The 57671-nt window shown below is 70.6% G+C and carries 46 protein-coding genes (1 of these 46 running past the window's edge); 21 read left to right on the top strand and 25 right to left on the bottom strand.

Annotated features, from left to right (window positions below):
- The 3 genes in view from E6O51_RS20605 to E6O51_RS20595 are tightly spaced (at most 17 nt apart) and all read right to left on the bottom strand, a layout consistent with a single transcriptional unit that may run on beyond the window.
- Positions 1-85, bottom strand: the 5' end (the start) of a protein-coding gene (locus E6O51_RS20605; protein WP_211091477.1) for a FecCD family ABC transporter permease. It extends 977 nt beyond the left edge of the window; only the first 85 of its 1062 coding nucleotides appear in the window; the start codon lies at positions 83-85; its stop codon lies beyond the left edge, outside the window.
- Positions 82-1233, bottom strand: a complete 1152-nt coding sequence (locus E6O51_RS20600; RefSeq protein WP_136386910.1) for an ABC transporter substrate-binding protein — start codon at positions 1231-1233, stop codon at positions 82-84. The genes E6O51_RS20605 and E6O51_RS20600 overlap by 4 nt, the downstream gene beginning before the upstream one ends.
- Before the next feature lie 17 nt (positions 1234-1250).
- Entirely contained in the window at positions 1251-3500 is a 2250-nt protein-coding gene (locus E6O51_RS20595; protein ID WP_136386909.1) for a TonB-dependent siderophore receptor, read from the bottom strand.
- 115 nt (positions 3501-3615) lie between these two features.
- Here E6O51_RS20595 and E6O51_RS20590 point away from each other — a divergent pair, with 115 nt between their 5' ends.
- Positions 3616-4650, top strand: coding sequence for a helix-turn-helix domain-containing protein (locus E6O51_RS20590; RefSeq protein ID WP_136386908.1), 1035 nt, complete (start codon positions 3616-3618; stop codon positions 4648-4650).
- On the opposite strand, the gene E6O51_RS20585 is transcribed toward E6O51_RS20590, so the two are convergent.
- The 9 genes from E6O51_RS20585 to E6O51_RS20545 all read right to left on the bottom strand — a co-directional run bounded on the left by E6O51_RS20585 (position 4591) and on the right by E6O51_RS20545 (position 16944).
- On the bottom strand, positions 4591-5280 hold the full coding sequence (locus E6O51_RS20585; RefSeq protein WP_168735355.1) for a 4'-phosphopantetheinyl transferase family protein: 690 nt from the start codon (positions 5278-5280) through the stop codon (positions 4591-4593). The two genes, E6O51_RS20590 and E6O51_RS20585, sit on opposite strands and share 60 nt — an antisense overlap.
- A gap of 30 nt (positions 5281-5310) precedes the next feature.
- Positions 5311-6072 (bottom strand): 2,3-dihydro-2,3-dihydroxybenzoate dehydrogenase, encoded by a 762-nt coding sequence (locus E6O51_RS20580; protein ID WP_136386906.1) that lies wholly within the window; start codon positions 6070-6072, stop codon positions 5311-5313.
- Positions 6073-6076: 4 nt separating this feature from the next.
- Complete coding sequence (locus tag E6O51_RS20575; protein WP_136386905.1) at positions 6077-9967, bottom strand: non-ribosomal peptide synthetase; 3891 nt, start codon at positions 9965-9967, stop codon at positions 6077-6079.
- 33 nt (positions 9968-10000) lie between these two features.
- On the bottom strand, positions 10001-10957 hold the full coding sequence (locus E6O51_RS20570; protein ID WP_136386904.1) for an alpha/beta hydrolase: 957 nt from the start codon (positions 10955-10957) through the stop codon (positions 10001-10003).
- Entirely contained in the window at positions 10954-11829 is an 876-nt protein-coding gene (locus E6O51_RS20565) for an isochorismatase family protein (protein ID WP_136386903.1), read from the bottom strand. The genes E6O51_RS20570 and E6O51_RS20565 overlap by 4 nt, the downstream gene beginning before the upstream one ends.
- 32 nt (positions 11830-11861) lie before the next feature.
- A complete protein-coding gene (locus E6O51_RS20560) occupies positions 11862-13475 on the bottom strand; it encodes a (2,3-dihydroxybenzoyl)adenylate synthase (protein ID WP_136386902.1) in 1614 nt (537 codons plus the stop codon).
- Positions 13475-14680 carry an isochorismate synthase gene (locus tag E6O51_RS20555; RefSeq protein ID WP_136386901.1) on the bottom strand — a complete coding sequence of 402 codons (1206 nt, stop codon included), beginning with the start codon at positions 14678-14680 and terminating at the stop codon, positions 13475-13477. Before E6O51_RS20555 ends, E6O51_RS20560 begins: the two co-directional genes overlap by 1 nt.
- A 49-nt stretch (positions 14681-14729) precedes the next feature.
- Positions 14730-15965 (bottom strand): MFS transporter, encoded by a 1236-nt coding sequence (locus tag E6O51_RS20550; protein ID WP_136386900.1) that lies wholly within the window; start codon positions 15963-15965, stop codon positions 14730-14732.
- A 397-nt stretch (positions 15966-16362) separates the two neighbouring features.
- On the bottom strand, positions 16363-16944 hold the full coding sequence (locus E6O51_RS20545; protein WP_136386899.1) for a bactofilin family protein: 582 nt from the start codon (positions 16942-16944) through the stop codon (positions 16363-16365).
- A 351-nt stretch (positions 16945-17295) separates the two neighbouring features.
- Between E6O51_RS20545 and E6O51_RS20540 the strand changes: the two genes are divergently transcribed.
- On the top strand, positions 17296-18696 hold the full coding sequence (locus E6O51_RS20540; RefSeq protein ID WP_136386898.1) for a sigma 54-interacting transcriptional regulator: 1401 nt from the start codon (positions 17296-17298) through the stop codon (positions 18694-18696).
- Positions 18697-18870: 174 nt separating this feature from the next.
- Here the strand turns inward: E6O51_RS20540 and E6O51_RS20535 are convergent, their stop codons facing one another.
- The 4 genes from E6O51_RS20535 to E6O51_RS20520 form a co-directional block, all read right to left on the bottom strand.
- Positions 18871-20769, bottom strand: coding sequence for an AsmA family protein (locus E6O51_RS20535; protein ID WP_136386897.1), 1899 nt, complete (start codon positions 20767-20769; stop codon positions 18871-18873).
- A gap of 61 nt (positions 20770-20830) precedes the next feature.
- The gene (tldD, locus tag E6O51_RS20530; RefSeq protein WP_136386896.1) at positions 20831-22276 is read right to left on the bottom strand and encodes a metalloprotease TldD; all 1446 of its coding nucleotides are present in this window, start codon (positions 22274-22276) and stop codon (positions 20831-20833) included.
- A 66-nt stretch (positions 22277-22342) separates the two neighbouring features.
- Positions 22343-23161: a carbon-nitrogen hydrolase family protein gene (locus tag E6O51_RS20525; RefSeq protein WP_136386895.1), complete on the bottom strand. Its 819-nt coding sequence runs from the start codon at positions 23159-23161 to the stop codon at positions 22343-22345.
- 14 nt (positions 23162-23175) lie between these two features.
- Entirely contained in the window at positions 23176-27045 is a 3870-nt protein-coding gene (locus tag E6O51_RS20520) for a YhdP family protein (RefSeq protein ID WP_136386894.1), read from the bottom strand.
- A 136-nt stretch (positions 27046-27181) separates the two neighbouring features.
- On the opposite strand from E6O51_RS20520, the gene glnE reads away from it, so the two are divergent.
- From glnE to E6O51_RS21970, 9 genes are all read left to right on the top strand, one after another.
- On the top strand, positions 27182-29866 hold the full coding sequence (gene glnE, locus E6O51_RS20515) for a bifunctional [glutamate--ammonia ligase]-adenylyl-L-tyrosine phosphorylase/[glutamate--ammonia-ligase] adenylyltransferase (RefSeq protein WP_136386893.1): 2685 nt from the start codon (positions 27182-27184) through the stop codon (positions 29864-29866).
- Positions 29867-29972: 106 nt separating this feature from the next.
- The gene (soxY, locus tag E6O51_RS20510) at positions 29973-30443 is read left to right on the top strand and encodes a thiosulfate oxidation carrier protein SoxY (protein ID WP_168735354.1); all 471 of its coding nucleotides are present in this window, start codon (positions 29973-29975) and stop codon (positions 30441-30443) included.
- 10 nt (positions 30444-30453) lie between these two features.
- Entirely contained in the window at positions 30454-30768 is a 315-nt protein-coding gene (gene soxZ / locus E6O51_RS20505; protein ID WP_136386891.1) for a thiosulfate oxidation carrier complex protein SoxZ, read from the top strand.
- A gap of 69 nt (positions 30769-30837) precedes the next feature.
- Positions 30838-32343: a CYTH and CHAD domain-containing protein gene (locus E6O51_RS20500; RefSeq protein ID WP_136386890.1), complete on the top strand. Its 1506-nt coding sequence runs from the start codon at positions 30838-30840 to the stop codon at positions 32341-32343.
- Positions 32344-32402: 59 nt separating this feature from the next.
- Entirely contained in the window at positions 32403-32855 is a 453-nt protein-coding gene (locus E6O51_RS20495; RefSeq protein WP_136386889.1) for a SixA phosphatase family protein, read from the top strand.
- 173 nt (positions 32856-33028) lie between these two features.
- A complete protein-coding gene (locus E6O51_RS20490; RefSeq protein ID WP_230976868.1) occupies positions 33029-34630 on the top strand; it encodes an MFS transporter in 1602 nt (533 codons plus the stop codon).
- 97 nt (positions 34631-34727) lie between these two features.
- Positions 34728-35663 (top strand): DUF1987 domain-containing protein, encoded by a 936-nt coding sequence (locus E6O51_RS20485; RefSeq protein ID WP_136386887.1) that lies wholly within the window; start codon positions 34728-34730, stop codon positions 35661-35663.
- Positions 35664-35780: 117 nt separating this feature from the next.
- Positions 35781-36458, top strand: a complete 678-nt coding sequence (locus tag E6O51_RS20480; RefSeq protein ID WP_136386886.1) for a hypothetical protein — start codon at positions 35781-35783, stop codon at positions 36456-36458.
- Positions 36455-36631, top strand: coding sequence for a hypothetical protein (locus E6O51_RS21970; protein ID WP_168735353.1), 177 nt, complete (start codon positions 36455-36457; stop codon positions 36629-36631). The genes E6O51_RS20480 and E6O51_RS21970 overlap by 4 nt, the downstream gene beginning before the upstream one ends.
- A gap of 19 nt (positions 36632-36650) precedes the next feature.
- Here E6O51_RS21970 and mnmA read toward each other — a convergent pair whose 3' ends face one another.
- The 3 genes from mnmA to E6O51_RS20465 are packed head-to-tail and all read right to left on the bottom strand — an operon-like array spanning position 36651 to position 38897.
- Positions 36651-37748, bottom strand: coding sequence for a tRNA 2-thiouridine(34) synthase MnmA (mnmA, locus tag E6O51_RS20475; protein ID WP_136386927.1), 1098 nt, complete (start codon positions 37746-37748; stop codon positions 36651-36653).
- A 31-nt stretch (positions 37749-37779) separates the two neighbouring features.
- Positions 37780-38445 carry a hypothetical protein gene (locus E6O51_RS20470; RefSeq protein WP_136386885.1) on the bottom strand — a complete coding sequence of 222 codons (666 nt, stop codon included), beginning with the start codon at positions 38443-38445 and terminating at the stop codon, positions 37780-37782.
- Entirely contained in the window at positions 38442-38897 is a 456-nt protein-coding gene (locus E6O51_RS20465; protein ID WP_136386884.1) for an NUDIX hydrolase, read from the bottom strand. Before E6O51_RS20465 ends, E6O51_RS20470 begins: the two co-directional genes overlap by 4 nt.
- 100 nt (positions 38898-38997) lie before the next feature.
- Between E6O51_RS20465 and E6O51_RS20460 the strand changes: the two genes are divergently transcribed.
- From E6O51_RS20460 to E6O51_RS20435, 6 genes are all read left to right on the top strand, one after another.
- Positions 38998-39846: a mechanosensitive ion channel family protein gene (locus E6O51_RS20460; RefSeq protein WP_136386883.1), complete on the top strand. Its 849-nt coding sequence runs from the start codon at positions 38998-39000 to the stop codon at positions 39844-39846.
- Between the two features lie 100 nt (positions 39847-39946).
- The gene (locus E6O51_RS20455) at positions 39947-40867 is read left to right on the top strand and encodes a branched-chain amino acid transaminase (protein WP_136386882.1); all 921 of its coding nucleotides are present in this window, start codon (positions 39947-39949) and stop codon (positions 40865-40867) included.
- 12 nt (positions 40868-40879) lie between these two features.
- The gene (locus E6O51_RS20450; RefSeq protein WP_136386881.1) at positions 40880-41080 is read left to right on the top strand and encodes a zinc-finger domain-containing protein; all 201 of its coding nucleotides are present in this window, start codon (positions 40880-40882) and stop codon (positions 41078-41080) included.
- A gap of 67 nt (positions 41081-41147) precedes the next feature.
- Positions 41148-41579: a YybH family protein gene (locus tag E6O51_RS20445; RefSeq protein ID WP_136386880.1), complete on the top strand. Its 432-nt coding sequence runs from the start codon at positions 41148-41150 to the stop codon at positions 41577-41579.
- Positions 41576-42538, top strand: coding sequence for a hydrolase (locus E6O51_RS20440; RefSeq protein WP_136386879.1), 963 nt, complete (start codon positions 41576-41578; stop codon positions 42536-42538). The genes E6O51_RS20445 and E6O51_RS20440 overlap by 4 nt, the downstream gene beginning before the upstream one ends.
- Positions 42539-42642: 104 nt before the next feature.
- Entirely contained in the window at positions 42643-44031 is a 1389-nt protein-coding gene (locus tag E6O51_RS20435; RefSeq protein ID WP_136386878.1) for a phosphomannomutase/phosphoglucomutase, read from the top strand.
- 28 nt (positions 44032-44059) lie between these two features.
- Here E6O51_RS20435 and E6O51_RS20430 read toward each other — a convergent pair whose 3' ends face one another.
- The 4 genes from E6O51_RS20430 to E6O51_RS20415 all read right to left on the bottom strand — a co-directional run bounded on the left by E6O51_RS20430 (position 44060) and on the right by E6O51_RS20415 (position 49017).
- Positions 44060-45523, bottom strand: a complete 1464-nt coding sequence (locus E6O51_RS20430; RefSeq protein WP_168735352.1) for a sensor domain-containing diguanylate cyclase — start codon at positions 45521-45523, stop codon at positions 44060-44062.
- 154 nt (positions 45524-45677) lie between these two features.
- Complete coding sequence (gene alaS, locus E6O51_RS20425; protein WP_136386876.1) at positions 45678-48341, bottom strand: alanine--tRNA ligase; 2664 nt, start codon at positions 48339-48341, stop codon at positions 45678-45680.
- 21 nt (positions 48342-48362) lie between these two features.
- The gene (locus E6O51_RS20420; RefSeq protein WP_136386875.1) at positions 48363-48776 is read right to left on the bottom strand and encodes a type II toxin-antitoxin system VapC family toxin; all 414 of its coding nucleotides are present in this window, start codon (positions 48774-48776) and stop codon (positions 48363-48365) included.
- Positions 48766-49017, bottom strand: a complete 252-nt coding sequence (locus tag E6O51_RS20415) for a ribbon-helix-helix protein, CopG family (RefSeq protein ID WP_136386874.1) — start codon at positions 49015-49017, stop codon at positions 48766-48768. Before E6O51_RS20415 ends, E6O51_RS20420 begins: the two co-directional genes overlap by 11 nt.
- A 304-nt stretch (positions 49018-49321) precedes the next feature.
- On the opposite strand from E6O51_RS20415, the gene E6O51_RS20410 reads away from it, so the two are divergent.
- From E6O51_RS20410 to E6O51_RS20395, 4 genes are all read left to right on the top strand, one after another.
- Positions 49322-49579, top strand: coding sequence for an antitoxin (locus E6O51_RS20410; protein WP_136386873.1), 258 nt, complete (start codon positions 49322-49324; stop codon positions 49577-49579).
- Entirely contained in the window at positions 49576-49992 is a 417-nt protein-coding gene (locus E6O51_RS20405; RefSeq protein ID WP_136386872.1) for a type II toxin-antitoxin system VapC family toxin, read from the top strand. Before E6O51_RS20410 ends, E6O51_RS20405 begins: the two co-directional genes overlap by 4 nt.
- Before the next feature lie 75 nt (positions 49993-50067).
- A complete protein-coding gene (locus E6O51_RS20400; RefSeq protein WP_136386871.1) occupies positions 50068-50619 on the top strand; it encodes a cob(I)yrinic acid a,c-diamide adenosyltransferase in 552 nt (183 codons plus the stop codon).
- A 103-nt stretch (positions 50620-50722) separates the two neighbouring features.
- Positions 50723-53359, top strand: a complete 2637-nt coding sequence (locus E6O51_RS20395) for a diguanylate cyclase (RefSeq protein ID WP_136386870.1) — start codon at positions 50723-50725, stop codon at positions 53357-53359.
- 111 nt (positions 53360-53470) lie between these two features.
- Here the strand turns inward: E6O51_RS20395 and E6O51_RS20390 are convergent, their stop codons facing one another.
- Entirely contained in the window at positions 53471-56224 is a 2754-nt protein-coding gene (locus E6O51_RS20390; RefSeq protein ID WP_136386869.1) for a cation-transporting P-type ATPase, read from the bottom strand.
- A 132-nt stretch (positions 56225-56356) separates the two neighbouring features.
- Positions 56357-57442, bottom strand: a complete 1086-nt coding sequence (gene dinB, locus E6O51_RS20385; RefSeq protein ID WP_136386868.1) for a DNA polymerase IV — start codon at positions 57440-57442, stop codon at positions 56357-56359.
- Positions 57443-57671 lie beyond the last annotated feature (229 nt).

The raw sequence follows: 57671 nt of genomic DNA, 5'->3' as shown, positions 1-57671 counted from the left end.
GGGCCGACAGCACCGCGACCCGGCGGCGCACGCACGCGGCGTAGCGCTCGGCCAGGGTCATGCCCGCATTCTGTGCCGCGATCACCGTACGGCGCCCTCCGCGCCCAGGCTCGTCCAGTATTCGCCGTCCAGCGGCACGGGCTGGAAGCGGCGATAGAACATGGCGAGCGTCTCTTCCGGGCGCAGGTCGGCGAAGAGTTCCGGGTACAGCCACTTGGCGAACACCTGCACCGCGACCACGTTGAACGGCGAGACGTAGAAGTGGTGCCAGATGGCGTGCGCCCTGCCCTGCCGGACCGCCGGCAGCGTGGCGATGCCGGGACGCTGCAGGGCGCGCGCCAGGGATTCGCGCGCGGTCTGCCCGTCGACGCCGGGGCCGAGCACGATGCGCATGGGCATGCGCTCCATGGTGGCGCGGGAGCCGATCGCGGTGCCGATGTAGACCTCCGGCGGGCGGCTCACCAGATGCTCCAGGCTGAGCACGCCAAAGGCGCCGGGCACCAGCCCCTTGGCCACGTTGCGCCCGCCGGCGGCGTCCAGCAGCGTGCCCATCAGGCCCTCGCTCATGGTCGCGCAGCATTCCTCGGAGAGCCCGACGCGGTTCTCGATGAACACCGTGGGGCCGTCGGCCGTGCGCGCCGCCAGGCGCTCGGTCACGCGCGCGAGCTGGGCTTCGTATTCCTCCACGAAGGCGGCCGCCTCGCCCTCGCGCCCCAGCACCCGGCCGAGCACCTCGATGCTGCGCGGAGTGTTGCGCAGCGGCTCCTTGCGGAAATCGACGAACACCACGGTGACGCCGGCCGCCGCCAGGCGGTCCAGGGTTTCGCGGTGCTCGGGCGAAGGGCCGTGCCCTTCCAGGCCGAAGATGGCCAGGTCGGGCTTGAGGGAGAGGGCCATCTCCACGCTGAAGGTGTCCGCCGTCATCCGCCCGGTGCGCGCCACCTCGCGCAGTTGCGGGTAGCGCTCCAGGTACTGGGCGTAGCCGGGCGGGTCGAGCAGTTCGAAGTCGGCCGGCATGCCGACGATGCGTTCGCCCAGCGTCTCCCGTTCCAGCACCGCCAGCGCGGGGATCAGGCGCGCCTCGCCGAGCAGGATGCGCTGGGTGTTGGCCGGCACCCGCAGCGTACGCCCGGCGAGGTCCGTCACCGCGTCGTCGGCCGCGTGCAGGGGGCCCGCGGCAAGGCCCAGGGTGAGCGCCAGGCCGGCGCCGATTCGTCGCCACCTTGTCTTCATATGCGTCGTGTCCGGCATCAGAACGAGGTCGTCAGCGCGACGTAGAGGGTGCGGCCATGCTCGTTGTAGGTGGCCGCCCCGGCCCCGCCACTGGTGCCGTATACCGGCGTCGAGCTCACGGAAACCGCGTTGCCGCGGCGGTATTGCCGCTTGTCGAAGAGGTTGTTGATGCCGGCCGTGACCTTGAGATGCTTGGACACCGCATAGTCGCCGCTCAGGTTGACCACCGCGTAGGGATCGACCGAATCGGCCGACGTGCCGGTCACCCGGTCGCCCTTGAAGTCGTACTTCATCGGCTCCTGCTCGCCATAGAAGGTCACCGCCAGCAGCAGGCCGAACTTGTCGCTGGCACGCCAATCGAGGGAGGTGTTCACCGTGTATTCCGGGATGATCGAGAGATAGTCGCCGGTGGTCTTGTTCTTCGACTCGATCATATAGGTGAAGTTGGTCAGCCAGTCCAGCCCGGTGGCCAGCGGCAGGCGCAGGCTGCCTTCCAGCCCTTCCACCACCGCCTTGGGAATGTTCGTCCACTGGTAGATGCTGCGGTTGCCCGTGGCGGTGATGCCCACCGGCGTCGTGTCGGCCTGGATCTTGTCGCGGTAGTCGTTGCGGAACCAGGTCACCCCGGCGGAGAAGCCGCCCACCTTGTACTCGATGCCCAGTTCCTTGTTGATACTGGTTTCGGCATCCAGGTCGTCGTTGCCGATCAGGTAGCAGCCGGTGGTACCGTTGCCCACGGTCGGGCAGCCGTTGCCGTTGCTGTAGAGCAGGTAGTTCGGATTGCCCTGGTACAGGTTGGGTGCCTTGTAGGCGCGGGCGATACCGCCCTTCAGCGTGACCCGGTCGCTGAACATGTGCATCAGGTTGAGCGCCGGACTCCAGTTGCCGCCCGCCTCCGAGTGCCGGTCGAAACGCAGGCCCGGCGTGAGCACGGTGTTCTCGGAAAGCTCGATGTTGTCCTCCACGAACACCGAGGCGATGCGCGCCGACGCATCCGGGCTGCGCCCGGTGCTGCTGACGCCCGGAATGGTGCCGAACTGCGTAGTCTGGGTGGTGGAGGTCGGATCCTCCAGTTCCGAGCGGGTCCATTCCGCACCGACGGTGAGCACCTGCTTGAACACGCCGCTCAGGGGCAGATTCACCTCGCCATGCACGGTCAGATCGCGCAGCTCATTGGTCATGAAAGGGGGATTGCCGGCGAGGAAGGCGCCCTCGGTGGCCCCGGCCAGGCCTTCCTGGATGCGCTTGTTGTCGGTTGCGGTGTACTGCACGTAGCTCAGCGAGCTGCCGAAGTCGTACTTGCCGGTATGGGTCAGCGCGTAGTTGGTACGCCGCATGACGTTCGTTTCCTTGCCCCGCATGCGTTCGACGACGGGATCGACGACCGGGTTGGAGCTCGCGTTCTGCGTGTCGCCGGCGTAGAGGTTGCCCTGCCGGCTGTAGCCCAGGTCCAAGTCCAGGCGGTGGGCGGCCGACGGCTGCCAGCTCAGTTGCCCGCTGAAGTCGCGGTTGTTCACGCCTTCGCGGCCGGCCGGCATCGCATTCGCAAATCCCGGCGCCTGATGGCCGTCGTTGATGTAGCGGTCGTCCTCCTCCGTGCGGTTGTAGTTGCCCATGACGCGGAAGGAGAACTGCTCGCCCAGCGGGCCGCTGAGGCCGAAGTTCAACCGCCGTGTCGCGCCCTCGTCCGAATGCTCGGGGGCATTGGCATACAGGCTTACCTCTCCGTGCAGTTCCTTACCCGCCTTCTTGGTGATGATGTTCACCACCCCGCCGGCCGCGCCGTTGCCGTAGCGTGCCGCGGCGGGGCCGCGGATCACCTCGATGCGCTCGATCTGTTCCGCCGGCACCCAGTTGCTGTCGCCGCGGGTGTCGCGCTCACCGCGCCAGCCGAAGCGTACCGAGTTGCGGCTGGTAGCGGGTTTGCCATCGATCAGGATCAGCGTGTTCTCCGGCCCCATGCCGCGCAGGTCGATCTGGCGGTTGTTGCCACGCTGTCCGCTGGTGGAGTTGCCGGTCAGGTTCACGCCGGGCATGGTGCGGATGATCTCCGAGATGTCGTTGACCGGTGGCCGCTTCCCGATGTCCTCGGCGGTGATGATGGACACCCCCGGCGCCTGCTTGAGCGTCTCTTCGGCCGTGCCCAGCACCGTCACTTCCCGGAGCACCGCTTCGCCTTGCTGGGCCAGCGCCGGCGCGCCTGCATAGGCCGCTGCCATGGCCGCCGCCAGTACCCTGAAACGGCCGCTCACCTTCCACGATTGCATTTTTTTACTCTCCCTGATATGCGTTGCAATTTGAAAATGCAAATTGTTCGCATTTACAATACCGTGCTTAGTATCTCAACAAGCCGCACGTTTTTTGTTTGCCGGAGCAAGAAAGATGTTTGCGAGCCCCCCTCCCGCCGCGGCGCGTACCGCCCGCCGCAAGAAGACCTTCCCCACCCGCGGATTCGCCGCAGGCAAGCCGCCCAGCTCCATCGACGGCGACCGGCTGGGCGCCCAGGTGGGCCGCGGCCACCAGTTGCTGTGCCCCAACGCCGGCCAGGCGACGCCATTGATGCAGGGCAGCTTTTCGCTCACGCCGCTGCGGGACGGCATGTCGCTGCACTGCACCGACGTGGTCCAGTTGCAGGACATGACCACCCAGTACGCCATCGAGGAGCGCAGCATCAAGGTCATGCTCCGCCTCGAAGGCAATGCGCAGGTCATGGTGGGCCGGCAGGTGCTGCCGCTCGACGCCGGCCAGGCCCCCAACGCCGTCCCCCGCGGCGCGGTGGTGACCCTCAACGCCCCCGACACGCTGCAGCGCCAGGCCCGCGCCGGCGGCCGCCAGCGCATGGTGGTACTGACCCTGCGCCCGGCATGGTTCGACGCGCTGCGGATCTCCCCGGACGTGTTCCGCGAGCACGTCTCGGTCCGGCCGTGGGAACCTTCCCGGCGCGCTACCGCCATCGCCGAGCAACTCATCCATCCGCTCGAACTCGAAGGCCCCATCCTGCGCCTGCACCAGGAAAGCCGGGCGCTGGAACTGATCGTCGAGGCCCTGTCCCAGACCATGACCGACATGCCCCACGGCGCGGCCACCCTGCCCGCCGGCTGCCACCAGCGCGTGCGCCGCCTGCAGGCCTTCCTGGACAGCGGCGAGGCCGACCACCTCGACCTGCGCGCCATCGCCGTGTACATGGGCTGCAACGCCAACACCCTGCAGCACGAATTCCGCGACGTGTGCGGCCAGTCCATCTACGACTATCTGCGCTGCAGCCGGCTGCGCCGCGCCGCCCATGCCCTGCAGCACGAGGGCGTCAGCGTGGCGCGCGCGGCCGAGATCGCCGGCTACAGCAACCAGGCCAACTTCTCAACCGCCTTCCGCCGCCATTTCGGCCTGCCGCCCAAGCACTGCCGGAATCGCGTCTGACAAGGCCAGGGCCGCGGCGAACCCGTCCGGCGCGGGCAGTTGCCAGGCACGGGTCGCGGGCAGGCCGGGCGGCAGCGCCACCGCGTAGCGCCGCCCGGCCGCGGGCACCGCCGCCACCGCCGCCGGGTCGGCCGCGAAGCCGGTGCCCAGGGCCTTGAGCACCGCCTCCTTGCCGCACCACACGCGGAACAGGGCCTCGGCATCGCGCCGCCCGCAATAGCGGCGCTCGGCCGGCGTCAGGCAGCCGGCCAGCGCCGCGCGGCCGAGGCGGCCATCCACCGCTTCGATGTCGGCCCCCACCGGGCCGGCTTCGGACATCGCCAGCAGCCCCCAGGCGCCCCCATGGGAGAGGTTGAAGTGCGGCACCGCGCCGCCCCGCAGCATGGGCTTGCCATAGGGGCCGATCACGATCCCCACCTCCGCCGCGGGCAGCCCCAGGCGCTCGCCCAGCCGCCGCCGCAGCACCGCGCGCGCGGCGGCGAAGCGGATGCGGTCCGCCCCCGACCGGTAGCGCAGGCAGCGCGCGCGCTCCGCCGCGGAGAGCAGCGGCAGCAGCAACGCCAGCCGCTGCTCGGCGAGCACGAAGGACAGCAGCCAGACGCGCACCCCCGCCGGCAGGCCGCCCGGCATCAACTCACGCTCGACATAGGCCAAGGCCGTCTAGACGCCCAGCGTGGCGCCGCCATCGACGCACAGTTCGTGCATGGTGATGTGGCGCGCCCCGTCGCCGAGCAGGAACAGGACCGCCTCGGCGATGTCCTGCGGGCGGGCGATGCGGCCCAGGGGAATGCCGGTTCTGAACTCGGCCGGCGTGCCGGCGATGACGCGCGCCGCATCGTCCTCCGACTGCCACAACTGGCGCTGCATGGCGGTGTCGGTGGAGCCCGGCGAGACCACGTTGCAGCGGATGCCGAAGCCGGCCAGTTCCAGGCCCAGGCATTTGGTGAAGTGGCACACCGCGGCCTTGGACGCCGCATAGGCCGCCATGCCCGTGCGCGGCACGGCGGCGGCGTTGGAGCCCACGGTGACGATGGCGCCGCGCCGGCGCGGCACCATGTGCCGCGCCACCGCCCGCGCCAGGTAGAACACGCCGTGCACGTTGACCGCGAAGGTGTCCTCCCAGTCCCGGTCGCTCAGCGCGGTCACCCCGCCCAGGCGCAGGATGCCGGCGCTGTGGGCCAGCATGCCGATCTCGCCCATCCCGTTTTCGACCGCCGCCACCGTGCGCTCCACCTCCCGGCTGGCGCGCAGGTCCACCGCGTAGGGCCGTACCCGTCCGCCGTGGCGCGCCGCCATCTCCTCCAGCGGCCCGCCCTGCACGTCGAGGGCGGCGACCCGTGCGCCGCGCACCACCAGGGCGTCGACGATGGCGGCACCGATGCCCTGCGCCGCGCCGCTGACGATGGCCAGTTTTCCGTTCATCGGCTCAGCCCTCCACCAGTTCGGCCGCGCCCACGCCGAGGCGCTCGGCCAACGCTTCGCCGATGGCCCGCAGGGGCGCGGGATCGCTCATGCCGAAGTGGTCGCAGTCGAGTTCGATGCAGTCCAGCCGGCCGTCCAGGTAGGGCTGCCAGGACGACGGCCGCGGCGCGATGTCCTCGCGCTGGCCGGCGCTGAACAGCAGCAGGTCGCCGCGGTAGCGGCGGGTGCGGGCGTTGCGGAACGCCTGCATGCCGCGCAGGGAGGCTCCCCCCAGGCGTTCCAGCCCCGCGCGGCCCAGCGCCGCCAGGGGGCCGTCGGCCTGCAGCATGCGGTGGTAGAGCGCCTCCGGGGTGCCGGGCGCGATGTCGCCGTTGACGCTGGAGAGGGCGACCAGGGCATCCTCCAGGGCGGGCGGGCGCCAGTCCGCGAACGCCTCGGCCGGGTAGCCGTCCATCATCGCCACCAGGTCCACCTCTTCCCCCTGCTGCTGCAATTCGACCGCCACCGCCTGCGCCAGCGCGCCGCCGAGGGACCAGCCCAGCAAACGGTAGGGGCCGCTGGCCTGCCGCCCGCGGATGCGCGCCACGTAGTAGGCCACCAGGGCGTCGAAGCGGTCGATGGCCGCGGCTTCCAGTCCGGTGGCCTGCAGGCCGTGGATCGCCACGCCGGGCAGGTGGCGCGCCAGGCCCAGGTAGCACCACGACAGCCCTTCGGCCGGCGGCAGGCAGAACAGCGCCGGCGGGGGCCCCGGTTGCAGGGTCAGCACCGCGCCGAAAGCCTGGTCCGCTTCTTCCGCGGGCGGCCGGTGGGCCGCCGGCGCGCCCAGCGCGCGGGCCAGGGCCTGCACGGTGGCGTGCTGGAACAGGGCCGACACGGGCACTTCGTGCTGCAGCAGCCGGCTCAGCCGGTTGGAGACCTGGATGGCTTGCAGCGACTTGCCGCCGAGGTCGAAGAAGTTGGCCTCCACGCCCTCCGGCGCCCGGCCCAGCACTTCCTGCCACACTTCCATGATGCGGCGCTCCAGCGCCGTGGCCTGGGGCAGCACCGTGCCGCATTGCCGGCCGGCGATTTCGGCCAGGTGCTTGCGGTCGATCTTGCCGTTGGGGTTGCGCGGCAGGCTGTCCAGCGCCTGCCAGTGGTCGGGCACCGCGGCGTGCGGCAGCAGTTGCGCCAGTTCGCCGCGCAGCGACGCGGACGCGGCGGTGCCGGCCAGGAAGGCCGCCAGCCGGTAGCCGCCGTGGGCATGGGGCACCGCCACCACGGCGGCTTCGCGCACGTCGGGATGGGCGAGCAGCGCGTTTTCGATTTCGGTGGGGTCCACCCGCAGCCCGCTGATCTTGACTTCGTGGTCGAGGCGGCCGAGGAAGAACAACTGGCCGTCGCGCAGGCAGGCGCGGTCGCCTGTGCGGTAGCCGCGCTCGCCCGTCCCCGGCAGGGTCACGAAGCGGCGCGCGGTGAGTTCCGCGTTGCCGCGATAGCCCAGCGCCAGCGCCTCGCCGCACAGCACCAGTTCGCCGGGCCGGCCGGCGGCCACGGGGTGGAGATGGTCGTCCACCACCAGCACCTTCACGTCGGGGCGCGGACGGCCGATGGGCAGTTCGTCGCTGCCGTCCCACACCGCCGCCGGGCCGCCGAGGGCAGCCGTGGTGGCGATCACCGAGGCTTCGGTGGGCCCGTAGCTGTTGAGCAGTTCGTTGTCCGGCAGCAGGTCGCGCCAACGCCGCGCGCGCGCCGGCAGCGCGGCTTCGCCGCCGATGATGGTCAGCCGCACGTGGCGCAGTTGCGCCGCCCGTTCACCGTCGAGGGCGTGCGCCAGTTCGTGCCAGTAGGCGGTGGGCAGGTCGAGCACGCTGATGCGCGCACCCTCGGCGAAGGTGGTGAAGGCGGCGATGGAATCGAGCACGGCGTCGTCGCGCAGCACCAGCGTGGCGCCGTGGCACAGGGCCAGGAAGATTTCCTCGATGCTGGCGTCGAAGTGCAGCGGGGCGAATTGCAGCACGCGGTCTGCGGCGGCGATGCGGTAGAGCTGCCCGGCGCTGGCGACGAAGTGGGCCAGGGCACCGTGGCCCACCTCCACACCGTTGGGCCGGCCGGTGGAGCCGGAGGTGTAGAGCAGGTAGGCCGGCTGCCCGGCGGCCGCGGCGGGCGGGGCCGGCATGCCCTCGCCGGCCCCGCCGTCGTGCCCTTCATCCAGGCACAGCACCGGGCGCACCCCGGCCTTGTCCGCCCAGCGGCGCAGGCTGAGCACCCGCCGCGGCGCGGCGTCGTCCAGCACCAGCGCCAGGCGGGCGGGCGGGCCGAGGGGGTCGAGCGGCACGTAGCAGCCGCCGGCCCACAGCGTGGCCAGCAGGGCGACGATGGCCTGCGGGCCGCGCGGGAGCAGGATCACCACCCGCTCGCCCGCTTCCAGCCCCTCCTCCTTCAGGCGCGCGGCCAGGCGGCGGACCCGGCACAGCAGTTCGGCGTAGCTCATGCTTTCCCCGGCCCATTCGAGCGCGGCCTTGTCCGGCGTGCGCGCGGCGGCGGCGCGCAGGCGGTCGAGCACCGGATGCGCCGGCCCGTCCAGGGGCGGCCCTTCCAGCACCGCCGGCGGCGGCAGCTCCAGCAAGGGCGCGAGCGCGGCCTCGGGGGGATGCGCCGCCAGCTTCGCCAGCCAGTCGAGCAGGTCGCGGTGGAGTTCGTCCAGGCGCACGGCCGGATAGGCGTTCGGGTTGGCCTCGACCAGCAGGCGCCATTCGGCGTTGAGCACCGACAGGCTGACGTTGAGGTCCTTGACCGGGCCGGCGGTGATGGGGTGGATGACGCTTTCCAGCCCGGCGAAGGGTGCGTGGCGGTCGAAGGGCATCAGGTTCACCGCCTGGTTGAAGAGGTGCTTCTGGATTTCCAGCAGGCCGAGGTCGCCGCGTATCCAGCCGTAGCGGTAGTAGAGGTGGGGGCGCATGGCGCGCATGCGTTCGGCGATCTGGCGGCTCATGGCCTGCATGTCCTGGGCGGGGTCCACCTGTACCATCATCGGTACGATGTTCATCGCCATGCAGGGTACGCCGAGGGCGGGCGTGCCGAGGCGGTTCATCACCGGCAGGCCGAAGGTGAGCCGGCGCTGGCCCGAGTGCCGCGCCAGCCACAGGCCGATCGCCGCCAGCATCCAGCTTCCCCAGTCCTGCCCGCAGCGGCGGGCGGCCTGCTGCAAGGCGTCGATCTCGGCCGGCCCCAGGCGGGTGCTGCGGCGCAGGATCTCGTCCGCGGGCTCCTGCTGCGGCGCAACGACGGCGGGCGGCGGCACCTGATGCAGATGTTCGCGCCAGAACGCCTGGTCGCGCGCGAAGCCGCCGTTGGCCTTGTAGGCCCGTTCCGCCTCCACCAGCGGCTCCAGGCGCCAGTCGGGCAGGGCCGGCGGCGCTTCGCCGCGCATGCGCGCGCTGTAGCGCGCAGCCACCGCCTGGCACACCAGGCCGTAGCCGTAGCCGTCCAGCGCGATGTGGTGGGCCTGCAGGTACCACAGGTGGCGGTCGTCGGCCAGGCGCAGCAGAGCGGTGCGGTGGAGCGCATCGCGCGCCGGGTCGCACAGCTTCGACAGCGACTGCGCCATCCACTGCCGCGCCGCCGCGTCGGGGTCCGCCGCGCCGCGGAAGTCGTGCCCCTCGGGCCGCGTGTCGCCGGGCGGCTGCGGCCACTGCCACAGCCCGTCGTCGTTCATCTCGAAGCGCATGTGCAGCGTGCTGCAATGGCCCAGCACTTCGGCCACGCTGGCGGACAGCGCCGCGCGGTCAAGGGCGCCGCGCAGTTCGATGGCCTCGGCGGTGAGGTAGCACGGGCTTTGGGGCGCCATCTGCTGGCCCATCCAGATGCCGTACTGGGCCGAGGTGGCGGCCAGGCGGGGGGAGGTCGAGGTCATGGGGAAATTCCTTCGGGGCGCAAGGGCGGGGGTTTACGGCGCAAAGGCGAATTCGATCACCCGCCGGGCGCCGTGCGTCAGCATGTCGTGGTGGTCATGGTCGGCGAGCTTGTGGAAGCGCACCTGGGCGCCGGCCCCGTCCAGCAGCCGGGCGAAACGTTCGGCGTTGTCGACCACGCGCCGGGCCTGCAGATGGGCCAGGCGTTCGGGGGAGACGGCGTTCTGCGGGTATTGCTCGTCTACGCCGGCGGTGATCTCCACCAGAACGGGATGGGCGGCGAAATCCAGCGCCGGCAGACGTTGCGGCAGGGCGTCGAGGAGGTGGTGGCCGGCGAACCACAGGGACGGGCTGGCGGCCCAGTAGCGCTGGAAGTGCTGCGGCCGGGTGCTCAGCACGTGCAGCGCGAACAGCCCGCCATAGGAGAAGCCGAACAGGGTGTGGCGCTGCGGGTCCATGGGGAAGTGCCGCGCCAGCAGCGGGCGCAGTTCCTCGGTGAGGAAGCGCAGGAAGGCGTCGGCGCCGCCGTGGCGGGTGGAGAACTTGTCTCCGGTCGGCCCGCTGGTCCCCGGCGGCGTGTAGTCCAGCGCACGCCCGTGGACGTCGATGGGCTCGCCGCTGGCGTAGCCGACGGCGACGATCAGCCCGGCCGGCTCGTCGCCCACCTTGCGGCGCCAGGCGGTGCTCTCGCCGTCCGCCGGCGGGCGCGGGCGCATCACTTCCATGAGGGGGAAGCTCGCCATGCCGTCCAGCGCCCACAGCACCGGATAGCCTCCGGCCGGCGCCGGCTTGTGGGGCAGGCCCAGGGCGATGCGGTAGCGCTGGCCGGTGTGGCGCGAGTCGATGTCGAAGCCGAGGCTGCGCGACAACTGCACCGGCCCCCATTCGGCCGGCGGCGGCGCGAGCTCGGTGGCGGTCTGCGCCCGGACGGGCAGCGCGGCGACCAGCAGCGTCGCCAGCAGCGCGCGCCACAGCATGGAGCGGACCGTCATGCGCACACCTCCGCCTCGCGCCGGTTCAGCAGCGCCCACCAGGCCGCCAGCGTGGGCTGCCCGGCCAGGGCCATGAAGTCCACGTCCAGCCCGGCCCGGCGCCAGGTCTCCAGCAGCGCCATGATGCGGATCGAGTCCAGCCCCCAGTCGAGCAGGCTTTCATCCTCGCCCGGGTCCGCCGCGGCGATCTTGAGGCTGTCGGCGACGATCTGCCGGAGTTCTCCGGGCGATGCCGGCAGGCGGGGACGCAGTCCGTCCACCAGGGCCTGGGTGGGGAGCGTCACCCCGCAGCGCTGGGAGACGTAGCGCAGCGCCATTTCGTGCTCCTGGGCGGAGAAGTCGGCCAGGGCGTCGGCGGCGAAGAAGGGCTGGATGTCGCTCATGAAGGCTTCGCAGGCGGTCGCCATGCAGCCGATGTGAGCGTAGATGCCGCACACGATCAACTGGTCGCGCCCCTGGCCGCGCAGCAGTTCGAGCAGGGGGGAGCGCTGGAAGGCGCTGTAGCGCCACTTGTCGAGGACCACGTCCTGGGGCTGGGGCGCCAGTTCGGCGGCAATGTCCTTGCGCTGCGGCCGGGCGGTCAGGCCCGGCCCCCACATGTCCTGCAGCAGCCCGCGCTCGGCCGGGGTCTGGGCCGGCGACTGGGCGGTGTAGATCACCGGCATGCCCAGTTCACGGGCGAGGTCGAGCAGCCGGCGGACGTTGGCGAGCAGTTCCGGGACCGGCGCGCGCTCGCGGTCGTAGAAGTCGAGAAAGTAGTCCTGCATGTCGTGCACCAGCAGCGCCGCGCGGCGGGCCTCCGGCTGCCACAGCACGCGGTTGTTCCAGCCCTGGGCGGGCATGGGGTAGGAGGCGATCTTGGGTATGGCCATGTCTTGCTCCGTGGGTCGGGTTGGGTGCCGGGTCAGGCGGCGGCCAGACGCGCCTCGATGTCCAGGCGCAACTGCTTCTTGCTGATCTTGCCGACGCCGGTCTCGGGGAAGCGGTCGACGAACTCGATGCGGTCGGGGATCTTGTAGGTCGCCAGCCCGCGCTCGCGCAGGAAGCGCACCAGGTCCGGCGCGCGCACGCCCTCGTGCCTGCGGATGACGAAGGCGCAGCTCTTCTCCCCCAGGTAGGCGTCGGGCATGGCGACGACGGCGCAGTCCACCACCTCGGCATGGGCCAGCAACTGGTGCTCCACCTCCTCCGCCGCGATCTTCTCCCCGCCGCGGTTGATCTGGTCCTTGGCGCGCCCTTCCACCACCAGGTTGCCTTCCGGCGTGCGCCGCACCAGGTCGCCGGTGCGGTAGAAGCCGTCGGGGGTGAAGGCGCGGGCGTTGTGCTCGGGGGCCCGGTAGTAGCCGCGTATGGTGTAGGGGCCGCGGGTGAGCAGGTGGCCGGTTTCGCCCTCGGCCACCGGGCGGTCGTCGTCGTCCACGACGAGCACCTCGTCGTCGGGCGAGATCGGCCGCCCCTGGGTGTGCAGCACCACGTCCAGGGGATCGTCCAGGCGGGTGTAGTTGACCAGGCCCTCGGCCATGCCGAACACCTGCTGCAGGGTGACGCCGAGTTCGTTCACCACCCGGCGGGCCGTCTCGCCGTCGAAGCGCGCGCCGCCCACCTGCAGCACTTTGAGGCTGGAGAGGTCGGGCCGCAGGCGCGCGGCGGCATCCAGCCACACCGGCACCAGGGGCGGCACCAGCGCGGCGATGGTGACGCGCTCGCGCTCGATCCAGGCCAGCGCCGCGTCCGGGCTGGGGTCGGCGCACAGGACCACGGTGCCGCCGGCGTAGAGGGTGCCGATCGAACCCGGCGAACTCATGGCGAAGTTGTGTCCGGCCGGGATCACGCACAAAAAGACGCTGTCCCCGTCCAGGCCGCAGATTTCCGCGCTGGCGCGGATGCTGTAGAGGTAGTCGTCGTGGGTACGCGGGATGAGCTTGGGCGTGCCGGTGCTGCCGCCGGAGAGCTGGAAGAAGGCCACCTCGTCGGCAGCGGGGGGCGGCGGCAGTTCCCCCGGCCAGGGGGGCAGTCGGTCCAGGGCGAGGAATTCGCCCGCCTCGCCCAGCACCAGCACGTGGCGCAGGCTCGGCGCCTGCCCCATGACCCCGCGCGCCAGCACGCGGTAGTCGAAGCCGGCGTGGCGGTCGGCGACCACGTAGGCCACCGCTTCGGCGTGGCGGCAGAAATGGCCGATCTCGAACTGGCGGTGGGGCGGCAGCGCGAACACCGGCAGGGCGCCGAGGCGGAAGAGCGCGAACAGCACGGCGAGGAATTCCGCGCAGTTGGGCAGTTGCACCACCACCGCATCGTTGCGGCGGATGCCCAAGGCGTGGAAGCCGCGCGCCAGGCGGTCGGCCTCCATGGCCAGATCGCGGTAGGTCCAGCGCCGGTTTTCGCTGACCACCGCGAGGCGCTCGCCGTGGCGCCGCACGCGCTCGTCCAGCACGTCGGTGAAGGTCTCGCCGCGCCAGTAGCCCAGGCGGCGGTAGCGGGCGGCGAAGGGGGCGGGCCAGGGTGTGCAGTGGGCGAGCATCACAGCGCTCCTTCCGGGACGTGGCCGATGGCGTTGAGCATGGTCCTGAACTTGGCGCCGGTCTCGGCCACTTCGCTGTGGGGATCGGAATCGGCGACGATGCCGGCGCCGGCAAAGAGGCGCATGCGCTTGCCCTGTACCTCGGCGCAGCGCAGCGCCACCACCCATTCGCCGTTGCCGTCAGCGTCGCACCAGCCCACCAGGCCGGCGTAGAAGCCGCGGTCGAAGGCGTCGAGGCGGCCGATCAGATCGAAGGCCGCGGCGCCCGGATGGCCGCATACCGCGGGCGTGGGGTGCAGGCTGGCGGCGAGCCGCAGCGTGTTGGCGGCCGGTTCGGCCAGTTCGCCGCGGATGTCGCTGGAGAGATGCAGCATGGTGGCGGTGTGCAGCAGCGCCGGCGCCGCCGGCGCTGCGAGCCTGCGGCAGTGGGGGCGCAGCCCCGCCGCCACCGCGTCGGCCACCACCTTGTGTTCGTGCAGGTCCTTGGCCGAGCCCAGCAGGGCCTGCCCGCGGCGGGCGTCCTCGGCCGCGTCGCCGCTGCGCGCGGCCGAGCCGGCGAGGGGATTGGAGCGCACCAGCAGGCCGCGGCGGCTGACCAGCAGTTCCGGGCTGGCGCCGACGAGGGTGGCGGCGGCCCCGTCGTCGCCCTCGCCCCCCTCGCCCCCCAGGCGGGCGGCAAAGGTGTAGCCGTGGGTATTGCGCTGCGCCAGCCGTTCGAGCAGGCCGGGCACGTCCACGGCCTCGCCGCCGGTGAGCGCCAGCGTGCGTGCCAGCACCACCTTGGTCAGCCCGCCGGCCCTGATCCGGCGCACCGCCTCGGCCACCGCGTCGGCATAGGCCTGGGGCTCGGGCTCCGGGCGCACCTCGTAGCGCTCCGGCCGCCATGTGGCCGCACGGCCGCGCTCCAGGGGCCCGGCGAAGGAGACTTCGCGCGGAATCGACAGGCACGCCGGCCTGCGCGCGTCGAAGGGGACGGCGCCGACCACGATCGGGTTCGGATGTCCGTTGCGCCGCGCGGCCTGCAACTGCTCGTCCACCACCTGGCTGAGTTCCACCAGATCGCCGGCCGGCGGCACCGTGGCGTAGCAGCCCCGCGCCAGCAGGGTGTGCTCGGCCGTGGCGAAGAAGAACGGGTCTTCGGCGCGGTAATCCTCCAGCAGGAGCCGGGCGCGCGCGTCGGTCACGCCTCTGATCACATCATTCATGGGTCTGCCTCCGCAGTTCAACGACTATCGAATCCACCCGGCGCCGTGCTCAGGCGCCGGGCGGCCGGACATGCATCCGTATCCGTCCCGCCAGCAGCACCGTGGCCCCGGTCAGCGCCGCCGCCAGCCAGCCGGCCGTGCCGTAGCCGCTCAGGGTGCCGTCGGCCGCCTCGGCGATCAGCAGGCCGCCCGCGTAGGCGGCGGCGCTGCAGGCCAGTTGCTGGACCGCCGCGCTGAGGGACAGGAAGGTGCCGCGCACGGGCGGCGGCACCGCCGAGATGGCAATCGCCATCGCCGGCACCGCGCGCGCCGGCATCAGGGTCAGAAAGACCATGGCGCAGGGCAGCACCCAGCCCAGGGCGAGCGCCGGCAGATGGGTCTGCAGCAGGATGGCCGGGATCGACAGCAAGCCGGCCAGGCGGTAGATGCGCGCCTTGCCCGCGCGGTCGGCCAGCCCGCCGATCCAGCGCGCCCCCAGGAAGCCGCCCAGGCCGCCCAGCGCGTAGATCAGCGGCATGTCCCCTACGCCGAGCCCGACGTTGCGGACGAGGTGGAGGGTGAGATAAGGCATCACCGTGAAGGTGGAGAACGCGCCCAGGGCCATGAACAGCAGCGCCACCCAGTGGTTGCGCTCGCGCAGCACGGCCGCCATGCCCGCAAAGGGCCGCGGCCCCGCCGGATGGCGCGGCAGGCGCGGCACGTGGCGCGCGGCGAGCGCCCAGAACAGCGCCGCCACCGCCGCGATGGCCACGAAGGGCCACTGCCAGCCGAAGGTGGCGGCCACCAGCAGGGAGAGCGGCACGCCCAGCACACCGGCCAGGGAGGTGGCCGCCATCACCGCGCCGCTGGCCCGCGCGCGCCGCTCGAAGGGGATGGCGTCGCCGATCACGGTCTGCAGCATGGCCGCCAGCACCCCGCCGAAGGCGCCGGCCAGGGCGCGGGCGAGCAGCAGGGTCGAGTAATCGGGCGCCAGCCCGCAAGCCAGCGTGGCGAGGCAGAACAGGGCGAACAGGCCCAGCAGCAGGCCCTTGCGGCCGAACAGGTCGATGAAGCCGGCGGCCGCCAGCCCGCTGCCCGCGGCCGCCAGCGTATAGATGGACACCAGCAGGGCGAACTGCCGCGCGTCGATGGCCAGCGCCTCCATGAGCACCGGCCCGAGCGGCATCACGACCATGAAGTCGAGGATGTGGGAGAACTGGATGCCCGCCAGGGCGAACACCAGCCAGCGTTCCTGCCGGCCCGTGCGGTGCGTTTCTTGCGCTGCGGCTGTTGCGGCGATTTCCATCTGCGGGGTCCTTGTGCTCGTCCGGTGCCGATCGCTCGCCGGCCGTCCGTGGCCAGCTTAACGATACTGACAATCGTTCTCATTTATGACCATGCAGTGTAGGAAGCCGCGGCGGATTTTTTGTTTGCCCGCGCAAGAAAGTTGTTTGCGCTGCAACAATCGGGCGGACATGCCGGCCCGCAGGCCCGGATCGGACATGCGTCCACGGCCGTGCGGGACGGGTCCGGGCACGGCCGAAACGCCGACACCGCCTTGCGGCGGTCGGGATCGGTCGCCGGCCTGCGAAGACCGGTGCGGGAAGGGAAGGAACTGCGGCAGGCGCGCGGGGAGGCGCCGGGAGGAAGGGGAAGCAGGCCCCGGATGGCGGCCGCAGACCGCCATCCGGAACGGGACGGCCTCAGCCGGCGGCGGCTACCACCCGCGGCGCAGCCGGTTCACGTTCCGCCGTCCGCGAACCCTCCTGCGCGGACGACAGCGACTGCACGTCGCCCGAAATCTCGCCGCCCTCCTCGATGAGGATCTTGCCGTAGCGGATCTTGCCGCTCACCCGCCCGGTGGCATGCACGATGAGCTGCTTGCGCGCGGTCAGTTCGCCGTCGAAGCGGCCGTGGATTTCGGCCACGTCGATGCCCACCGTGCCGGAGAAGGCGCCGTTTTCCGCGATGCGGATGACCCGGCTGTCCATGGTCGCCTCGACCCGCCCTTCCACCACCAGGGTGTCGCAGTCGAGGATCTCGGCACCCTTCAGCTTCACCTCCGGGCCGACGATCAGGCGGTTGCCGCCCTCGGGCAGTTGCGCCTCGGCGCCCTTCCGGTCCTCGGCCGCGGACTGAGCCAGCGTCTCCTTGTGCACGCTGCTGGCGGATTGGGAAAGCGGCTGCACCGGGACGCTGCCGGTAGCGGCCGTAGACGTGCTGCGCGCACTGCGCACACCCTGGGGTTCGGGGGTCTTGGGGAACAGGGCGGGTTTGTTGAACATGGTCTCTCCTGATGGTGCGTCCGGCGCTCCGGAACGGCGCCGCGAACTACCGCGCCATGGCAAGCGCCGTGCCATCCGGAAAACATCCTTTGCATTCATGGTTTTGCGCAAATACATCGGCGGCAAAACGACATTCAGGCAGCAAAAACGTCGTCGCCGACAGACAATCAACATCAACAATTCAACATAAGCTATTGAAATTATTCAACCTATATGCCGTCGCCAAATGCCGACACCGTGCCGCGATGAAACATCGCCTTGCACTTGCTTACCGAGCCGCCCCGATGCGCCCCCTACACTGCTTCGCATCCCCCGCCGCCCACCGACGCCTTCGCACACACTCCCGCACCGATGACCGCCACGCCCTACAGCCCGCAACCCGCACACCTGCTGCTGGTCGACGGCGGTCTGCCGCCCTTGGGAGACCTCGCCGCGCCGTTGCGCGCGCACGGCTACCGCGTCAGCCAGGCGGACAGCGCGACCGCGGCGCATGCGCTGCTCGCCGCGCAGCCGTGCGACCTGGTGATCGCCGCGTCCAGCCTGTCCGACGGCACCGGCCTCGACCTGTTCGACCGCGTGCGCACGCAGCGCCCCGCCCTGCCCGTCATCCTGCTCGCCGTGCCCGGCAGCATCGCCGAAGCGGTGGAGGCGATTTCGCGCGGCGCTGCCGCCTATCTGCCGCAACCGGTGCAGGGCCAGATTCTGCTGCAGCACGTGGAACACGCCCTGCGCTGGGCCGGCACCGGCACCTCCCAGGCGCCGGCGGATTCCGGCTGGCGCGCCGGCATCGTCAGCCGCAGCACGCGCATGGAGCGCCTGCTCGAAGAAGCCCGCCTGGTGGCGGCCACCGAGGCCAGCGTGCTGATCCGCGGCGACAGCGGCACCGGCAAGGAACTGCTGGCGCGCGCCATCCACCGCGCCAGCCCGCGCGCCGCCGGCCCCTTCGTGGCGATCAACTGCGGCGCCATTCCCGAACAGTTGCTGGAATCGGAGCTCTTCGGCCACCGCCGCGGCGCCTTCACCGGCGCGGTCTCGGATCAGCGCGGCCTGTTCCGCCATGCCCACGGCGGCACGCTGTTCCTGGACGAGATCGGCGACATGCCGCTCGCGCTGCAGGTCAAGCTGCTGCGCGTGCTGCAGGAACGCGCGGTGAGGCCGGTGGGCGCCACGGCCTCCGAAGCGGTGGACGTGCGCATCCTGTCGGCCACCCACCGCGACCTGGACCGCGCCCTGGTGGAAGGACGCTTCCGCGAGGATCTGTACTACCGCCTCAACGTGGTCGGCCTGCACCTGCCGGCGCTCGACGAGCGGCGCGAGGACATTCCGCTGCTCGCAGCCTACTTCCTCGCCCAGGCCGCGCAGCGCTACGGCCGGCAGTGCCGCGCCTTCGCGCCCGACGCGCTGGAACTGCTGGCCACCGCCGCCTGGCCGGGCAATCTGCGCCAGTTGCAGAACGTGGTGGAACAGGCCTGCGCGCTGAGCACCACGCCGCTGATCACCCGCGCCCTGGTGCAGCGCGCGCTGCAGCGCCACGGCGCGGTGTCGCTGAACTACGTCGAGGCCAAACAGCACTTCGAGCGCGACTACCTGGTGGGCCTGCTCAAGCTCACCGGCGGCAAGGTCACGGACGCCGCGCGCCTGGCCGGGCGCAACCGCACCGAGTTCTACCGCCTGCTGCAGCGCAACGGCCTGAACGCGGAACTGTTCCGCCATCCCAACGACGACGCGGATTTCGGCGCTACCTGGTGCTGAGCGGCCGGGAGGCCGCGCGGGTACGACAACTGCGGCGGGGGCCTGCGGAACGGCGGCATGCTGCTCGGCTGCGGGTGGGAGCGGGCTTGCCCGCGATGCGGCGTCCTTTGCACCCGGAACCGCCCTATCGCGGGCAAGCCCGCTCCCACGCGTGCCGATCCGCGCAAGGGGAATTCAGCGCAGCAGGCCCTTGAGGCGCCGCCCCAGTTCTTCCTTCAGCGCATCCTCGGGCTTGGCCGCAGTGCCGTCCTTGCCACTCTCGCCGCTGCCGCCGAGCTTTTTCTCCAGGCGCTCGGCGATGGCACTGCGTGCCGCCTGGCCCGCCACCGCGGACCACTGCACCTGGGGCGACGGTCCTTCCAGCGGCCCGGTGATGCGCACCGGCACGGTGAGTCCGGCGAGCTTGTCCAGCCCGGCGCCGCCCTGGCCCTCCGCCGTGGGTACCACGGTGGCGCGCAGGGTGTAGTCGATGCGGTTGGCGCCGATATCCACAAGACCCGCGCCGCCCAGCCGCAGCAGCGGGCTCTGCATCGCGAGGTCGTCGTTGCGCGCGACGCCGCCGGCGATGCGGAAGGTGGCGTCCAGGGCGCTGAAGTCGGTCTGTTCGGTGCTGCGGAACTGGTGGGCCTCGTCGCGCTTGCCACCCAGCAGGGCCTGGCCGTCGCGCAGGATCTGGCCGATGTTGTAGCCCTTCACCGCGCCGTCGCGCAGGTTCAGCGCGGCAGTGCCGGCCAGCGCGCGCTTGAGTTCGCCCACGGTGCGCCCGCGCGTGTCCAGGTCGAACTGCAGGCGCCCACGGCCCTCCAGCGTGTCCTTGCCGGACAGGTCGCGCAGCAGCGGGCCGACCTGGATGTCGGCGTAGGTCTGCCGCGTCTGCACGCGCCGCGCCTGGCTGTCGATGCGCACCTCGCCCTGCAGCGTGCCGCCGTAGCCGCTCGCCGTCAGCGGCGCCACGGCGAGGGTGCGCCCGTCGCCCTTGAGGCTGGCGGACAGCGCACTGAGGCTGAGACCGGCAGCCCGCAGTTCGCCGACCTCCAGCCTGCCTTCGAGGGGCGGCATGGCGGCGAAGGACAGGTCCACCGGCTGGGCGTCGCCCGCACCGGCCGCAGGCTTGGCGGCCGGGGCCGCGGCGACCGGTTGCGAGGCTGGCTGGCCGGCGGTGTAGCGGTCCACGTCCAGGCGGTCGAGCTTGAACTCGAACTTCAGCGGCTGTCCGGCGACGGCGTCCACCCGCCCTTCGAGCTTGCTGTCATCCAGCTTGCCGGTGACTTGCGCGTGGGTGCTGCCGTCGGCGAGTCCATGGGCGACTTCACCCTTCAGGGCGAGCTGGATCGGCGCGGTGGCGGCCGGCTGCAGGGCCAGGTCGAGCGTCAGGTCGCGCAGGGCGGCCTGCCCGGCGTCCACGAACAGGCTGGTGGTCAGGTCCAGCTTGCCGCGCAGGGCGGGCTGGGTGAAGGCGAAGGCGGTGGAGAAGGCCAGCGGCGCCGGCGTGGCGGGGGCAAAACGGCCCAGGGTCAGGTTGAGGCCGCTGACCTCGCCCTTGAGCCCGCCCTGGGCGTCGTCCACCTTGACCCGCGCATCGACCAGTTCCACGCCGCGGATGTCGAGGGCGAGATCCCCGCCCGCCCCGGCGGATTTCCCGCCATCGCCGCCCTTGTCCGCACCACCGGCCGCCGTGGCGCCGGTCAGGTCGTCGATGTTGCTGCGCCCGTCGGCCAGCCGGCGGTAGTTCAGTTCGGGACGGATAACGCGCACCCGGTCCACCTCGACGGCGCCCTTCAGCAGGGGCAGCACCTGCACGGCGAGTTCCACTTCATCGATGGCGGCGAAGGGCGTCTTGCCGTCCGGGTCGGTCAGGTTCAGGCCGGCGGCGGTCACCGCCAGGCGGGGGAACAGGGCCAGGCCCACGTCGCCGCCGATCTTCAGTTCGCGCCCGGATTTCTCGCGCACCAGTTCGACCAGGGTTTCCTTGTGCCGGTTGGCGTCGAAGGTGGCGACGAGGAACACCGCCACGCCGACCACCAGGACCACGATTGCGAGCAGGGCGAGCAAGCCGATCTTCAGTGCCTTCATGTCGTCTCCGTAGTGCGGAGCGGCAGGGCCGGCCCCGCGGCTTGAAAGAAACTCCTTCGCTTCAGGCGGTTCCGCCCACGGTCAGCCCGTCGATGCGCAGCGTGGGCTGGCCCACGCCCACGGGCACGCTCTGGCCGTCCTTGCCGCAGGTGCCCACGCCCGGGTCCAGCGCCATGTCGTTGCCGATCATGGACACCCGGGTGAGCGCGTCCGGGCCGTTGCCGATGAGCGTGGCGCCCTTGACCGGGCGGGTGACCTTGCCGTTCTCGATCAGATACGCCTCTGAGGTGGAGAACACGAACTTGCCCGAGGTGATGTCCACCTGGCCGCCGCCGAAGTTGGCCGCGTACAGGCCTTTCTTGACCGACTTGATGATCTCTTCCGGGTCCCGGTCGCCGTTGAGCATGTAGGTGTTGGTCATGCGCGGCATGGGCAGGTGGGCGTAGGATTCGCGCCGCCCGTTGCCGGTGAGCGCCATGCCCATCAGGCGAGCGTTGGTGATGTCCTGCATGTAGCCGGTGAGGATGCCGTCCTCGATCAGCACCGTGCGCTCGGTGGGATTGCCCTCGTCGTCGATGGTGAGCGAGCCGCGCCGGTCGGGGATGGTGCCGTCGTCCACCACGGTGACGCCTTTCGCAGCCACCTGCTGGCCGATGCGGCCGGAGAAGGCGGAGCTGCCCTTGCGGTTGAAGTCGCCCTCCAGCCCATGGCCGATGGCTTCGTGCAGCAGGATGCCGGGCCAGCCGGCGCCGAGCACGACGGTCATGGTACCGGCAGGCGCCGGCGCAGCATCCAGGTTGGTGCGCGCCTGGTGCACCGCGGCGCGGGCGTAGTCCCGCAGCAGTTCGTCGGAGAAATAGCCGTAGTCGAAGCGCCCGCCGCCGCCGGCGCTGCCCTGCTCGCGCCGCTCGCCGTCTTCCATGATCACGGTGATGGACACGCGCACCAGCGGGCGCACGTCGGCGGCCAGATGCCCGTCGCTGCGCGCCACCAGCACCACCTCCCAGGAGCCGGCCACGTGGGCCATGACCTGGGCGACGCGGGGATCTTCGGCGCGGGCGAAGCCTTCCAGGCGTTCGAGCAGCTTCACCTTGGCGGTGTCTTCAAGGGAGTCCAGCGGATCGTCGGCCCGATACAGGCGCCGCGACACGCTGCTCGGCGCCACCTTCACCCGGCGCCGGGCGCCGGCCGCAGCGATGGCGCGGGTGGCGGTGGCGGCATCGACCAGGGCATCCAGCGAGATGTCGTCGGAGTAGGCGAAGGCGGTCTTCTCCCCGCTCACCGCGCGCACGCCCACGCCCTGCTCGATGTCGAAGCTGCCGGCCTTGACGATGCCTTCCTCCAGGCTCCAGGCTTCGGCGCGGTGGTACTGAAAGTAGAGGTCCGCGTAGTCGATGTCGTGCCGCATCAGCTTGCGGAACACCTTCTCCAACCCTTCCTCGTCCAGGCCGTAGGGGTTCAGCAGGTAGCGGTCGGCGACCTTCAGCGCGTTCTTGGCTTTGCTCATGGTGTGTCCTGTCGGGGGCTGAGCGGGTTCGACCCCGCCCGGCGGAAAACGATCAATGGGCGCGCCTCACAGGCAGCGGTGGCGCAGCGCGGGCAGGCTTTCGCGCACCGCGGCGATGCGTGCGGGGTCGAGCTTGGCCGTCACCACGCCCGGCCCTTCCTCCCGGCAGGCCAGCACCTCGCCCCAGGGGTCGATGACCAAGCTGTGGCCCCAGGTCACCCGGCCGCTGGGATGGCGCCCACCCTGGGCCGGGGCCAGCACGTAGCACTGGTTCTCGATGGCCCGCGCCCGCAGCAGCACTTCCCAGTGCGCGCGCCCGGTGGTGTGGGTGAAGGCGGCCGGCAGGATGATCAGGTCCACCTCGCCGAAGGCGCGGAAGAGCTCGGGGAAGCGCAGGTCGTAGCACACGGACAGCCCCGTGCGGCCGGCCGGCGAATCGAACACGACGACCTCGCGGCCGGGTTCGATGGTGGCCGCCTCGTCGTAGCGCTCCTCGCCCTTGCGGAAGCCGAACAGGTGGATCTTGTCGTAGCGCGCGATGCGCTCGCCGCGTTCGTCGTAGACCAGCGTGGTGTTGCGCACCTTGTCGCCGGCCGCGGCCGCCAGCGGAATGGTGCCGCCCACCAGGCAGACCTTGTGGCGCAGCGCGGTCTCGCGCAGGAAGTCCTGCAGCGGCCCTTCCCCGTCCCGCTCGCGGATGCGCACCTTGGCGGTCTCGTCGGCGGTGATCAGCGGAAAGTATTCCGGCAGCGCCACCAGGCGCGCGCCCGCGGCGGCGGCCTCGGCCACCAATTCGCCGGCAATGCGGCAGTTCTCGGCCACGTCGGGGCCGGAGACGGTCTGCACGGCGGCTATGGGCACGGGGGCTGAGATCGCTTGGGTCATGGCTTCGGGTTCGGTCAGTTCACTTGGGACGCCGGTGCCGCCGCGCGGCCGGTGAGCTTCTCGACCTTGGGGTCGCTCCAGTTGCCGGTGATCGCGTAGTCGAAGGCGAACAGCTTTTCGATGGGGTCGCTCAACGCCTTCTGGGCGATGTAGGTCACCACGCCGGCCACCGGGTTGATCAGCCCGGCCGCCGCGCCGATGGCGACCGATTCGCTCAGGGTGGGCTGCACGGTGACCCGCAGTTCCTGGCTCTCGGCGGCCAGGTCGGCACTGCCGCGCATGGCGATGCGCGCTGCCGGGCCGCGGATGGTCAGGTCGTCGGTGCGCATCACGCCCGCATCGATGGCGATGCTACCGGAAACCCGGTCGAACACGAATCCTTCCGAGAACACGTCGCGGAAATCCAGCGAGATGCGGCGAGGCAGCGCCTGCAGGCTGAGCACGCCGAGCAGACGCCCGACGCCCGGTTCGAGTTTGTTGAACTGACCCTGGCTCACGTCCACCTGCAGCGCGCCGGCCAGCGAAGGGTAATCCACCTTCAGCGGCGTGCCGCGCCAGTCCAGGGCACCGGTCAGCGATCCGCTGCCGTCGCGCACCGCGTCCGGGTAGCCCACGCGGTGCAGCAGCGCGCCGACGTTGCCGGTCTGCAGGCGGAAGTCCAGCCGCGTGACCGGCCGCAGCCCGGTGCGCCAGGTGCCCGATCCGGTCAGTTCGCCGTCCGGGTTGCGCAGGGCGAGCCGTTCCAGCTGCCATTCTCCGGCACGGTTGAACGCTTTCACTTCCAGTTCGCCCAGTTCCTTGTCGCGCAGCGTGAAGCGGTCCACGTGCAGGTCGATCGCGGGCAGTTTGCGCAGCGGTTCGTCGTCCTCCGCCTCGTCCTCGGCTGCGGTGCCGCGCTCGCCGCCCGCCAGATGCAGATGCTGCAGGCGCGCGAGCAGCGCGCCGTCGCCAGCCCCGTGCCACTCGAAGCGGCCGGCCGCCTCGCGGCTGGCGAGCCGGCCCTGCCAGTCGCCGCCCAGGGCGGAGGCTTTCAGTTCAACCTCGTTGAAATCCTGGCCGAAGACCTGCAGTTGCCCGGCGGACAGGTCCACGCCGGCGAGCGGCAGCGCCGGGGCGTCATCGTCGTCGGCAGCGGCGCCGTTGCGCAGCACGCGCCGCCAGGCATCCAGGTCCAGGGTGTCGAGCCGGGCGTGGACCAGCACGCCGTCGGCGGCGCTGGCGAGCGGCCGGTTCACCGCCACGCCGCCACGCTCCACCGCCCAGCCCAGCGGGGTGGCCCGGCGCGCAAGGGCCAGGCTGGCGCGTTCGGCGAGGGTGGCGCGGATGTCCTGGCGCTCGCCGTCGGCCGCGGCGTCGATCTCCACGCGCAGCGGCCAGCGCTCGGCGGCCGGCTTGTTGAAGGGTTCGGGCAGGCTGGAGGCGATGCCGTCGAGCGCCGACTGCAGCACGATACGGGTGCCGTCGCCGCGCAGCGCCACGTCGGCCTGCCACGCGGTGGTGCCGGACAGGTGGGCGAGTGCGGGCCAGTCGAAGTCGCGCCGCAGTGCGGCCGTGCCCAGCGCGCCGCTGGCGCGGAAACTCACCGTGCCGTCCGCGCCGGTGGCCGCGGTCAGCGTCAGCGCCTGGCCGAACAGGCGGGCGCGCGCCTGCGGGATGGCGAGCGTGTCGCCGGTGAATTGCAGCGTGCCGGCGGCGGCTTCGAAGGGCGGCAGGCCCTGCACCGCCCACAGCCGGTTGCCGGCGAAGCGGAAGCCGCCGTCCACGGCGGTGTCGGCCACGTGGTGCAAGGGCATGGTCAGCGTCAGGTCCAGCGTGCCGTCCCCTTCGGCGCGCAGGCCGGCGGTGAAACGGCCGGTGCGGCGCGCCACCGGGCTTTCCGCGACGAAGCGCAGGAAGTCGGCGGTCGGCCCGGCGGCGTTCCCGCGTATGGTCAGCACTTCCTCGCCGTGGGCCATCAGGTTCGGTATCTCGGCGCTCACGCCGCTCAGTTGCACGCCGAAGATGCTGCCGCGCTCGGCGCTGACCCGCATGGCCGCGCCCTCGAAACGCAGTTCGCCATTGATGCCTTCGATGGCCGGCCAGCCCGGGGCGTACTCCAGGCGCGCCCCGGCGATGCGCGCCGTGACCAGGAACTGGCCGTCGGCGCCGTCGCGGAAGGGGAATTTGGAAAGATCGCCGCGCAGGCGCAGGCGCGCGTCGGGCGCCGTGCCGCCGACGATGCTGCGGCGCAGCCAGTTGCGCGTGTCCTGGTTCACCACCAGCGGCATGTAGCGCCACACCGCCGGGCCGTCGGCACGCAGCAGGCGGGCGCTGAGGTCGATTTCCCCGGGCCCGTCGGCCGCCGGCAGGTAGCGCCCCGAGGCGGAGCCCGCGGCATCCGGGTTTTCGAACGAGGCGGTGTCGACGGCGATTTCCAGACGGCCGTCGCGCCGCGTCCAGCCGCCTTCCGCCTTCAGCGTGGACAGGGCCAGGCGCGGTTCGGCAAACACCGCCGGCAGGTCGATCCAGCCGTTCTGCCCGGCGATGCGGAAGCGCCCGCCGCGCTCGTCGCCGTCGATCTCGCCGGACAGGCCGCCCAGGCCGGGCAGCGCACCCTGCGCCGCCAGGCCGATGCCGGCAAAGCCGGCGTGCACCTTCCAGCTCTGCGGCTCGGCGATCGGGCCGCGCCATTGCACGCGCACCGCGCTGGCCTGGCCGCGCGGGTCGAACGCCGCCAAGCGCGCGCGCGCCGCGTCGCCGAGGGGCAGATGGGCGGCCAGGCGGGCGAGCGCGGCGAATTCGAGGCGGTTGGCGCGGAATTCGCCTTCGGGCGTCTGGCCCTCTTCCAGTCCCTGCAGCGCCAGGTCCGCGTCGGTGGGAGCGAGCACCACGCCGTCGCCCGTGCGCAGCGCCAGCCCGCGCGTCTGCACCGACAGCCCGCCGGGACCGTGGCGCAGGGACAACTGCCCGCGCAGGCTTTCCAGGTCGAGCTGCGGCAGTTCGGGCGCGAGCCGGGTGGTGACGCCGTCGAGGGCGAGATTCACGCTCAGGCTCGCCCGGCGCCCGCCCTCCAGGCCGATCCATGCCCGCAGCCCGCCGCCGCCGTCGAGCTCCACCGGATAGTCGATCCACGGCCGCCAGGCGCCCAGTTCGGCATGGTCCAGCGCCAGATACACCTCCCCCGCCCAGGCGGCGGGGTCGTCCGCCCGCACGCTGCGCAGGTCGCCGCGCAGGTCCAGACGCGAAGCCAGCGCGGCAGGCGGTTCGGCGGCGAGGCCGAAGCGATAGCGTTCGCCGCGGCGCTCCAGGCGGAAGTCCACCTTATCCAGGCGCAGTTCCGGCGCGCCGCGCAGCCCGTCGGTCCAGTTCAGCGCGGCATCGCGGATGACGATCTGGCGCTGGGCGAGCAGCCACTCCAGCGCGCCGCCGCCCGGCGCCTGCGCATCCACCGCCAGGCCGGCGACGAAGAGCCGCCCGGCGGCATCGCGGCGCAGGGCCAGTTGCGGCGCGAAGATTTCCAGGCGGTGGAAATGCGGCTGCAGACGCAGCAGGGAGGACCAGGCGAGCACGGCGTCCACGCGTTCGAAACGCAGCGCGGCGCTGCCGTCGCGCTCGCTGATCTGCAGGCCGCCGATGTGGAAGCGCGGGCGCAGCCCGGACCAGTCCGCCGACAAGGCGTCGATCGCCACCGGCAGGCCGATGGCCCGTTCGAGCGCGGCCGCGATCTGCGGGCGATACTCGCCGACGCGCGGGATCACCACCTCGCGCAGCACCAGGAACAGCCCGCCGACGACGAGCCAGGCCAGCGCCAGCCCCAGCAGCACCCTCCTGCCCAGCCGGCGGCGTCCCGCCTCGGGAGCGGGCCCGGACGGCGGTTCGGTGGAGGAAGGAGGAATTGCGTTCATCGGGGGACAGAATGGAAAGGGGCGGCACGGCGGGCCCCGGCGGGCCGCTACCCGGCAAGCTTGGCTACAATCATCGCCGCGTCCGCCGCGTGCCGGCAAAACGGCGATTCTATCAATGTTGGGGAACCCTCCGCCCATGTCCTGCGACCTTTCCGCCCTGCCCGACCCCATCCGCCATGCCGCCGGCCTGTCGCGCTTCCTGCGCCGCATGCTGGACTGCCGGCCCTGGCTGGGCGAACAGCTCGCCGCCCATCTGGATGAAAGTGTCGACGCCGACGCGATGCGCGCGTTCCTCGCGCAGCGGGGTCTCTCGGCCGACACGCTGCGGCCGGCGCTGCGCGACCTGCGCGCCTGGACCATCTGCCACGTGCTGGTGCGCGATCTGGCCGGCCTGGCGAGCCTGACCGAGGTCACCGAGACCATGACGGTGCTGGCCGAGGTCGCCATCCGCACCGCCCACGACCTGCTGCGGGAAGCGCTGGTGGAACGCTACGGCGTGCCGCTCTCGCCCACCGGCTGGGAGCAGGAACTGCTGGTGATCGGCATGGGCAAACTGGGCGGACGCGAGCTCAACGTGTCCTCTGACATCGACCTGATCTTCGTCTACCCCGAGGACGGCGACACCGGCGGCAGGAAGGTCATCAGCAACTTCGAGTTCTTCGAGAAGCTCGGCAAGCAGCTCATCCAGGCGCTGGCCGAAGTCACCGAGAACGGCCAGGTGTTCCGCGTGGACATGCGCCTGCGCCCCAACGGCGACTCCGGGCCGCTGGTGGCGAGCTTCGACATGCTGGAGAACTACTTCATCACCCAGGGCCGCGAATGGGAGCGCTACGCCTGGATCAAGGCGCGCGTGCTCAACGGCGAGCGCTGGCGGGAGCTGGAGGAGATCGCCCGCCCCTTCGTGTTCCGCAAGTACCTGGACTTCGGCGCCATCAACGCCATGCGCGACCTGCACGCGCAGATCCGCCGCGAGGTGGCGCGCCGCGACCGCGCCCACAACATCAAGCTGGGGCCGGGCGGCATCCGCGAGATCGAGTTCATCGCCCAGGTCTTCCAGCTCATCCGCGGCGGGCGCGACGCCGGCCTGCAGATCCGCCCCACGCTGCAGGTGCTCGCCCGCCTGGCCAAGCGCGGCACCCTCTCCCCGGCCACCGTGGAGGAACTGTCCTCCGCCTACACCTTCCTGCGCCGCCTGGAACACCGCCTGCAGTACCTGGACGACGCCCAAACCCACGACCTGCCCGAGGGCGACGAGGACCGCGCCCTGATCGCCCGCGCCATGGGCTGCGCCGACTGGCGTGCGCTGCTCGCGGAGCTGGACCGCCACCGGGCGGTGGTGAGCCGCCACTTCGAGGACGTGTTCGGCAACCCCAACGGGGAAGGCCACGGCCTGGACGACATGTGGGCCGGCGCCGAAGACACCGAACAGGGCGCCGCCGCCCTCGCCGAACTGGGCTACCGCGACCCGCGCGCCGCCGCCGAGCGGCTGGCCGCCATCAGGGGCGCTGTACGCTACCGCCATCTCCCGGACCACATCCGCAGCCGCTTCGACGCGCTGATGCCGCGCGTGGTGGAAGCGGCGACGCAGACCAGGGCCCCGGACGACACGCTGGCGCGCTGCCTGGACCTGATGGAGGCGATCGGCCGGCGCGGCGCCTACCTGGCGCTGCTGCAGCAGTACCCGCATGCCCTGCGCCGGGTGGCCGAACTGGCGGGGGTTTCGCGCTGGGCGGCCCAGTTCCTCACCCGCCACCCCATCCTGCTCGACGAGCTGCTCGACGACCGGGAGCTGGAAACCACGCCCGACTGGACCGCCTTCCGCGCCGAACTGGCCGCCCAGCTCGACGCCATCGAGCCGGACATGGAACGCCAGATGGATCTGATGCGGGAGCAGCACCACGCCAAGGTGTTCCGCCTGCTCACCCAAGACATCGCCGGCGTGCTCACGGTGGAGCGGCTCGCCGACCACCTCTCGGCGCTGGCCGACATCATGCTGGCGCTGGCCATCCCCCTGTGCTGGCGCAAGATCAGGAACCGCCACCGGGACGAGCCGAAGTTCGCCGTGATCAGCTACGGCAAGCTGGGCGGCAAGGAACTGGGCTACGCCTCGGACCTGGACATCGTCTTCCTCTACGACGACGACGCGCCCGAGGCCGCCGAGCTGTATTCCCGCCTCGCCCAGCGCGTCAACACCTGGCTCTCCAGCCAGACCGCGGCCGGCATCCTGTTCGAGACCGACCTGCGCCTGCGCCCCAACGGCGACGCCGGCCTGATCGCCTGCTCCCTCGATTCCTTCCGCAAGTACCAGCTCGAATCCGCCTGGGTGTGGGAACACCAGGCGCTCACCCGCGCGCGTTTCTCCGCCGGCGACGCGGCGCTGGGCGAAGCCTTCGAGGGCATCCGCGACGAAGTGCTGCGCCTGCCGCGCGACCTGGCCGAACTGCGCCGCGAAGTGCTGGAGATGCGGCAGAAGATGCGCGACGCCCACGCCGGCAAGAGCGAGCTGTTCGACCTCAAGCACGACGACGGCGGCCTCGTGGACGTGGAATTCCTCGTCCAGTACCTGGTGCTCGGCCATGCCCACGCCCACCCGCAGCTCACCGGCAACCTGGGCAACATCGCCCTGCTGCGCATCGCCGGCGAGCTGGGGCTGATCCCGGCCGACCTCGCCGCCGCCTGCGGCGACAGCTACCGCCGCCTGCGCCACCTGCAGCACCGTCAGCGCCTCAACGACCGCCCGTCGCGGGTCGATCCGGACGAGGCCGCGGCCGTGCGCCGGCCGGTGCAGGCGCTGTGGCGGCACGTGTTCGGCGAAGGCTGAGCGGCCGCTCCGGTATATAATCCGCGGTTCCAAGAACAGCGCAGCTCATGTCTTCCGGCCCAGCCCGCGGGGGCCGACAATGGCTGCGCCAGCCCCAGGAGAACCCATGCACCCGCAACGCCGCCGCTTCCTGCACGCCACCGGCGCATCGGCCGCCCTCGGCGTCCTGCTTGCCGCCGGCGTGCTGCGCCCGGCGCATGCCCTCGCTGCCGGAAGCGAACGCATCGCCTTCCAGGCCCGCACCCTCGCCGCCGCGCTGCAGGCGCTCGGCAACCCGCAACCGCCAACGAGCGCCGACATCGTCATCGACGTCCCGGACGTGGCCGAAAACGGCGCCGCCGTTCCGCTGGCGATCACCAGCCGCCTGCCCGGCACGCGGCGCATCTCGGTGCTGGTGGACGACAACCCGCAGCCGCTGGCGCTGCAGTTCGAATTCGCCGCCGAGGTGCAGCCGCGCTTCCAGGCGCGCATCAAGATGGGCCAGAGCTCCCAGGTGCGCGTGCTGGCCGAAGCCGACGGCGGCGCCTGGATCGCCGCCCGCCCGGTGCAGGTCACCATCGGCGGCTGCGGCGCCTGAAGGAGATACCGTGAGCGATCCCATCCGCATCCGTGCCATGGTCCGCGACGGCGGCGTCGGCGAAATCCGCACCCTGCTGCCGCACCCGATGGAATCCGGGCAGCGCCGCGCCCCGTCCGGCGACCTGATCCCCGCGCACTACATCGAGACGCTCACCATCGCCCTCAACGGCCGCGAGATCATCCGCGGCCGGCTCGGCCCGGCGGTGTCCGCCAATCCGCTGTTCGTGTTCCACATCGACGGCGTCAAGGCCGGCGACAAGGTGCGCATCGCCTGGCAGGACAACCAGGGCGGCAGCCGCAGCGACGAGGCCGCATTCGCCTGAACGCCCGCACCCGCCACTGTAATATTTCCGTGCATGACGTCGCGGCGCGGCGACACTAGAATGGGTCGCATGGGCCACGAAATCGAACTCAAGCTGAGCCTGCCGGCCAGATCCCTGCCGGCCTTGCGCCGCCATCCGCTGGTCGCCGGGGCTCAGAAACTGGGCCAGACGGTCACCCTCGACAACACTTACTACGACACCCCCGATCTCGCCCTCAAAGCCCGCAAGGTGGCGCTGCGCACGCGCCGCCAGGGCCGCATCTGGCTGCAGACGGTCAAGTGCGCAGCGCCCTCCACCGGCGGGCTGAGCCAGCGCCCGGAATGGGAGCAACCCTATTCCGGCGCCTTCGATTTCTCCGCGGTGGACAACCCCGCCGCCGCCCGCCTGCTGATCCGCCACGAAGCCGACCTGGTGCCGGCCTTCACCACCCGATTCCGCCGCGAGACCCGGCTGTACTCGCCGGCCGAAGGCGTGGAAATCCTGCTGATGATCGACCACGGCGAAATCCTCGCCGTCGGGCGCAGCGCACCGATCTGCGAACTGGAGCTGGAACTGCAGTCCGGCAGCGCCACCGATCTGCTGGAACTGGCCTGCGAACTGGCGCGCAGCCTGCCGCTGATGCCCGGCGACGTGTCCAAGGCCGAGCGCGGCTACCGCCTCTTCCTGGACCAGCCGCTCGAACCGCTGCGCGCCGAACCGTCCTGCCTGACGCCGCAGATGAACCTGGTGGACGCCTTCCGCGGGCTGGCCTTCGCCGGCCTGCGCCAATGGCAGGCCAATGCCGCGGGCGCCGCGCAGAACGACGCGCCCGAGTTCATCCACCAGTTGCGCGTGGCCCTGCGTCGCCTGCGCTCCCTGCTGCGCCTGTTCGGTCCGGCGCTGCCGCCGGACTTCGTCGACGAGTGGAACGAACACCTGCGCGACACCGCCGCCCGCTTCGCCGAAGCGCGCGACCTGGACGTGCTCTACGAGGAACTGCTCGCCCCGGTGGAGGCGGAGGGCCTCTCCCGGGACGAAGCCCTGCCGCGCCTGCTCGCCATCGCGCGCACCGCGCGCGACCAGGCCCGCGACTCCGCCGTGCGCAACCTGGACGCCGCCGGCCAGGGCCGCCTGATGCTGGAATTCAGCCTGGCGCTGCACCGCCTGCCGAGCAACAACCTGATCGGGGCCGCCGATCTCACCACCTTCGCCCGCCTGCAGCTCACCCGCCTGCGCAAGAAGGCGCGGCGCCGCTTCGAGGCCGCGGACAAGCTGATCCCCGCCCGCCTGCACGCGCTGCGCATCGCGCTGAAGCACCTGCGCTACGGTGTGGAGTTCTTCGGCCCGCTGTTCCCCGCCAAGCAGGTCGCGCGCTACCTGGAGACGCTGGCCCGCGCGCAGGACACGCTGGGCTTCCTCAACGACGTGGACGTGGCCCGCGGCCGCCTCGAATCCTGGGCCGACGAGGTCGAGGACCTGCTCGCCGCCGCGGCCTTCATCACCGGCTGGCACGGCCCGCGCTACGCCCGCCTGCGCCGCCGCGCGCTGCAGGAGGCCAAGCCCCTGCTGTGGGGCAAGGCCCCTTGGCGCGCCTGATTCACGGCCGCGTAATACCGGCGGTGCACACTCCAGGGTTCTATGACATGGAGGAAGGCATGGATCTGTTGTTGTGGCGTCACGCCGAAGCCGTCGAAGGCAACCCGGACTTCGCCCGCGAACTCACCGAACGCGGCCGCAAGCAGGCGCGCCGCATCGCCGCCTGGCTGGACGGGCACCGCCCCAAGCGCCTGAAGGTGCTGGCCAGCCCCACGGTGCGCACGCGCCAGACCGCGGCGGCGTTCACCGACGAATTCGAGGTGGTCGGCGCCCTCGGCCCGGACGGCGACGTGCCCGGCCTCCTCGCCGCCACCGGCTGGCCGGATTCCAGCGGCGCCGTGCTGGTGGTCGGCCACCAGCCCGCCCTCGGCCGCATGGCCGCGCTGCTGCTGTCCGGCCACGAAGCCGACTGGACCATCAAGAAGGGCGCGCTATGGTGGTTCACCAACCGCGTGCGCGAAGGCGAAACCCAGACCGTGCTGCGCGCCGTCATCCCCGCCGATTTCGCCTGACCCGGGCCGGGCGGCGCGGCTGACGCCTTCGGCCGCCGCATACCCGAACCGGCCCGATCGCCCCGCCCGGGGCTGCCCCGGCCCGCCCCCTGCGCAGCGCCCGCGGAGCGCGGTATGCTTGCGCCCGGCCCGCGCCATGGCGCGGGTCGCATACCCACTCCGGAGCACAGTCCTTGGCCACCGAATCCGTCGCGCCGTCGCCGGCCCTCGCTCCCCTGTACGGGCCGGTGTTCCGCATGCTGTGGCTGGCCTGGCTGGCCGCCAACGTCACCATGTGGATGAACGAGGTCGCCTCCGCCTGGGTGATGACCTCGCTCACCGACAGCGCGCTGATGGTGGCCCTGGTGCAGGCGGCCTCCACCCTGCCGGTGTTTCTGCTGGGCCTGCCCAGCGGCGCGCTGGCCGACATCGTGGATCGCCGGCGCTACTTCGCCTTCACGCAGGTGTGGGTGTCGGCGGTGGCCATCGTCCTCGCCGCCCTGTCCTTCAGCGGCGCGCTCACCGCGCCGCTGCTGCTCGCGCTCACCTGCGCCAACGGCATCGGCATGGCCATGCGCTGGCCGGTGTTCGCGGCCATCGTGCCGGACGTGGTGCCGCGCCCGGAACTGCCGGCCGCGCTGGCGCTGAACGGCATCGCCATGAACATGTCGCGCGTGGTCGGGCCGGTCATCGCCGGCACCATCATCGCCGGGGTGGGCAGCCCTTACGTGTTCCTGCTCAACGCGGCCCTCGCCGTGGTCGCCTTCGCGCTCATCCTGCAGTGGCGCGCGGCGCCGAAGGTGAGCGCGCTGCCCGGCGAACGCTTCTTCGCCGCGATGCGGGTCGGCCTGCAGCACGTGGTGCAGGCGCCGCGCATGCGCATCGTGCTGCTGCGCATCTTCCTGTTCTTCCTGCAGGCCAGCGCGCTCACCGCCCTGCTGCCCCTCGTCGCGCGCCGGCTGTCGAGCGACGGTCCGGGCACCTATACCGCGCTACTGGCGGCCATGGGCGCGGGCGCCATTCTGCTGGCCCTGTCGCTGCCGCGCCTGCGCCGCCACATGGGCCACGACGCGCAGGTGTATTGGGGCACCGGCGTGCATGCGGTCGCGTCGGCCACGGCGGCGCTCGCCACGTCCACCTGGCTGGCGGTGGCCGCGTCGTTCGTGGCCGGCATGGCCTGGATCGGCACCGCCAACACGCTCACCGTGTCCGCCCAGATGGCCCTGCCCAACTGGGTGCGCGCGCGCGGCATGGCCATCTACCAGATGGCGCTGATGGGCGGCATCGCCACCGGCTCGGCGCTGTGGGGCTACGTCGCCAGCCTCGGCACGGTGACCGCCAGCATCCTCGCCGCCTCCCTCGCCGGCCCGCTGGTGCTGCTGCTCACCCGCCGCCTGGGCGCCGGTGGCGCCCACCACGAGGACCTCAGCCCGGCTGCGCCGACCGTCACCGCGCCGCCGGCCGTCGACGTCGGAGCCGACGAGGGGCCGGTGATGGTCACCGTCGAGTACCTGATCGATCCGGCGCGCGCCGCCGAATTCAAGGCCGTCATGCAGGAGACGCGCCGCGCCCGGCTGCGCCAGGGCGCGCTGTCGTGGGGCCTGTTCCGCGACGCGGCGCAGCCGGGGCGCTACATCGAGTACTTCCTGGACGAGAACTGGATCGAGCACCAGCGCCGCCTGGAGCGCTTCACCGCGGCCGACGCGGGCCTGCGCGAGCGCCGGCTGGCCTTCCACCAGGGCACGGAACTGCCGCGCACGCGCCGCTACGTGGCCGAGTCCATGCGCGGCGCATGAGCGGCACGCGAAGGGTCCGCGCGAGTCTGCAGTGCACTGCACAATCGGGCTATCATTGCCTACACTTGTGGCACAGCGAAAGCATCCGATACCGTCCATGAACACCCCCATCGCCAACGGCACCGTGCGCGTCATCGACGGCGTCGAGCGCATCCATTACGACGGCTACTGGCTCAAGGTCTACGCTCCGCCGGCCGACAGCCTGCAGGCCAAGAAGACGCTGATCGGCGCCCTCACCCGGCGCCTGTTCAACCACGTCGAGCACGGCATCAACATCCCCGGCAAGCGCATCGGCGAGGCGCGCGCGGCCTTCGAGGCCGAGACCGACCCCGCCCACCGCCGGGTGAAGGGCGCCATGCTGGCCGGGGCGCTCTTCAACCGCGCCACGGACATCTTCACCAAGCTGGTGGAACTGCAGGAACAGGGCGTGGAGATCGATCAGGACAACGCGCTGATGCGCGAATGCGGCCAGTGCCTGCAGGAGTCGCTGACGCTGGGCAAGCTGGTCCTGCACCGCAGCGGCGAGGAAGGCATAGACGAACTGTGGGGCGAACCCTTCCGGGCCTTCTCGATTCCCGTCGAGGCCTTCTATGACAGCCGCTACGTCAAGATCGCCCAGACCATGCGCGACATCGACCGCATCGCCGCGGAGATGATCACCACGCTGGCCTGTAACCCGCTGTTCGAAGGCATCGAGCCGCTGATCCGGCGCTTTGCCGACATCGCCAAGGTCAAGTGCGAGACGCTGCGCACGGACGACGCCATCTTCGACGTGTGGGCCGATTTCGTCGTCACCTCCGAAGCGCTCAGCGCCTTCACCCCGCACCTGCCCGCCGACGCCACGATAGACCAGCGCCAGCTCGCCGCCGCCGGACAGCGCCTGATCGTCCAAGGCCGCGACCTGGTGACCTACATCACCCGCGCCCGGGTGCCCATGCCCAAGAGCACGCGCGAGTACATCGAGCGCTGCAAGGTCTTCGAAGCGGCCTGCAAGACGGGCGTTGCGGGCGACGCGCTCGAACCGCTGCCCTGAACGAACGTGGATGAAACGCCGCGAGCGCAAGACCCGGAGGGCGGGATGCCGCGCCGCAGACGCGGCGGATGGCCGGCACTCGTTGCGGGCATACCGAGGCGCATCCGGACTCCGCTGATGATTCTCGGCTCCTGGCTGGCCCTGTGTGGGATGGTACTCGTCGCAGATACGGTCGTTCCGCCTCACTGGATAGACACGGTCGTAGGTCACCGCACCATCAGAGACGGCCGCATTTTCTACATCATTCCCAGCACGGGCGGCGCCCCGGACTCATGCGAGCCTGCGGATCCGTCTATCTATCGGCCCGGAGATTCGATAACCGTCACGCGCTCGAAATTCCTGCGCCGATGCGCCGTCTCACCGGACTGCCTTGGTTTGAATTGCTCGCAACCGGATCGTGAGCGCCTCATCCAGGCAGCGATCGGACACAGGTACCCGTCGATCTACCGTGACTTGCACGATCTCAGAAGGGACTACCCCGATTTCACACCCCGTATACGCCGCTGGTCCGACGAGTGGACCTTTCTGTTCGGGAAAGGCTTGTACGCGGTCCAGATGCCGGAAGAAGAGGTCATAGTCACCGCGGACGGCCAGGCCAAGACAATGCGAGAATGCGGCCGGGCAGACGCTCGCTGCAGCCTTGTCGCACCGCGGAATCCGGAATTCGGTATCGTCGGCACCGTGCAACCGGATGATGGCGACCGTGCCCCGGCCGAGAACCGTGCGACCCAGGAACTGCGTGGCGGATCAACACACACTTTCCTGGCACACCACCCGATACGGAACCATCCATGAAACGCACCGACCTGGAAAAGCTCAAGGGCATGAAGATCAACAACCGCCTCAAGGGCACCCCGCCCCCGCCGCGCTTCGGCACCTCGTCCGGCGGCGGGAAAGCGGGCGCCCGCGTCAATCCGCTGGTGGCGAAGCTGCTCGGGCAGAAGCCCGCGGAAGGCGGGGAGCGGTAGCGCCGGGCCGGAGCGCGGCTCAGACGATGATGCCGCCGCCCAGGCACACCCGGGATTCGTACACCACCACGCTCTGCCCCGGCGTCAATGCCCATTGGGGCTCGGCGAAGGCGATCTCCGCCCGTCCGCCTTCGATGCGCTCGATCTCACAGGGCATGTCGGGGGTGCGGTAGCGCGGCTTGGCGGTATACACCCAGTGGGTGTGCGGATCGCGCCCCGAAATCCAGTTGAGGTCGGCGGCCGTCAGGTGGTCCTTGAGCAGGGCCGGGTGGTCGTGGCCCTGCACCACGTAGAGCACGTTGGCTTTCACGTCCTTCTTCGCCACGTACCAGGCCTCGTGTTCGCCGGCCTCGTCCTGGTTGCCCTTGATGCCGCCGATGTGCAAGCCCTTGCGCTGGCCGATGGTGTGGTACATCAGCCCCTGGTGTTCGCCCAGCACGCGCTCGTCGTCCAGGGCACGGATCTCGCCCGGTTTCGTGGGCAGGTAGCGCATCAGGAACTCGCGGAAGGGGCGTTCGCCGATGAAGCAGATGCCGGTGGAGTCCTTCTTGGCGGCCACGTGCAGGCCGGCCTGTTCGGCGATGCGGCGCACCTCGCGCTTGTACAGCGTGCCCAGCGGAAAGAGCGTCCTCGCCAGTTGCTCCTGGTTGAGGCGGTAGAGGAAGTAGCTCTGGTCCTTGGTGCCGTCCTCGGCCTTGAGCAACTGGTATTCGGTACGGCCGTCGTTGCTCCATGCCCGCACCTGGGCGTAGTGGCCGGTGGCGATACGCTCGGCGCCCATCTGCATGGCGTGGTCCAGGAAGCAGCGGAACTTGATTTCCGAGTTGCACAGCACGTCCGGGTTGGGCGTGCGCCCGGCCTCGTATTCGCGCAGGAAGTCGGCGAACACGCGGTCCTTGTACTCGGCGCTGAAATTCACCACTTCCAGGTCGATGCCGATGACGTCGCACACGGAGGCCACGTCCACCAGGTCCTGGCGGGTGGAACAGTATTCGGCGTCGTCGTCGTCCTCCCAGTTCTTCATGAACAGGCCGGTGACCTGATAGCCCTGCTGCTTGAGCAGCAGCGCGGCGACCGAGGAATCGACGCCGCCGGACATGCCGACGACCACCTTCATGCCCTGCGCGTCGGCGCCGGGCTTCACCACATCATTGGACATTCGGTCCATCTCCATTCAACCAGTCTGCCAGCGGCAGCACCACCGCCGCTTCGCCGTTGTCCACGAACCAGCTATCCACCACGTAGCGCGCGCCCGGTTCGCCCGGCGGCGGCGCGGGCGGGCGGGGGATGTCCTCGACCACGTCGGGGCAGTCGCACAGGGCGAGCAGCAGGCCCACATGGTCGGGCACCTCGGCGGGCGCCGCAAGGACCGCGGGCGGTGCGATCTCCTCGATCACCGCCGAGAAATGCTGAAAGATGACACCGCGCCGGCTCGGCGCCAGCACGCGGTGAAAGCGCAGGCTGCCGCGCGCGGCGAGCAGTTCGAGCAGCGCCGTGGTGCTGGTGGAGTGGTCGATGCAGTCCATGCGCCCGTTGGCCCCGGCATCGAGCAGGTTACCGGCCCGGTCGGCCGCCACCGGCGTCTGCTTGCCGGCCAGGCGATACAGGCGGCCGACGACCCCGGCCAGCACTTCCCGCTCCTCGGCGGCGCTGCCGGCGGTGCGCAGGCGGGCGTCGAGGGCGTCGATTTCCTTATCGGCGAAACGCACTTCCACGCGCGACGCACAGCCGTAGTTGTAGCACAGCGCCACCGGCGGCACGGCGTGGGCGAAGCCCGCGGCGGCGGCCAGCACGAGAAGGCAGAAGAACCTCATGCGTCGTAGTGGCGGATCAGTTCGAGCGGGTGGCGCCGTCCGGCCAGCCAGTCCTCCACGCACTGCATGACCAGCGGGCTGCGGTGGCGTTCGCGGCAGGTGCGCAGTTCGTCGAGGTTGAGCCAGACCGCGCGCAGGATGCCCGTATCCAGCGCCCGGCCCGCCTCCTCGCCCGCCGCACGGCCGCCGAAGGCGAAGCGCAGATAGGTGATATCGCCCTGCGGGCGCGGCCACTGGTAGATGCCGACCAGGTACTCGGGCACGAAGTGGTGGGCGGTTTCCTCCAGCGCCTCGCGCACGCTGGCGGCGAGCAGCGACTCGCCCTCTTCCAGGTGCCCGGCCGGCTGGTTGAAGCGCAGGCCGTCGGCGGTTTCTTCTTCCACCACCAGGAAGCGGCCGTCGCGCTCGATCACGGCGGCCACGGTGACGTTCGGTTTCCAGTTGCGCTCCATCTCGCGGGCCCGGCAAAAGTGCGGATTTTACCGCGTACGCCCGCCTTGCACCGCCATGCCGGAATGCGACAATCGCGGCAAACGTGGCAAGGAGTTCCCCATGGAAGACGTAAACGGCATCCTCTCCCGCATGCACGACATCTGGCTGCCCCTCCTCGTGCAGTACGGCGGCCGCCTGCTGCTCGCCCTCATCACCCTGGTCGTCGGCTGGTGGCTGGTGGGCAAGCTCACCCGCAGCCTGTTCGCGCTGCTCGCACGGCGCCACGTGGAACCGACCCTGCACAGCTTCCTCGGCAGCCTGATCGGCATCGCGCTGAAGGTCCTGCTGCTGGTCAGCGTGGCGGGCATGGTGGGCGTGGAGACCACCTCCTTCATCGCCATGATCGGCGCGGCCGGCCTGACCGTCGGCCTGGCGCTGCAGGGCAGCCTGGCCAACTTCGCCGGCGGCGTGCTGATCCTGATCTTCCGCCCGTTCAAGGTCGGCGAGTACATCGAGGCGCAGGGCATGGGCGGCACGGTGGACCAGATCCAGATCTTCCACACCATCCTGCGCACCGCGGACAACAAGACCGTGGTGATCCCCAACGGCAATCTCTCCAACGGCAGCGTGGTCAACTACTCGCGCCAGCACACCCGCCGCGTGGATCTGAGCCTGGGCATCGCCTACGACGACGACGTGAAGACCGCCCGCGCCATCCTGCTGGAACTGGCCGGCAACGACCCGCGCGTGCTCGCGGACCCCGCTCCGGTGGTGTGGCTGGCCTCCCTGGGCGAAAGCTCGGTCAACCTGGTGTTGCGCGTGTGGGCGAAGACCGACGACTACTGGCCGGTGTTCTTCGAACTGCAGGAGCAGGCCAAGGAACGCTTCGACGCGGCCGGCCTCACCATCCCCTTCCCTCAGCGCACGCTGCACGTGGTGCAGGGACAGGCCATCGCCGCCGCGGACTGAGCGGGGCGAGTCCGGCACGCGGGCTTTGCGCTAGAATTGCGCGTTATGCCCGCCGCCCGGCGGGCGATCCGCACCAACACATACGCTGGAGATTCACATCATGTCGATGGCAGACCGCGACGGCTTCATCTGGTACGACGGCAAGCTCGTGCCGTGGCGCGAGGCGAACACCCACGTGCTCACCCACTCGCTGCACTACGGCCTCGCCGTGTTCGAAGGCGTGCGCGCCTACAAGACCGCCAAGGGCACCGCGATCTACCGTCTGGCCGAGCACACCCAGCGCCTGCTCAACTCCGCCCGGATCTACATGATGGACATCCCCTACGCCAAGGACGTTCTCATGGAAGCGCAGAAGGAAGTCGTGCGCGCCAACAAGCTCGAATCCTGCTACCTGCGCCCGATCGCCTTCTACGGCTCCGAGAAGATGGGCATCTCCACCGTCGGCGCCACCGTGCACGTGGCCATCGCCGCCTGGCCGTGGGGCGCCTACCTGGGCGAGGAAGGCCTGGAAAAGGGCATCCGCGTGAAGACCTCGTCCTACGCCCGCCACCACGTCAACGTCACCATGCCCCGCGCCAAGCTGGCCGGCGCCTACACCAACTCCATCCTCGCCAACCTGGAAGCCACGCGCGACGGCTACGACGAGGCGCTGCTCCTCGACACCCAGGGCTTCGTGGCCGAGGGCTCGGGCGAGAACCTCTTCGTGGTCAAGGATGGCGTGATCCTCGAACCCGAGATCGCCTCCGCGCTGACCGGCATCACGCGCGACTCGGTGATCCGCATCGCCCGCGAACTGGGCTACGACGTGCAGTCGCGCCGCCTCACCCGCGACGACATCTACCTGGCCGACGAAGCCTTCTTCACCGGCACCGCCGCCGAAGTCACCCCGATCCGCGAACTGGACAACCGCGTCATCGGCGAAGGCCGCCGCGGCCCGGTCACCTCGAAAATCCAGGCGCGCTTCTTCGACGTGGTCGGCGGCCGCGCGCCCGAATACGAATCCTGGCTCGCCTACGTCTGAACGGAGTTCCCCATGGCTGAAAACACCGACAAGAGCGAAGCGGTACAGGTCACCGCCGCCGACCTGCCGCTGCACTGCCCGCAACCCGGCGCCCCACTGTGGGCGCGCCACCCGCGCGTGTTCCTCGACGTACTGAAGGAAGGCGAGGCCACCTGTCCGTATTGCAGCGCGCGCTACGTGTTCACCGGCGAGCGCCCCAAGGGCCACCACTGAGAACCCGTCCGCGCGGTCCCGGGGGCGGAGCGCCCCCGCATCCCTTCATGCCCGGGAGCATGCTGCCGTGAGCAAGACCATCTTCACGTCCGCCGCCGACGTCGAGGCCGCTTTCTACGACGCCCTGGCCCGGTCCGACCTCGATGCGATGATGACGGTGTGGTCGGAGGACGAGGAAATCGTCTGCATCCACCCCGGCGGCCCGCGCCTCACCGGGCTGGCCGAGGTGCGCGAATCCTGGCGCCAGATGTTCGCCAACGGCACGCGGATGATCGTGCGCACCACGCACCAGACGGTGAGCGCCAGCATGATGCTGACCGTGCACAACGTGCTCGAACACGTCACCGTGGAAGGCGACGACCGCATCCCGACGCCCATGGTCGCCACCAACGTCTACGTGCGCGGCGCGGTGGGCTGGCGCATGGTCATGCACCACGCCTCGCCGCTGCCCGATATCGCCGAGCTGATGGGGCAGGACACGCCGCACAGCGTCCATTGAGCCCGTTCCGTTCCCCCGCGTGGCTGCCGGGGGGCCACGCGCAGACGATCTGGCCGCTGGCCCGCAAGGGCAACCTGCCCGCCCTGCGGCGGGAACGCTGGACCACCCCGGACGGCGACTTCATCGATCTCGACTGGCTGGACGAGCCGGCCGCCCCCTCCCGGCCGCTGGTCGCACTTTTCCACGGCCTCGAAGGCAGCAGCCGCTCCCACTACGCCCGCGCCCTGCTGCGTGCAGTGGCCGCACGCGGCTGGCGCGGCGTGGTGCCCCATTTCCGCGGCTGCTCCGGCGAACCCAACCGCCTCGCCCGCGCCTACCACTCCGGCGACAGCGACGAGATCAACTGGATACTGCGCCGCCTGGCGCCGCTGGCCGGCAGCGCGCCCCTGTTTGCCGCCGGCGTGTCCCTGGGCGGCAATGCGCTGCTGAAATGGCTCGGCGAACGGGGCGAAGAGGCCGCAAGGCTCGTCGCCAGCGCGGCCGCGGTATGCCCGCCGCTCGACCTGACCATCTCCGGCCACGCCCTCGGACACGGCTTCAACCGCCTCTACAGCGCGCATTTCCTCGCCACGCTGCGGGCCAAGGCGCTCGCCAAGCACGCCCGCCACCCCGGCCTGTTCGACGCCGGGCGGGTGCGCCGCGCGCGCAACCTGTACGAGTTCGATGACGCCTACACCGGCCCGGTGCACGGCTTCGACGGCGCCGCCGACTACTGGCGGCGGGCATCGAGCAAGCCCTGGCTCCCCGCCATCCGCGTGCCCACCCTGCTCCTCAATGCCGCCAACGATCCCTTCGTGCCGCCCGCCGCGCTGCCGCAGCCGGGCGAACTGTCCGCCGCCGTGCGCTTCGAATGCCCTCCCCAGGGCGGCCACGTCGGGTTCCTGAGCGGCGCCTTTCCCGGACACATCGATTGGCTGCCGCAACGCCTGTTGCAACATTTCGACACCCTTTGGGTGTGAAACCCGCGCCATTGCTCACATCCAGGCACCATGCCGCGGTTCAGCCGCCTGCCCCGATCTGGGATAATTCCGCGCTGCACCGACCTCCCCTCCCTGGATCGCCCATGACCACGCCCCACGCCCTGCCCGCCCCCGAAATCTTCAAGGCCTACGACATCCGCGGCATCGTCGACAAGACCCTCACCGCCGACGCGGTGCGCGCCATCGGCCACGCCCTGGGCAGCGAGGCGGCGGCGCGCGGGCAGCGCGAGATCGCGGTCGGACGCGACGGCCGCCTGTCTGGCCCGGCCCTGGCCGGCGCGCTCGCGGACGGCATCCGTGCCGCCGGCGTGGACGTGGTGGACATCGGCTGCGTGCCCACGCCGCTCACCTACTTCGCCGCCTGGGAACTGGGCACGAATTCCTGCGTCAGCGTCACCGGCAGCCACAACCCACCGGACTACAACGGCCTCAAGATGGTGCTGGGCGGCCACACCCTGTTCGGCGAACAGATCCAGGCCCTGCGCCGGCGCATCGCCGACGGCGACCTCGCCCGCGGCGCCGGCCGCCTGCGCAGCGCCGACGTGCGCGCCGCCTACCTGGACCGCATCTGCGGCGACGTGAAGCTGGCCCGGCCCATGAAGGTGGTGGTGGACTGCGGCAACGGCGTGGCCGGCGGCATCGCGCCGGAACTCTTCCGCCGCCTGGGCTGCGAGGTCGTGGAACTGTTCTGCGAGGTGGACGGCAGCTTCCCCAACCATCACCCTGACCCCTCGCGCCCGGAGAACCTGCAGGACGTGGTCCGCGCCCTGCGCGAGACGGACGCGGAGCTGGGCCTCGCCTTCGACGGGGACGGCGACCGCCTGGGCGTTGTCACCAAGGACGGCCGCATCATCTACCCGGATCGCCAGCTCATGTTGTTCGCCGCCGACGTGCTCAGCCGCGTGCCGGGCGGCGAGATCATCTACGACGTCAAATGCACCCGCAACCTGGCCGGCTGGATCCGCCGCCACGGCGGCAAGCCGCTGATGTGGAACACGGGCCATGCCCTGGTCAAGGCCAAGCTCAAGGAAACCGGCGCCCCCCTGGCCGGCGAGATGAGCGGCCACGTGTTCTTCAAGGAGCGCTGGTACGGCTTCGACGACGGCCTCTACACCGGCGCCCGCCTGCTGGAAATCCTCTCCCGCCACGCCGACCCGAGCGCCGTGCTGAACGCCCTGCCGGACGCGGTGAGCACGCCGGAACTGAACATCGGGATGGCCGAAGGCGAACCCTTCGAACTGGTGCGCCGCCTGCGCGAACAGGCCCGCTTCGAAGGCGCGGACGAGGTCATCACCATCGACGGCGTGCGCGTGGAATACCCCCACGGCTTCGGCCTCGCCCGCCCGTCCAACACCACGCCGGTGGTGGTGCTGCGCTTCGAGGCCGACAGCGCCGAGGCACTCGCGCGCATCCAGGCGGATTTCCGCCGCGCCATCGAAGGGGTGTGGCCGGGCGTCGCGCTGCCCTACTGAAGCACGCCGCCGGAGCCGGCCGGCGCGCTCAGCCGCCGATGCGCTGGTCCTCGCCGGTCCACTCGACCCGGTTGCGCCCGCCGTCCTTGGCGCGATAGAGCGCCCGGTCGGCGCGGGCCACCAGGGTCGAAAACGGCTCGCTGCCGTCGTACTGCGCCACGCCGAAGCTCGCGGTCAGACAGCCGACCACCGGGAAGGGCCAGGTACAGATCAGCCGGCGCATCTTCTCCGCGCACGCGAGCGCCTCGGCCTGCCCGGTGGCCGGCGCCAGCAGCAGGAATTCCTCGCCGCCCCAGCGCGCCAGCAGGTCGGAAGCGCGCATCTGCGGACCGAGCCGGGAGGCCATGTCCCGCAGCACCGCATCGCCCACCTCGTGGCCGAAGCGGTCATTGACCGACTTGAACCAGTCCACGTCGAACAGCACCACGCTCAGGGGATGCCCGTGGCGGCGCGCGCGGGACAGTTCGGCCTCGGCCGTCTCCTCCAGAAGGCGGCGGTTGGCCAGCCCGGTGAGACGGTCGGTGGACGCGGCCCGCGCCAGCTCCTCGTTGGCCTGCCGCATCTGCTGGTTGGCCGCCTCCAGCTCGTGGCGGGCCTGTTCCAGTTCCTCCCGCATGCGCCGGCGCGCGGTGACGTCGCTGATGGCGGCGATCACCGCGCGGTGTCCGCCGAAGTCGCCCAGCATCGCCGACACCAGCGCCCAGAACGGTTCGCCGTTGCCCCGCCGCAGGCGCACTTCGAAATCGCTCACCGCGCCGTGCTGGTTGAGCATCTGCTGCAGGCGGATGCGGTCTTCGTCATGCTCGTAGAACTCGAACACGCGGCGGCTGCGGAACTCGTCCGCGCGCAATCCGGCGGTTTCGGCGGCCTTCTGGTTGACGAACAGCACGCTGCCGTCATAGCGGTCGGCCACCAGGATCGCCGTCGGCACGAGCGCCAGCAACTGGCGCAGGCGTGCCTCGCTGTCGCGCAACACTTCCTCGGCGCGATGCTGTTCGGTGACGTCGGAGATGGTGCGCACGAAGCCGCCGCCGGGCAGGGGCACGTGCTTGCCCTCGTAGTCGCGCCCGCGATGGGCGAAGGTGTGGCGGAAGGGTTCGCGCGTGCGCGCGCGCAGCATCGCCCGCTCCAGCAGGCGGTCGGGCACGCCGTTCTCGGTGGCCCACAGGCGCAGCACGTCGGCGTACGGCGGATGGGAGGCGAGAAAGACGGGGTCGAAGCCGGTAATCTCGACGAAGCGCTGGTTGAAGCTGCTCAGGCGCAGGCGGGCGTCGACCATGATGACCGCCTCGGCCATGTTCTCCAGGGTCAGGCGCATGGCCGCCTCGTCGTGCCGCGGCTCGGTGGTACGGGCCAAACGCCGGTGGGCACGCAGCAGGACGGCACCCAGCATGCTCAGGCCGAGCGCGGCGGCGAGCAGCAGAAAGACGGCAACGTCGGGAAAAGCCGTGGCCGGGCCGGTATCGGTGGCCCGGGCCGGAGCGGCGCACACCGCTGTAGCCAGCCCTCCTCCGGCGGACGCAGTGCGGAGCGGAAACGGGGGCGGGCGCAGCCGGGGGATCATCGCAGCATTATCGGCCCCGGCCGCACAAGGCGCTGCCAAATCCGCCACGGCCGTGCCCATGCGGGCACGGCCGTGGCAGGAATCAAAGCCTGCCGTCCACCCAGCCGACGACGCCGGCCAGCGCGCCGGGCAGGGCCGCCGTATCGTTGCCGCCGGCCTGCGCCATGTCCGGCCGGCCGCCGCCCTTGCCGCCGACCTGCTGGGCGACGAAGTTCACCAGTTCGCCGGCCTTGACCCTGCCGGTCAGGTCCGGGGTGACGCCCGCGATCAGGCTGACTTTGCCGTCTGCCGGGGACGCCAGCACGATGGCCGCGGACTTGAGCTTGTCCTTGAGCTTGTCCATGGTCTCGCGCAGGGTCGGCACGTCGGCGCCGTCCAGCACGGCGGCCAGCACCTTGGCGCCCTTCACCTCCACCGCCTGGGCGGCCAGGTCGTCGCCCTGGCTGGCGGCCAGCTTGCTCTTCAGGCGCGCGAGTTCCTTTTCCAGCGCGCGCACGTTGTCCAGGATGCCCGCCACGCGCTCACCGACCTCGTCCGGCTGCACCTTCAACAACGCGGACACGCCCTGCACGCGGCGCTCCTGCTCCTGGGCGTAGCGCAGCGCGTTGGCGCCGGTGACCGCTTCCACGCGCCGCACGCCAGCCGCCACGCCGCCCTCGGCGACGATCTTGAAAAGGCCGATGTCCCCGGTGCGCCCCACGTGGGTGCCGCCGCACAGTTCCTTGGAGCTGCCGATGGACAGCACCCGCACCTCGTCGCCGTACTTCTCGCCGAACAGCATCACCGCGCCGGACTTCTGGGCATCGTCCAGCGCCATCACACGGGCGTCGGTGGCGGTGTTGGCGAGAATCTCGGCATTGACGATGTCCTCCACCTCGCGGATTTCCTCGGCCGTCATGGGCGCGCCGTGGGCGAAGTCGAAGCGCGTGCGCTCCGGGTCCACCTGGGAGCCCTTCTGCTGTACGTGGGCGCCCAGCACTTCGCGCAGGGCCTTGTGCATGAGGTGGGTCACCGAATGGTTGCGCGCGGTGGAAGCCCGCGCGGCTTCGTCCACCCGGGCGGCCACGCTCTGGCCCACCGCCAGGGCGCCGGTCTTGACCACGCCGTGATGGCCGAACACCGCGGCCTGGATCTTCTGCGTGTCTTCCACCGCGAAGATGCCCGCGCTGCCGCGCAGCTCGCCCCGGTCGCCGACCTGGCCGCCGGATTCGGCGTAGAACGGGGTGTGGTCCAGCACCACCACGCCCAGCTCGCCCTCGGCCAGCTCGTTGACCGGCGCGCCGTCCTTGTACAGGGCGAGAATGGTGCCCTTCTCCTCCAGGCGCTCGTAGCCGTGGAAGGCGGTTTCCGGCCCTTCGTATTCCAGGTTCGCGGCCATCCTGAACTTGCCCGCCGCCCGCGCCTGCTCCTTCTGCCGCGCCATGGCGGCGTCGAAGGCCTGGGCATCGACGCTCACGCCGCGCTCGCGGCAGATGTCGGCAGTGAGGTCGAGGGGGAAGCCGTAGGTGTCGTGCAGCTTGAAGGCGGTGTTGCCGTCGAATATCGTCCTACCACCATCGAATGTCGTCCTGCCGCCATCGAATGTCGTCCTGCTGGACTGGACCAGGGCGGCCAGTTCGGCCTCGACGATGGCCATGCCGTTCTCGATGGTGGCGAAGAAGCGCTCCTCCTCCTGGCGCAGCACGTCCATGACGCGGTGCGCGCCGACCTTGAGCTCCGGGTAGGCTTCGCCCATCTCGGCCACCAGGTCCGGCACCAGCCTGTGGAAGAAGGCCGCCCGCGCGCCCAGCTTGTAACCGTGGCGGATGGCGCGGCGGATGATGCGGCGCAGGACGTAGCCACGGCCCTCGTTGCCGGGGATGACGCCGTCGGCGATCAGGAAGGAACACGCGCGGATGTGGTCGGCCAGCACCTTCAGCGACGGCGAATCCATATCCACGCCCGAGGTTTCCCGCGCCGCCGCGGCGATCAGGCGCTGAAACAGGTCGATCTCGTAGTTGGCGTGCACGCCCTGCAGCACCGCGGAGATACGTTCCAGGCCCATGCCCGTGTCCACGCTGGGCTTGGGCAGCGGATGCATCACGCCGGCCTCGTCCCGGTTGAACTGCATGAACACGTTGTTCCAGATTTCGATGTAGCGGTCGCCGTCTTCCTCCGGCGATCCCGGGGGGCCGCCCCAGATGTCCGCGCCGTGGTCGTAGAAGATTTCCGTACACGGCCCGCAGGGACCCGTGTCGCCCATCATCCAGAAGTTGTCCGAAGCGTAGCGCGCGCCCTTGTTGTCACCGATGCGGATCACCCGCTCGGCCGGCACGCCGACGGTCTTGGTCCAGATGTCGTAGGCCTCGTCGTCCTCCGCATATACCGTGACCCACAGCTTGTCCTTGGGCAGCTTGAACACTTCGGTAAGCAGCTCCCAGGCGTAGGCGATGGCGTCGCGCTTGAAGTAATCGCCGAAGCTGAAATTGCCCAGCATCTCGAAGAAGGTATGGTGGCGCGCGGTGTAGCCGACGTTTTCCAGATCGTTGTGCTTGCCGCCGGCGCGCACGCACTTCTGCGAGGTGGTGGCGCGGGTGTAGGGCCGCTTGTCGAAGCCGAGGAACACATCCTTGAACTGGTTCATCCCCGCGTTGGTGAACAGCAGCGTGGGGTCTTCGTGGGGCACCAGCGAGGACGAGGCCACGATCTGATGGCCCTTCGACTCGAAGAATTTGAGGAATTTTTCGCGGATTTCGGCGGATTTCATGGAGTTTCCAGTGACGGCAATTCAGTGCGCATTGTCGCGCAATACGTTGTTCAGCCACCCGCCATCCGGCAGGCGGTAGATGTCGAAATCGCTGTCGATGGACAGCACGTCGCGGCAGCCGGTCTGCAGTGCCAGCAACACGACCGAGGCATCGGCCAGGTCCATCGGCCGGTCGCGGTACTTGTCGATCAGGCCGGCGGCGGACGCCACGCTGCCCTGCTCCAGATCGACGATACCCAGTCCGCCGCGCTCGGCCCAGTTGAGCAGGCGCAACTGGGCATCGACGCTGAAGCGCAGCAGATGCATCGCCTCGGTCAGCACCGGCCAGGTGGTCATCAGCGCGGACTCGCAGCCGCGCAGAAAATCCACGCAGCGCGCGTGATCGCGATCGGCCGGATTGAACAGCGCGATCAGCGGCCCTGCATCAACGATCATGCTTCGCACGCAGCGACTCCGCCAGATACTCCTTGCGCCGCTCGGCGAGATCGGCGGGACCGCCTTGCGGCCCGCCGAACAGATCCTTGCCCAGTTCGTAGGGTGTCTGCTTCGGCACCACACGGGCAAGGTATTCCCGCAGCCCGGCCTTGACCAGTTCGCTCTTGCTGCGCCCGGTCTGCGCGGCGGCGCGGGCCAGTTCGGCTTCCAGTTCGGGATCGAGGCGGATCGACAGGGTCATGGGACGGCATCCGGGGTGTATTACACGGCGTATCGCATCGTATGCCGGGGCACTGGACAAGTCAATTGCAGTGCCGCACCGCCAGCAGGGCCGGACCGTCGACAAACTCGGCATGGATGGTACTGGTGCGCCTGCACGGTGTACATGCCCGGATTGCCGGCGGCGACGAGGGCCGGCAACGCCCGTGCGCGCGAGGACGCACGCGGCGGGGCACTCGTCATGGGATCGGGAATACCTTCCTTGATAGCTCCCATCCCGCGATATATATTGCAGTATCTACCACGCCATCACCCTCGGAACGACCATGAGCACCACCGCGAAACTCTTCACCACCGGCCGCAGCCAGGCGGTGCGCCTGCCCCGCGAATACCGCTTCGAAGGCAGCGAGGTCTACATCCGCCGCGATCCGAAAACCGGCGACGTGGTGCTGTCCCGGCGTCCGGATTCGTGGGAAGGCTTTTTCGCGCTGTACGCCACGACCGAGGTACCGGCCGATTTCATGAACGAGGCCGACCGCAACCAGGGCGAACATCGCCGCGATCCCTTCGAGGACGCGGTATGACGCGCTACATGCTGGACACGAACATCGCCAGCCACATCATCCGGGGCGACATCCCCGCAGTCCTGCAGCGCCTGACCGCCACACCCATGAGCGAACTCGCGATATCGGTCGTCACCGAAGCGGAACTACGCTACGGTGTGGCCAAGCGCGGCAAGCCTGCCGGGTTGGCGGCGCGAGTGCACGAATTCCTGATTCGCGTCGAAGTTCTGCCCTGGACTCAGGACGTGGCGCAAACCTACGCCGATCTGCGTGCTGCCTGCGAGACGGCCGGCGTCACTCTGGCGCCGCTGGACATGATGATCGCAGCCCACGCCAGGGCGGCAGGCGCGATCCTGGTAACGCGGGACCGCGCATTCAGCCTGGTTCCCGACGGTCTGGTCGTGGAAGACTGGACCAGCGAGCCGCCCCACTGAAAACCCGTGCCACATTCACCTTGAGTACCCTGCCGATCGGCGCTTTACTTCACACAACCACACCAAGAGAGACCCATGGGACACCGCCTTTCCAAGATTTACACCCGCACCGGCGACGCCGGCACCACCGGCCTCGGCGATGGCAAGCGCGTATCCAAGAACAGCCTGCGCATCCACAGCCTGGGCGAAGTGGACGAACTGAACGCGGTGGTCGGCCTGCTGCTCACCGAAGAACTGCCGGACGACGTGCGTGCACTCCTCACCGACGTGCAGAACGACCTCTTCGACCTGGGCGGCGAAGTGTGCATCCCCGGTATGAACATGATCACCGCCAGGCAGGTGGACCGGCTGGAAACCGAGCTCGACCGCCTCAACGAGCCGCTGCCGCCCCTAAAGGATTTCATCCTGCCGGGCGGCACCCGCGCCGCGGCGCTGGCCCATCTGGCGCGCACCGTGTGCCGCCGTGCCGAGCGCATGCTGGTGGGCCTGGCCCAGGACGAGGCGGTCAACGACGGCCCGCGGCAGTACCTGAACCGGCTCTCGGATCTCCTCTTCGTGCTCGGCCGCGTGCTCAACCGCGCTGGCGGGCGCGGCGACGTGCTGTGGCAGAAGGGCAAGAACGCCTGAGCGAGATGAGTACCCCTCGCCCCGCGGGCGAGGCCCGGCGCCAAGGCCGGAATGGCTGTTGCTGCATGAAGGACGCCCCCTTGCGAGACGAACCCCGACAGCGATGACGACTCCGCCCCGCCTGCCGCCCGGCCATGCACCGGCCGGCCCCCTGAGCAAGCTCTCGCGACGCTCCCGGATTGCGCTGCTGGGCGTGGCGCTGGCCTGTGTGCTGTACTTGGGGCTGCTGGTCCAGTCCTGGCAGAACCGGCTGGCCTACGTGGAGGAGCAGACCCGTCTGCGTGCCACGCAGACCTCCGCGACGCTTTCGGTACAGGTCGGCACGCTGGTTGCCGGCCTGGAACACCTGGCGCGCAGCCTGGCGAGCGAGTACGCCAACTATCCCGAACGGTATTTCGCCCTGTCGGTGCGCACCGCGCTGGGCACCTTTCCGCCCGGCAGCATTTCCCACATCAGGGTGCTGGACGACCAGGGGCACACCGTCTTCTCCAGCCGGCCCACGCCGGCATCCAGCCCCCAGCCCTCCATCGCTATCGCCGACCGGGAGCAGTTCCGCGCCCATGCCAACGGCGGCCAGGCGGAATTCCTCATCGGCCGCCCGGCCCTGGACTGGGAATCGGGCAAGTGGGTCATCGAGCTCTCCTACCCCATACGCCGGACCGATGGCCGCTTTGCCGGCGTGATGCTGCTGTCCATCTCGCCCGACTACATCTCCGGTTATTTCCGCGAGGTGTTCGCCGCCGAGAGCGACGTCGCCATGCTGCTGCGCAACGACGGCAGCTTCCTGGCGCGCTCCTGGCTGCAGGCGGAAGTACTGGACAAGCAGTTGCCCCCCGAAGACCCGTTCCGTGCCGAACCGGAGGCGCGCAGCGGCGAACGCCTGATCGTCTCCCCCGTCGACGGCATCGAGCGCTACTACGCCTGGCACCGGGTCATGGAGTATCCGCTGGTGGCCGTCGTCGGGCTGGACCGGGAGAGGGCTCTCGCCACCCCCCGCGTCCAGACGAGAAACAGCCTGATCCGCAACTCCCTGGGACTGGCCATCATCCTTGCCACCTCGGTGTGGATCGCACTGCTGTTCGCCCGCCTGCGGGCCGATCAGGAACTGCTGGCAGCAAACGAGGAGCGTCTCGAACTCGCCCTGGAAGGCGGCAAGCTCGGCTCCTGGGACCGGGACATAGCCAGCGGGCGCATCGTGTTCGACGAGCGCTGGTGCGGGATGCTCGGCTACCGCCCGGAAGAACTCGAACCCAGCCTGGACACCATCCGCCGCCTCGCCCATCCGGACGACTGGCCGCGCGTCCAGGCGGCGCTGGACAGGCATTTCCGGGGCGAAACCGAGATTCTCGAGATCGAACACCGCGCCCGCCACCGGGACGGCCACTGGGTATGGGTGGACGTGCGCGGCCGCATCACCCACCGCGCACCCGACGGCAAGCCCCTGCGCATGTCCGGCACCCAGGTGGACCTGACCGAGCGCGTCACCGCAACCCATCTGCGCCGCGCACTGCTGGACAACAACTCGGCCGAAATCATCCTCACCGCCCCGGATCGGACCATACGCTTCTCCAACCAGCGCGCCATCGACACCTTCTCCCCCGATGGCGAGCCCCTGGACGGCCGCAGTATCCGCATCATCCACCGGGACGACAAGGCCTACGAGGCCTTCGCGGTGAATTACACACCCCTGCGCGCCCACGGCAGCATCCACGCCGAGCATCTGCTGAAGAACGCCCGCAACGAACTGCGCTGGTACGACTTCTACGGCGCCCTGCTCGATCCCGGCCAGCCCGAGGGGGACGTGATCTGGACCATGATCGACGTCACCAGCCGCCATCGCGCGGAAGAGGCGCTGGCCGCCGCTCATGTACGCCTGACCAAGATCATCGAACGTTTCCCGGGCGGCGTGCTGGTGGAGGACGAGGCCGGCCGCGTCGTGGTCGCCAACCAGACGCTGTGCGACCTGCTCGCATCGGCGCCGATCCACGCCGCCACGCTGATCGGCCACGACCATGCCCGCCTGCGCCGCGCGCTCACCCGGGAGGTGCTCGACGTCGTGCTCGCCGACGACCGCCTCCCGCCCCCGCCCGACCGCAGCGGGCGGACGCACGAGACCGTGCTCAGCGACGGCCGCAGCATCCGCACCACGCTGCTCCCGGTCCTGCACGGGGAGGACGACATCGGCCGCCTGTGGATCGTCCACGACGTCACCGAACGGCGGCGGCACGAGCAGACGCTGGAACGCCTGGCCACCACCGACGCGCTGACCGGGCTGGAGAACCGCCGCTCCTTCATGGCGCGGCTGGAGGCGGAACTGACGCGCATCGCCCACGGAGGTCCCGGCGGCGCGCTGATCATGGTCGACCTGGACCACTTCAAGCGCGTCAACGACACCCACGGGCACGCCGCCGGCGACGCGGTGCTGGTCCATCTGGCCCACCTCCTGCGCCAGGCCCTGCGCCGGGAGGACATCGCCGGGCGGCTGGGCGGGGAGGAATTCGCCGTGCTGCTGCCGGACACCGACCCCGCAGGCGCGGCCATACTGGCCGAACGGCTGCGCGCCATGCTGGAGGAGAGCAGCATCGAGACCGGCAGCGCCACCATCCGGATCACCATGAGCGCCGGGCTCGCTCCCCTCGAAGGAACCGGCCCCGCCATCCTCGAACGGGCCGATGCCGCGCTCTACCGTGCCAAGAACGAGGGGCGCAACCGCGTCGTCAGCGCCGTCGACCACGCGTAGATATTGACCGGGCAACCATTTAGGCAACACCGTTCGCCCTGAGCTTGTCGAAGGGCATTGGCTCCGCGCAGGCTTCGACAGGCTCAGCCCGAACGGTACTTGATTGCCGGGTTAATAGGCAGGCGGCTGGCGCAGGCCCAGGCGTGTGGCCAGGCGCGTGCGACGGATGATGAACTTCTCCAGTTCGGCGCCGCAGAACACCAGCAGCCCGGCACCGACCACTTTGGCCCATTCCAGCGCGGTCAGGTCGGTGGAACCGAAGACCGCCTGCATGGGCGCGGTATGGGTGAAGGCGATCTGCAGCGGAATGCAGGCGGCGATGGCGACCAGCACGTAACGGTTGCCGGTCAGGCCCTCCCGGTTGGCGACCGGGGCCAGGATGGAACGGCTGTTGACCAGGTAGAACATCTCCGCCACCACCACCGCATTGACCGCCATGGTGCGCGCGGTCTCGATGCCGACGCCCTTGTCCAGCTCCCACAGGAAGAGCCCGAGCGCGCCGGTCATCATCAGCACCGACACCATCAGCACCCGCCACACGAAGAAGCCGGACAGCAGCGCCTCGCCCGGCGGGCGCGGGCGGCGATGCATGATGTCGCGCTCGGCGGGCTCGAAGGCGAGCGCCAGCCCCAGCGTGCTGGAAGTGACCATGTTGATCCACAGCACCTGGGCCGGCGTCAGCGGCAGCGCCAGTTCGAACAGGATGGCGGCGATCACCACCAGCGCCTCGCCGCCGTTGGTGGGCAGCATGAACAGCACGAACTTCTTCAGGTTGTCGTAGACCGCCCGCCCTTCCCGCACCGCCGCGGCGATGGTGGCGAAGTTGTCGTCGGCCAGCACCATGTCGGCGGCCTCCTTGGCCGCCTCGGTGCCCTTCATGCCCATGGCCACGCCCACGTCGGCGCGCTTCAACGCGGGGGCGTCGTTCACCCCGTCGCCGGTCATCGCCACCACCTGGCCATCATCCTGCAGCGCCTGCACCAGGCGCAGCTTGTGTTCCGGGCTGGCACGGGCGAACACGTCCACCTCCATCGCCACGCGGCGCAGGGCCGCGTCGTCCATCAGCGCGATCTCCGCGCCGGTGACCGCTGGCTTGCCGATGCCGATGGCGAGTTGGGCGCCGATGGCGCGCGCCGTCTCGGCGTGGTCCCCGGTGATCATCTTGACCCGGATGCCGGCGTGGTGGCATTCGCCCACCGCCTCGATGGCCTCCTCCCGCGGCGGGTCGATGATGCCGACCAGCGCCAGCAGCACGTAGCCCGTTTCCACGTCGGCGAAGCCGAGACGATCGCCCGCCGGCGCCGAACGCCTGCACGCCAGGGCCAGCAGGCGCAGCCCCTGCGCCGCCGTGTCGGTGGCCATGCGGCGCCAGTAGTCCACGTCCAGCGGATGTTCGCCGTCGTGGTCGAGCTGGGCGTCGCACATCTCGAATACCCGCTCCGGCGCCCCCTTGACGAAGATCCACGACTCGCCGTCGGCGTCGCGATGCCAGGTGGCCATGAAGCGGTGCTCGGACTCGAAGGGGATGGAATCCAGCCGCGGCCACGCGGCCTCGCCCGCGTGCTGCGTGAACCCGGCCTTGGCCCCCATTACCAGCAGCGCGCCTTCGGTGGGGTCGCCCTCCACCGACCACAGGCCCTCGTCCTCCCGCAGGCGGGCGTCGTTGCACAGCACGCCGGCGCGGATCGCCAGTTCGAACGCCGGATAGCGGTCGGTATCGACGATGTGGTCGTCGACGCTGAAATCCCCCACCGGCGCGTAGCCCACCCCGCCCACGTCGAACACGTGCCCGCCGCACACCACACGCTGCACCGTCATCTCGTTGCGGGTCAGGGTGCCGGTCTTGTCGGAGCAGATCACCGTCACCGAGCCCAGCGCCTCCACCGCCGGCAGGCGGCGGATGATGGCGCTGCGCCGCGCCATGCGCTGCACGCCCAGGGCCAGGGTCACCGTCATGATGGCCGGCAGTCCCTCGGGAATGGCCGAGGCGGCGAGCGCCACCACCATCATGAACATCTCCGCCGGCGCATGCCCGCGCCACAGCGTGCCGACGGCGAAGGTGGCCGCCGAGAAGGCCAGGATGGCCAGTGCCAGCAGCCGGCCGAAACGGTCCACCTGGCGCAGCAGGGGCGTGGCCACGCTGCGGATGCCGGCCAGCATCCCGCTGATCTTGCCCAGTTCGGTGGCCGCGCCGGTGGCGACCACGAAGCCGCGTGCCTGGCCGTAGACCACCAGCGTGCCCGAATAGGCCATGCCGCAGCGGTCGCCCAGCGGCGCGTCGTGCGCCACCGTGTCGGCGTTCTTCTCGGCCGGCACGGATTCGCCCGTCAGCGCGGCCTCGTCCACGCGCAGATCCTTGACCGCGGCGAGGCGCAGGTCCGCCGGCACGCGGTCGCCGGACGACAGCAGCACCAGGTCGCCGGGAACCAGCGCGGCGGCATCGATCTCGCGCCGCAGACCGCCGCGGATCACCGTGGCATGGGGGGACAGCATGGCGCGGATGGCATCGAGCGCGGCCTCGGCCTTGCCTTCCTGGATGAAGCCGATGATGGCATTGACCACCACGGCGGCCAGCAGCACGCCGGTATCGACCCAGTGCCCGAGGAAGGCGGTGATGACCGCCGCGGCGATCATCACGTACAGCAGCACGTTGTGGAACTGCATCAGCAGCCGCAGCAGCGGCCCGCGGCGCTTGGGCGGCGCCAGCCGGTTGGGGCCGTAGAAGGCGATGCGGCGCTCGGCCTCGTCTTCCTGCAGGCCTTCCGGCCCGGTCAGCAGGATGCGTTCGGCCTCGGCCCGGGGCAGCGTGTGCCACGCCTCCGGCTGGGGGGTTTCGGCATCACGGGCATTCGGACGGGCGATCATGGCATCGGGACCTGTGCGGGCCTGCCGGATGGGGAATGCGTCGGCACGACAAATGCAAGTACATGGAGATTCTACCGGCCCCGGCGGGGATCGTCTAACGCGGCGGCAGCGCCCGGCGCGGCCGGCCAGCCTTCACTCTTCCCGTTCGCCGCCGAACAGCGCGAGCTGGCTCCCCTCGTCGCGCTCTTCCGCATAGCGCACGCCCACGCCGAGCAGGCGCACCGGACGGGCGCGGCGCGCGAAGCCCTCTTCCAGCAGCGTCTGCCACAGGGCCAGGGAGGGCGCGTCGGCGCTGCGCTCGACGGTGGTCTGGGAGAAGTCGGCGAACTTCACCTTGACGAAAGCCTTGTTCACCGTACCGTCGTTCCGCGCCCGCTCGAAGCGCCGCGCGAAATCCTCCGCCAGCGCCGGCAGCGCCGCGCGGCAGGCGGCCAGATCGGGCAGGTCGCTGGTGTAGGTGGTCTCCACCGACAGGGACTTGCGCGCGCGCTGCGCCACCACCGGGCGCTCGTCGATGCCGCGGCACAGGCGGTGGAGCGCGGCGCCGAAGCGGCCGAACTCCGCCACCAGGCGGGCCTCGCTCCATGCCCGCAGTTCGCCGCAGGTGTGCACGCCCAGCGCATTGAGGCGCGCCGCGGTGACCTTGCCGACGCCGAAGAGCTTGCCCACCGGCAGCGCGGCGACGAAGGCGTCCACCTCCTCCGGGCGCACCACGAACTGGCCGTCGGGCTTGTTCCAGTCGCTCGCCACCTTGGCGATGAACTTGTTGGGTGCGATGCCCGCCGAGGCGGTAATGCCCACCTCCGCGAAGATGCGCGCGCGGATCTCCTGCGCCATCAGCGTGGCGCTGCCGCGGCAGCGGTCCACACCGCTCACGTCCAGATAGGCCTCGTCCAGCGAAAGCGGCTCCACCAGCGGCGTGTAGTCCCGGTAGATGGCCAGTATCTGCCGCGACGCCGCGCGGTAGCGCTCGAAATCCGGCGGCAGCAGCACCAGTTGCGGACACAGGCGGAGCGCGTGGGCCGAGGACATCGCCGAACGCACGCCGAAGGCGCGCGCCTCGTAGTTGCAGGTGGCGACCACCCCACGCGCCTCCGGCCGCCCGCCCACCGCCACCGGGCGTCCCGCCAGTTCCGGGGCGTCGCGCACCTCGACCGCGGCGTAGAAGCAATCGCAGTCGCAGTGGATGATCTTGCGCGGGGCGGGGGCGGGGTTCATCGAAGGCGCGGACGAGCCGGGAAAGTGCGTATTCTGCCGCCTGCGCCGCCGATGATGTAGGAGCGGGCTTGCCCGCGATGCGGCCGTTCCGAGTGCAAATGACGCCGCATCGCGGGCAAGCCCGCTTGTGTCTGCGATACCCCGTAGGATCGTGGGTGAGAGCGGCGGGTGGCAAGCTGCCAGGCCGGGGTGCGCAAAGCACGTGTGGGAGCCCAAGCTGCCACCCGCC

Source organism: Pseudothauera rhizosphaerae, from assembly GCF_004801305.1.
GTDB classification, from domain to species: Bacteria; Pseudomonadota; Gammaproteobacteria; order Burkholderiales; family Rhodocyclaceae; genus Pseudothauera; species Pseudothauera rhizosphaerae.
This window is presented reverse-complemented; position numbering and strand designations above follow the sequence as displayed.

Excerpts from the sequence above, each read along its gene's own strand:
- E6O51_RS20555 (WP_136386901.1), bottom strand. The coding sequence starts at position 14,680 with ATGAATGATGTGATCAGAGGCGTGACCGACGCGCGCGCCCGGCTCCTG.
- E6O51_RS20435 (WP_136386878.1), top strand. The coding sequence starts at position 42,643 with ATGACCACGCCCCACGCCCTGCCCGCCCCCGAAATCTTCAAGGCCTAC.
- alaS (WP_136386876.1), bottom strand. The coding sequence starts at position 48,341 with ATGAAATCCGCCGAAATCCGCGAAAAATTCCTCAAATTCTTCGAGTCG.
- E6O51_RS20390 (WP_136386869.1), bottom strand. The coding sequence starts at position 56,224 with ATGATCGCCCGTCCGAATGCCCGTGATGCCGAAACCCCCCAGCCGGAG.
- E6O51_RS20560 (WP_136386902.1), bottom strand. The coding sequence starts at position 13,475 with ATGCTCGCCCACTGCACACCCTGGCCCGCCCCCTTCGCCGCCCGCTAC.
- E6O51_RS20405 (WP_136386872.1), top strand. The coding sequence starts at position 49,576 with ATGACGCGCTACATGCTGGACACGAACATCGCCAGCCACATCATCCGG.
- E6O51_RS20525 (WP_136386895.1), bottom strand. The coding sequence starts at position 23,161 with ATGACCCAAGCGATCTCAGCCCCCGTGCCCATAGCCGCCGTGCAGACC.
- E6O51_RS20455 (WP_136386882.1), top strand. The coding sequence starts at position 39,947 with ATGTCGATGGCAGACCGCGACGGCTTCATCTGGTACGACGGCAAGCTC.
- E6O51_RS20540 (WP_136386898.1), top strand. The coding sequence starts at position 17,296 with ATGACCGCCACGCCCTACAGCCCGCAACCCGCACACCTGCTGCTGGTC.
- E6O51_RS20600 (WP_136386910.1), bottom strand. The coding sequence starts at position 1,233 with ATGAAGACAAGGTGGCGACGAATCGGCGCCGGCCTGGCGCTCACCCTG.
- E6O51_RS20565 (WP_136386903.1), bottom strand. The coding sequence starts at position 11,829 with ATGGCCATACCCAAGATCGCCTCCTACCCCATGCCCGCCCAGGGCTGG.
- E6O51_RS20415 (WP_136386874.1), bottom strand. The coding sequence starts at position 49,017 with ATGACCCTGTCGATCCGCCTCGATCCCGAACTGGAAGCCGAACTGGCC.
- E6O51_RS21970 (WP_168735353.1), top strand. The coding sequence starts at position 36,455 with ATGAAACGCACCGACCTGGAAAAGCTCAAGGGCATGAAGATCAACAAC.
- E6O51_RS20500 (WP_136386890.1), top strand. The coding sequence starts at position 30,838 with ATGGGCCACGAAATCGAACTCAAGCTGAGCCTGCCGGCCAGATCCCTG.
- E6O51_RS20535 (WP_136386897.1), bottom strand. The coding sequence starts at position 20,769 with ATGAAGGCACTGAAGATCGGCTTGCTCGCCCTGCTCGCAATCGTGGTC.
- E6O51_RS20395 (WP_136386870.1), top strand. The coding sequence starts at position 50,723 with ATGACGACTCCGCCCCGCCTGCCGCCCGGCCATGCACCGGCCGGCCCC.
- soxY (WP_168735354.1), top strand. The coding sequence starts at position 29,973 with ATGCACCCGCAACGCCGCCGCTTCCTGCACGCCACCGGCGCATCGGCC.
- E6O51_RS20590 (WP_136386908.1), top strand. The coding sequence starts at position 3,616 with ATGTTTGCGAGCCCCCCTCCCGCCGCGGCGCGTACCGCCCGCCGCAAG.
- E6O51_RS20465 (WP_136386884.1), bottom strand. The coding sequence starts at position 38,897 with ATGGAGCGCAACTGGAAACCGAACGTCACCGTGGCCGCCGTGATCGAG.
- E6O51_RS20460 (WP_136386883.1), top strand. The coding sequence starts at position 38,998 with ATGGAAGACGTAAACGGCATCCTCTCCCGCATGCACGACATCTGGCTG.
- E6O51_RS20420 (WP_136386875.1), bottom strand. The coding sequence starts at position 48,776 with ATGATCGTTGATGCAGGGCCGCTGATCGCGCTGTTCAATCCGGCCGAT.
- E6O51_RS20570 (WP_136386904.1), bottom strand. The coding sequence starts at position 10,957 with ATGACGGTCCGCTCCATGCTGTGGCGCGCGCTGCTGGCGACGCTGCTG.
- E6O51_RS20545 (WP_136386899.1), bottom strand. The coding sequence starts at position 16,944 with ATGTTCAACAAACCCGCCCTGTTCCCCAAGACCCCCGAACCCCAGGGT.
- mnmA (WP_136386927.1), bottom strand. The coding sequence starts at position 37,748 with ATGAAGGTGGTCGTCGGCATGTCCGGCGGCGTCGATTCCTCGGTCGCC.
- E6O51_RS20485 (WP_136386887.1), top strand. The coding sequence starts at position 34,728 with ATGAACACCCCCATCGCCAACGGCACCGTGCGCGTCATCGACGGCGTC.
- dinB (WP_136386868.1), bottom strand. The coding sequence starts at position 57,442 with ATGAACCCCGCCCCCGCCCCGCGCAAGATCATCCACTGCGACTGCGAT.
- glnE (WP_136386893.1), top strand. The coding sequence starts at position 27,182 with ATGTCCTGCGACCTTTCCGCCCTGCCCGACCCCATCCGCCATGCCGCC.
- E6O51_RS20470 (WP_136386885.1), bottom strand. The coding sequence starts at position 38,445 with ATGAGGTTCTTCTGCCTTCTCGTGCTGGCCGCCGCCGCGGGCTTCGCC.
- E6O51_RS20595 (WP_136386909.1), bottom strand. The coding sequence starts at position 3,500 with ATGCAATCGTGGAAGGTGAGCGGCCGTTTCAGGGTACTGGCGGCGGCC.
- E6O51_RS20410 (WP_136386873.1), top strand. The coding sequence starts at position 49,322 with ATGAGCACCACCGCGAAACTCTTCACCACCGGCCGCAGCCAGGCGGTG.
- E6O51_RS20585 (WP_168735355.1), bottom strand. The coding sequence starts at position 5,280 with ATGCCGGGCGGCCTGCCGGCGGGGGTGCGCGTCTGGCTGCTGTCCTTC.
- E6O51_RS20520 (WP_136386894.1), bottom strand. The coding sequence starts at position 27,045 with ATGAACGCAATTCCTCCTTCCTCCACCGAACCGCCGTCCGGGCCCGCT.
- E6O51_RS20400 (WP_136386871.1), top strand. The coding sequence starts at position 50,068 with ATGGGACACCGCCTTTCCAAGATTTACACCCGCACCGGCGACGCCGGC.
- E6O51_RS20495 (WP_136386889.1), top strand. The coding sequence starts at position 32,403 with ATGGATCTGTTGTTGTGGCGTCACGCCGAAGCCGTCGAAGGCAACCCG.
- E6O51_RS20450 (WP_136386881.1), top strand. The coding sequence starts at position 40,880 with ATGGCTGAAAACACCGACAAGAGCGAAGCGGTACAGGTCACCGCCGCC.
- tldD (WP_136386896.1), bottom strand. The coding sequence starts at position 22,276 with ATGAGCAAAGCCAAGAACGCGCTGAAGGTCGCCGACCGCTACCTGCTG.
- E6O51_RS20480 (WP_136386886.1), top strand. The coding sequence starts at position 35,781 with ATGATTCTCGGCTCCTGGCTGGCCCTGTGTGGGATGGTACTCGTCGCA.
- E6O51_RS20580 (WP_136386906.1), bottom strand. The coding sequence starts at position 6,072 with ATGAACGGAAAACTGGCCATCGTCAGCGGCGCGGCGCAGGGCATCGGT.
- E6O51_RS20575 (WP_136386905.1), bottom strand. The coding sequence starts at position 9,967 with ATGACCTCGACCTCCCCCCGCCTGGCCGCCACCTCGGCCCAGTACGGC.
- E6O51_RS20550 (WP_136386900.1), bottom strand. The coding sequence starts at position 15,965 with ATGGAAATCGCCGCAACAGCCGCAGCGCAAGAAACGCACCGCACGGGC.